This is a genomic window from Xanthobacter sp. AM11, assembly GCF_047444035.1.
Taxonomy (GTDB): domain Bacteria; phylum Pseudomonadota; class Alphaproteobacteria; order Rhizobiales; family Xanthobacteraceae; genus Xanthobacter.
Map to the genome: position 1 here is coordinate 2,727,426 of NZ_JBLAOA010000001.1, position 57,065 is coordinate 2,784,490.

Genomic DNA, 57,065 nt, shown 5'->3' on the forward strand with positions numbered 1-57,065 from the left:
GCCGATGACGACGAAGGTCTGCGCCGCCGTCGCCGCCTTGCCGATGCGCTCGGTTTCCGGCCCCGGCACCACGATGGCGGCATCGAAATAGCGGCGGAAGGCCTCGCGCCCGCGCCCGGTGCGCACGCCGATGGAGATGTCGAAGTCCGACCCCTTGGGGTAGACCGAAAGGAAGGCCTCGGGGAACACCACGATCCGGCAGCCCTCGGCCCCGGCCCTGGCGATCCACGCCTCCGCCTTGGCGAGCGAGGCTTCCACATCGAACGGAACCGCGCCCACCTGGGCGACGCCGGCTTTCACCTTCATCGGTCTTGCTCCTTGAGAATGTCACACGCCGAGATAGGCGCGCCGGATGCCGGGGTCGGCGGAAAGCTCCGCGGCGGCGCCGGCCAGCACCACGTGTCCCGCCTCCAGCACATAGCCGCGATGGGCGACGGAAAGGGCGAGCATGGCGTTCTGCTCCACCAGCAGCACCGAGACGCCCTGACGGTTGATGGCGCCGATGGCTTCGTGCAGCTCGTCCACCACGATGGGGGCGAGGCCGTGGCTCGGCTCGTCCAGCAGCAGCAGCTTGGGCTGGCCCATCAGCGCGCGGCCGATGGACACCATCTGCTGCTCCCCGCCGGACATGGACCCCGCCATCTGCCCCTGGCGCTCCCTGAGGCGCGGAAACAAGGCGAACACCCGCTCGATGCGCGCGGGGATGTCGCCGGCGCCGCGATGGAGGAAGGCCCCCATCTTCAGGTTGTCCAGCGTCGTCATGCGCGGGAAGACGTGCCGGCCCTCCGGCACATGGCCGATGCCGAGGCCGGGAATGGCATGGGCCGGCCGGCCCATGAGCGCCGTGCCCTCGAAGGCGATGTGCCCCCGCGCCTTGGGGATGAGGCCGGAGATGGCGCGCAGCAGGGTGGTCTTGCCCGCCGTATTGGCGCCGAGCACGGCCACGGTCTCCCCCGCCTTCACGTCGAGGGTGACGGACGAGAGCACGTCCGGCCCGCCATAGGCGGCGCAGAGGTTGCGGACTTCAAGCATGGGCGCCCTCCTTCCCGGTGGCACCATGGCCGAGATAGGCTTCGATGACCTGCGGGTCGGCGGCCACCACGGCCGGGGTTCCCTGGGCCAGCAGGCGGCCGAAATTCACCGCCAGCAGCCGGTCGCACAGGGCCATGATGGCCCGCATGTGGTGCTCCACCACGAGGAAGCTCAGGCCCTCGTCGCGCAGCGCGCGGATGACGTTCATCACCTCGTCCATCTCGGCGGGGGTGAGGGCCGCCATCACCTCGTCCAGCAGCAGCACGCGCGGTTCGGTGGCCAGCGCCCGGGCCATCTCCACCAGCGCCTTCTGGGGGAAGGTGAGGTCGGCCACGTCCGCATGGGCGATGGGGCCGAGGCCGAGCTTGTCGAGCACCGCTTCCGCCTTGGCCCGCGCCCCCTTCAGGTCGTGCCGCAGCAGGGCGGCGGTGGTGACGTTCTCGGCCACGCTCATGTCCGGGAAGAGGGCGGCGTTCTGGAAGGTCTTGGTCATGCCCTTCGCCGCCACCTTGTGGGGCTTGAGGCCGGAGACGACGACGCCATCGAGGCGCACCGTGCCGGAGGTCAGCGGCTGGAGGCCGACCAGAGCGTTGAACAAGGTGGTCTTGCCCGCCCCGTTGGGGCCGATGAGGCCGATGATCTCCCCCGGCCCCATGGTGAAGGACACGCCATCCACCGCCCTCAGCCCGCCGAAGGTGACGCAGACCGCATCGGCCTGAAGCAGCACGCCCATGGGTCAGGCTCCCTTCGCGGCGGCGGGCAGGGCGGGGGCCGGCATGGCCTTGGCCGCCGGCCGCTTCTTCGGCCACCAGGCCATGAGGCCGCGGGGCTGGATGAGGATGGCGGCGATGAGGATGACGCCGAACACGAATTGCGAGAGGCCGGCCGCCTTCGAGGAGAGCGTGGCATTGGCCACCTCCTCCAGCGGGATCAGGAACAGGGCGCCGAGGATGGGCCCGCCCAGCGTGCCGAGCCCGCCGACGATGGCGATCATGGCCATGCGCACGGAGATGCCGGCGAGGGCGAAAATGGAGTCCGGGTCGAAGAAGAAGGTGAATTGCGCGAACACCGTGCCGCACATGGCGGTGAGCGCCGCCGAGATGACGCTGGCGGTGAGCTTCACCCTGAAGGTGTCCACTCCCGCCACCTCCGCCGCATTCTCATTCTCCCGCACCGCGCGCAGCCGGTAGCCGATGGCCCCCGAGGCGAGCAGGTGGAAGACGAGGCAGACGAAGGCGAGCAGCCCCAGGATGATCCAGTAATAGGAGGACACCGCGCGGAAGGCGAATGAGGCCGGCTGCGTGCCCATGAAGGGGATGGAGAGGCCCACCGGCCCGCCGGTGAGGCCGGCCCAGCTGTTGGCGATCACCCGCATCACCTCGGCAAAGGCGAGGGTGGCCAGCGCGAAGTAATGTCCCTTCAGCCGGAAGGTGGGCAGGGAGAGCAGCGCCGCCGCTCCGCCCGCCACCAGCGCCCCCGCGAACATGCCGATCCAGGGCGAGAGCCCGAGCTTGAGGAACAGGAGGGTGGAGGTATAGGCGCCGAGGCCGAAGAAGGCGGCATGGCCCAGCGAGATCTGGTTGGCGAGCCCGCCGACGATGTTCCACGACTGGGCCATGGCTGCGAACAGCAGCACCATGGCCGCCACCCGCAGCAGGTGGCCGCGCGGGTCCACGAAGAGAGGCAGCACTGCCGCCGCCACGAAGAACAGCGCGAGCGCCGCCCGGGAGGGGGAAAGAAGCGACCGCATGGCTCAGGCGCCCTTGATGAGGCCCTGCGGGCGCAGGGCGAGAACGGCGATGAAGATCACGAACAGGCAGAGGTTCTGCAGCTGGATGGGGAAGACGAGGGTGGACATGGACTGCACCACCCCCACCACGATGCCCCCCGCCAGCGCCCCCGCCACCGAGCCGAGGCCGCCCAGAACCACCACCGTGAACATGAGCACCACGAACTGCCCGCCGATGGTGGGGCTGACCGTGATGTAGGGCAGGATGACCGCGCCGCCGAAGGCGGTGAGGGCGACGCCCAGGCCGAAGGCAAGGCCATAGGTGCGCCTCGTATCGACGCCCACCAGGGTGGCGGCCATGGCATCTTGCGCCACGGCGCGGATGGCGCGCCCGGTCCAGGAGCGCTCCAGGAACAGCCATAGGGCGCCGGCCAGCAGCACCGCAGCAATGAAGGCGTAGAGATAGGGGGCGCCGATGAAGATGTCGCCGAGGCGATAGCCCTGCACCTGGTAGGGCACACTCACCGAGCGGAATTCCGAGCCGAACACCATCAGCGCCGCATTCTCGATGACGATCAGCAGGCCGACGGTGAGAAACACCTGTGCCGCCGGCGGCGCCTTCAGCACCCGCTCGATCAGCGTGCGCTGCACCAGGTAGCCCACCGCGAACACGATCACGAAGGAGAGCACCGACCCCAGGAGGGGATCGAGCCCCAGCCAGCGCCAGGCGAACCAGGCCACATACATGCCCAGCATCAGGAATTCGGCATGGGCGAAATTGACGACGCCGAGCACGCCGAACACGAGCGACAGGCCCGTGGCGATGACGCCATAGACGCCGCCCAGCAGGATGCCATCGACAAGGGCCTGGAGCATGGAACTTCCGCGGGCTGGAGGGACGGGGCGCTGGGTATCCGCCGGCCCGGCCCTTCGCCGCGAGGGGCGGGAAGGGAGGGGCGGGGAAACGGGCGGAACGGGAAGTTCCGGCAGGCGCGTTCTCTATCCTTAAGTGAGAGGGCGATTCACCGATCAAATTGAGTCCATTTGATCGGATCGCGCTCTAGAGCACGCGCCGATCAGCTTGCATCGCAAGCTGGTCGGATAACGCGTTCTCTATCAATAATTTAGAGACTGATTCACCGATCAGGTTGATTCAACCTGATCGGATCAGGCTCTAAGGCGCCGGCTTGCCGCGCCAGAGGGGGGCCTGCCTGGCGGCCTGGGGCGGGTAGACGGTGACCGGCTCCTCGCCGCGCCACTGCACCATCACCGGGAAGGCGGAGGTGTTCAGCCCGGTCTTGTCGAACGTGATGCAGCCGCCGGGCACGCCCTTGGCGAGGCCGGTGCAGGTGTCGAGGGTGGCGAGGGCGTCGCGCACCTTCTGCGGGTCGGACGACTTGGCCTTCTCCATGGCCTGCGCCACCGCATCCAGCGCCGCGGCGTGGATGATCGCCTCGTGGGTGATGAAGGAGCCGTACTTTTCCTTGTACGTCTTCGCCAGCTCGGGGATCAGGTCGCCCGATGCCGCGGCCACCGAGAGCACGCCTTCGGCATAGGCGCCGAGGCCCTTCCTGAAGTCGGGGATGATGTAGCCGGCCGCGCCGCCGATGACCGCAATGTCGATCTGCTGCTGGCGCAGGGCGCGGATGATGAGCAGGCTGTCATTGAGGTAGGACACCGGAAAGGCGATCTGGGCGCCGGACGCGCGCAGCTTGTTCACCAGCGGGGAGACATCCGTGATGCCCAGCGGATAGGCCTCGTCCAGCACCACCGCGACGCCGGCCTTCTGGGCCGCCTCGCGCAGGCCCTTGGCCTGGGCGGTGCCATAGGCGGTGTCTTCATAGAGGATGGCGATCTTGTCGATCTTCTCGCCGGCGGCCTTGGCGATGGCGGTGGCATAATCGAACTGCGCCGCGCCGAACGCCGTGCCCTTGGGCGACACCTGGAACACATATTGGTAGCCGCGGCCGGTGATCTGGTCGGCAAAGGCGAAGGTGACCAGCGGGATGCCGGCGCGCTCGGTGACTTCCGAGGCGGCCAGCGTGGTGGAGGAGACGAAGGCGCCCACCACCGCGCTCACCCCGTTCTGGGAGATGAGGCGCTGGGTGGTGGCGGCCGCGGTGTTGGGGGTGGGCACGTCCGCCGCCACCAGCTTGATCTTCGCCCCGCCCAGCGCCTTGATGCCGCCGGCCGCGTTGATCATCTGCGCCGCCAGCTCGGTGCCGCGCTGGGCGCCGATGCCGAACTGGGCATTGGGCCCGGAGAGGGGCTGGATCACGCCCACCACCACATCGTCCGCGGCGCGCGCGGGTCCGGCCAGCGTGCCGGAGGCCAGGGCCGCGAGCGTGAGGCCGCCTGCGCCGAGCAGGGCCGCGCATAACCGGCGCCGGTGGATCGTGGGGGTTTTCATGGAGGTCACCTTTCCGCCTGGGCTCAATCCTGGGGCTCAGGCTACGGCGTGTCGGAATATTCCGTCAACATGCGTTGGCTGGAAATTTCAGGCAGATCATGTCCTGGATTGCCTGAAATACGTTAACTACATGAAATATAATTATATTATGTGCATTCAATTTGGGCATGTGGAGGGTGGAGAGGCGGCGCATGGTGTCAAATCATGGTGTCGAAAAATCCGACCATTGGCTCTTGTCGCGGCTCCTGTACCGGCGGTTGCGGGAACGCTGCCGGGCGGTGATGTCGAAAGATGCCGACATGGACAGGCGCCGCGCAGTACAAGCAGTAGCAGCCGAAGGCCGCCTCCAGCCGTTGTCGGCGCGGCATCTTGTCGGAGAGGGTTGACACACGGGTCGGCGGGGCATCCACTTCCTGGCGCCGATGTGCCGGCGCCGACCTTCCGCGCGCCGGCATGCACGCTCTTGGGGCCGTGCCGCGCCATGGACCGCCGGGCCTGCCCGGACCTGCGTGATTGCAGATTTCGTTCTTGTCAACTCCTGATCGCAGGATGCGGGCGTGCGGCCGCGCGCTATGATGGCGGCTGATCACCCCCTGGGCGTCCCCGCCCGTGTGCCGACCGGGCGCGCGCGGGGCGTCTTCGGGTCCGCCTTGTCCGGCGGGCGTGCGTGCCAGGGGGCACGGCGCGTTTCCGTCTCCATCCTGGAGTGCGACCCGCCTCCGGGGCGCGTGCCGTCCGCGCGGCACGGGCGGACTGTCGATGGGGGGCGAACGTGGTGGCCAGCCGGGGCGTCCTTGATGCGGTGCGACGCCATCCCGAGCAGGCGGCGGCGGCGCTCGATGCCATCGGCCGGGGCGCGTCCACCGCGCTCAGCCTGGAAGGGGTCGCCGCCGCCGCCGCCTTTCTGGGCGCAAGCCCGCCACAGCTGCTGCTCGACTGCCTCGAAGCCGATCACGCGCTGGAAGCGTTTGCCGGGGCCCTTTGCGCCCGCGACGTGGATATCGGCGAGCGGGCGCCCCGGCTGCCCCCCGCCGCGGCCGATTGCGGCGGCTTCAACGTGCCCGATGCCGTGCTCGCATTCGTGCGCCGCTCCCACCGCAAGCGCTGCCTCATCCTGGTGAACAACCGCAGGGCGGGGTCGGGCTGGCTGGTGGGGCCGAGCCTCGTGCTCACAGCCTGGCATGTGATCGCGCCGCCCGCCGGCCCGGCTGCGGCGCATCTCAGCGTGCGTCTCTCCAGCCGGCAGATGGTGGATGCGGTGCCGGCCCCCGTGGCCGCCTCGCCCTGCACCGACCTGGAACGCGGGAACCGCTTCGTGGAGACGGACGCCGATGACGAATTCGAGGCGCACGACGATTTCGCCCTGATCCGCCTCACCCGCCCCGCCGGCGTGGCGACCGGCTACGACCCCCTGCCGGAGCTGGGCGAGCGCGGGACCAACCCGGCGCACGCGCTGCTGTTCCACTTTCCCGGCGGCGGCGATGAGGGGGTGGGCTTCGTGTGCCTCCAGCCGGACCCGCACCTGTCGGCACGCTGGATCTATCGCGCCGCCACCCGCCCGGGATCATCGGGCGGGGCCTGCTTCGATTTCTCCGGCCGCTTCCTCGGCCTGCACAACGGGCGTGGCGAGAAGTGGCAGCGCCTGGTGCCGGCCAGCCGCTTCATGGACCGCATCCGCGGCTTCATCGATGCCGACGTGGCGCCGCGCTTCCTGTGGCAGCTCGACGAGGAGATCGTGATCGGCCGCGACCAGTTCTTCGAAGCCGTCCACGCCGCCGCCCGGCCGCGGAGCCGCATCCGCGGCATCCGCGTCAAGCGGCTGAGCGCGGAGGCGCAGGGCGCGCACGGCCTCGCCTTTTCCATCACCCTGCTGCGGCAGGTGCTGGAGCGCCAGCCGGGCGTCCACCAGCTGGTGGAGGTGGGCTTCGCCGCGCTGCACGACGACCTTCTCGCTGATGTGGCGGAACGCGCCGGCCTGGCGCCCGTCGCCGCCGGCCTTGGCCTGAAGCCGGGGGAGACCTCGCCGCAGGCCGTCGCCAAGGCGCGGGCCGAGGCGCTGGCGGCGGCGCTCGAAGCCCGGGTGGCGGCGGAAGGCGGCGGCCGGCTGTGCTGGTTCTTCTTCCACGATCCCGGCCGCAGCCTCTTTGCCGACGAGCGCCGCGCGCTGGAGGAATTCTGGGGCGCGGCGATCCGCCGGCCGCATCTGCGGGTCGTCGTCGCCGGCTGCGAGCTGATCGCAACGCCCGGCGCCGAGCTGTCCGGCGTCGCCCCGGAGGAAGAAGGGGAGCCGGGCTTCGTGGTGGAGATCTTCGGCGGCGTGGAGGCGCGCGACGTCGCCCACGTCATCGAGCTGGCCGCCGCGCAGTTCGGCCACCCGCTCGCTGAGGGCGAGGTGGAGCTGCGCGTCGCCGACATCATGCGCGTGGGCGGCGGCGTGCGTGCCGTCAACGGGCGCTACGGGCCGCAGGGGGTGGAGGCCATCAAGGCCGCCATCACCGCCGACCTCTGGCGCCTTCAGCCCTGGAGCACGCGACGGCCGGACGGCCCTGAAGCCTGACCGTACCGGCCTGCGGGCGGATCAGGCGACGGCGGATGGATCAACGGGGTGCGGCAGGCGGAGGGTCGAGCATGAGCGGAACCGGACCGGAGCAGGCCGCCATGGAGCAGGCGCGGCGCTTTGCGGCCCTCTCCGCTCCGTTCGATCCGGTCCGGGCGCTGGCGGCCGCCGGCCTTGCGGGCGCCGCCCCGCTCGCCGTGGCGCGGGTGGCCAGCGACCTGGCGCGGCGCTGCGAGACCCGGCTGCCCGGCGCGGATGCGCGCTGGCTCCTGCTGCCGGGGCCGCGGCGGGACATCATCGCCGCGCTGACGCGGGAAAAGGGGCTTGCCGACGCCATCGCATGGCGCCGCACCCTCGGCACGGACCCGGGCACCGACGACCTCCTCGACGCCCTGACCGGCACCGGCCTGTTCGCGCCCAAGGCCCTGCGCGCCCTCGCCAGCCGGGCCATGCGTGCGCCCGCGCCGGACCTTGCCGAGCCGCTGCGCCGCGCCGCGGCCACCTTCGGCCTCCTGGGCACGGACGAGGAGGTGACGTCCGCCGCGCGCGACCTGCGTGCGAAGGTGGGCATCGCGCTGGCGCGGGTGGTGGCTGCCGGCCAGCGCGCGGAGGAGGCGCCCTTCATCGGCCGCGACGCGGCCCTGTCCGAGGTCGCGCGCTGGCTTGCCGCGCCGGCCACGCTCCCGGCCCGCGCCCTGCTGCTGTGTGGGCCGGCGGGCATCGGCAAGTCCACTTTGCTGGATCGGGCGGTGGCGCAGGCCTGTGCCGTGCGCCCGCGCACCCTGGTGGTGCGGCTGGATTTCGACCGGGCGGGGCTCGACATGGTCGATCCGCCGGGCCTGACGCTGGAGCTGGCGCGGCAGGTCGCCAGTTCCCTGCCGGCGGCGGCGGCCGCGATCCGCGAGCTGCGGGTGGATGCCGCTGGCCAGAGCCGGGACCAGACCAGCCGGGGCGAGCGCCCCGACAGCCTGCCCGGCCGGCTGTCGGCGGCGCTGGCGGAGGCTTTTCGCAAGGCGAATGCCGCATCCCGGCCGCTGCTGGTGGCCATCGACACGGCGGAGGCCCTGCGCGGGCGCGGCGCGACCCATCCCGCGCGCCTGCGGGACTGGCTGGAGAGCCTGCCGCAGCTGGGCCTCAGCCCGCCCCATGTCATCGCTGCGGGCCGGGACGACGCCTTCCGGGATGTCCCCGATTTCGTGGGGGAGAAGATCCCCATCGCCGGCTTCGGCACCGGGGAAGCCCGCCTGTTCCTCGACCGCCTGGGCGCGGACGAGCGCACCCGCGCGCTCGTGGCCACCCTCTCGGCCCCGGGCGGGCTGCTTGAAGCCCTCGCCGGCAATCCGCTGATGCTGCGGGTGGCGACGCAGGCGCTGCAGGAGGGGCCCGCAGGCGAGGGGGCTGCCGGGGAGCAGGCGGAGCGAAATCCCGAACGCGCCATCGCCCGTGCCCTGGTGGAGCGCATCCTCCTCTCCCGCATCGCCGATCCGACCCTGAAGGCGCTGGTGTTTCCGGGGCTGGTGGTGCGCTGGGTCCATGCCGGCTTCGTGCATGATGCGCTGGCGCCGGCGCTGGGCGTGGCCCTGGACGGGCCGGCCCATGCGGAGCTGCTGCTCGGCGCGCTCTCCCGCCAGCAATGGCTGTGCGAAACCGGCTTCGGCGTGCCGTGGGTCCGCATCCGGCCGGAGGCGCGGGCGGTGCTGCTGCCCCTGTTCTACCGCCTGCGGGCGCGCCGGTGCGCCTGCGTCAACCGTGCCGCGGCGGACTGGTTCGAGGCCCAGAGCGACCCGTGGCTGAAGGTGGAGGCCACCTACCACCGCCTGCAGCTGGTGCGGGCCGGCGCGCCGGCCCCGGAGATCGGCCCCGACACCTCCGCCCGGCTCGGCGCCACCACGCTGGCGGAAATCCCGCTTATCGCCCGCATCGCCGTACCGCAGATGGCGGTGCGGATGGACAGCAACGCCATCGTCGCCCGCAAATGGGCGGCGGCGCGCAGCGCGGCGGTGGACCATTCCGGCGCCTGCGACCTGCGCGCCTTCATGGAGCGGGCGGACTGGGCCGAGGCCGCCCTCGTCTTCCGCCGCGAGTTCGCCGGTCGCGCCCTTGATCCGGCGAGCGACGCGGCCGATGCGGCGCGCAGCTTCCTGTGGCGCAGCGGGCAGTGGGAGCAGGCCCTGGGGCTGCTGGCGGATGCCGGCCGGCCGGACGATGCGGACCTGGCCGACCTGCGCCTCATGGACCTCATGGTCCGCCTCGAAATGCGCGCGGAATTCGCCTTCGACCACCTGGCGGCGCGGCTTGCCGCGGAGGATGCGGCGGGCGAGGGCCTGCGCCGCGCCGTCGCCCGCATTCCCCTCACCGGCGCCGCCTCCGATTTGACGGCGGGCGCTCTCGGCTTCTGCCTTGCCGCAGCCGGTGCGCCGCGTCCGGCGGTGGCGGCGCAGGTGGCCGACCCGGTGGGGGCGGTGCTCGACCTATGGAGCCCGCGCGGCCGCCGGGGCGTGCGCACCGCGCGGGTGCTTCAGGCGGTGGCGGTGGCGGGCGAGCAGCGCCGGCGCTGCGGCTTCGCCCCCCTGTCTGCCGATGCCGGCGGAATGATCAGTGCGGCGGCCTGTGCCCGGGCGCTCGCGAGCCTTTCGCCTTATGGCGCCAGCCTGCAGCAAGCGGTGCTGGCGGTGCAGGACGGCGCCCTGCAGGCGCAGGCGCAGGCCGACCTTCAGGACTTGCGCGGCGCGATGGGCGCCAGCCTCGGCCTGGTTCCGCTCAAGGCGGCGCCGGGCCTCCAGGCGGAGGCCCAAAGCCCGGTTCGCACCCTGCGCGATCTCGGCCTTGTGGCCGAATGGGGCTGGATCGCCGGCGCCGGCGCGCCCGGGGATGTGGCCCTGATCACGGCGGCGGCCGAGCGTTTCCGCGCCACGGTGGCGGGACGCTGGAGCTATGGCGCGCCCCCGCCCTTGGGCTGGGCGGGGTTCGAGGGCGGGCCGGGCGACGTGCTCGCCTCAGCGCTCGCGGCTTGCGCCCCACCCGCGGCGACAGCCGCGCAGGCTTCCACCTGGACCGACATTTTCTTGCGGGCCGCCGCCGTCAGCGCCGGCACGCCTCCGGGTCCCGCCGCCGCCACCCAGGCGGAGGCGTAGTTGCGAGCAGACCAACAGGGAGGGTCGAGTGATGGATGACGTGACAGGCGGCGCCCGCAGGCGCAAACGCCCCAGTGAGGAAGAAAGCGCGCGGCGGCTGGATGATCTGCTTCCCAAGTTCCGCGATGCGGCGGCGGCGGCCATCCAATCCGGCCAGTTGGACCCCGCCGCCTTCGGAATGTCCAGGGCGCAGGCGCTGGATGCACTGTCGGGCGGAACGGCGGCGCTTGAGAGCCTCGATGTTTTCGCCCCGGCGCTGGAGGCCTTGGTGAAGACGGCCGGCCGCCCGCCGCTGCTGGTGCACAACGGCAAGGTGCGCTTCAAGCCGATTCCCGAGATGCCGGCGGACATCGGCGTGAAGATCACCGCCGTGGAACCGCTGGTGATGTCGGTGGGGCGGGTGGAGTTCTTCAATCACGGCATGCCCTGGGGCGGCACCGCCTGGGTGCTGAAGAAGGATGCGGGCGGGTGCACCGTGGTGACCAACCGGCATGTGGCGCGCCTCGTCGCCCGCCGTGCCGCCGATGGCACCGGCGTGTTCCTGCGCTCGCCCGTCACCGGCATGCGCTACGGCGCCGCCGTGGACTTCAACGAGGAGGTGGAGGCTCTTCCCGAAGACGCCCGCGCCGCCAAGGTGCTGGCCATTCCCTACATTGCCGAGGACTATGCGGCGGATGCCGCCCTGATGCGCATCGCGCTGCCCGCCGGGGCCGCCTGGGCGCTTCCCGACGAGGTGCCCCTGGCCGAACGCGAGGGGGACAGGGACGAACTCGTCGCCGTGGTCGGTTATCCGGCCCGGGACGGTCGCAGCGAGCGGAGCAGCGAGGCCATTGCCGCTCTGGCCCGGTATTTCGGCAATGACTACGATGTGAAGCGGTTCTCGCCGGGCGTGCTCACCTCCGGCATGGCCGATGGGCTCATCCGCTATGATTGCACCACGCTGGGCGGCAATTCCGGTTCGCCCGTGCTCAGCCTCGACCAGAAGGGCGCGGTGGGCCTGCACTTTGCCGGCACCTACGGCGTCGAGAACACTGCGGTGAGCCTTGCGACGCTGAAGGCGCTGAAGGGTTCGGACGGGCGCACCCTCTCCACCGGCGCCCTGCTGCACAGCCCGGAGGCCGCGGAGGCGCGGGCCGACGCCGCCCATGAGGCCGGCTTCTTCGAAGGCCGGGCGGGCTACGATCCGGCCTTCCTCGGCGGCGGCCTCCTCGCGCCGTGGCCGCGCCTGCCCGATGCCGTGGCCGGGGGCCTTGCCACCCCGTCCGACGCCGAGGCCGGGCGGCCGCACGAGCTGCGCTACACCCATTTCGGGGTGATGTATTCCGCCGCCATCAAGCTGCCGGTGGTGACCGCGGTGAACATCGACGGGGAGACATCGAAATCCATCAAGCGGGGCGACGACCAGTGGTTCTTCGACCTGCGCATTCCCCGCGCCGTGCAGCACGACGCTCGCTCCTTCCGCGACCGCAAGATCGACCGCGGCCACATGGTGCGGCGCGAGGACCCCAACTGGGGCGAGGAGGCCCGGCAGGCCAATGACGACACCTTCCATTATGTGAACAGCGCCCCCCAGCATTCCGACCTCAACCAGGGCAAGACCCTGTGGCTGGGACTGGAGAACTACATTCTCAACAGCGCCCGCACCGGCGGCTTCAGGGCCTGCGTCTTCACCGGCCCGGTGCTGGGCGACGAGGACCCGGACATCGACGGCATCCGCACGCCGCTGGAATTCTGGAAGGTGGTGGCCATGGAGGATGCGCAGGGCAAGCGGCTGCACGCCACCGCCTATCTGCTCAGCCAGGGCCAGCTCATCCGCAAGCTGCTGGAGGATCGCGACCGCAGCGAGGCACGGGAGGGGGCGAGCCTGCTCGGCGCGTACCGCACGTTCCAGATCATGATTTCCGATCTGGCCGCGGCCACGGGCTACGATTTCGGACCGCTGACGGCGGCCGATCCGCTGGCCCGCCGGGGCGAGCTTTCCGAGGCCATCGCCACCGGGCAGCCGGTGGTGTTCGCGCTGGAGGCGCTTTCCGACCTGGTGCTGTGAGGCGCAAGCCGCCGTCACGGTTCCAGGTGCGCCCCATGCCGACACCGGCGCCCCCTCACAGGCGGCGCCGGTGCCGGATCGGCGGCGGGGCGTTCAGGCCGCGCTGGCGGCGAAGGCCACGGATGTGGGGGCCTGCGGCTCTCCCTCGAAGCGCAGGCTGAACAGGCCCGGTTCCGCCATGGGCGGCAGATAGACCGTCAGGCCCTCGATTGCGGGGCCGCGATAGGCGATGGGCTGTAGCAGCGGTGGTTGCGCCAGCAGCCGGCCCGCCTCGTCCACCGCCTCCACCACCAGCGTGCCGAAGATGCTCGTGGCCCGCACGGGTTCCGCGGCGATGCCGGTGGCGGGGCCGGCCACTTTCAGGGTCACCTCGATGTCGCGGGCCAAAGGCTGCACCGGCTGGTCGAGGGACAGGACCAGCGACGGCCCCTCCGGCTCCCCTGCCGCCTCAAGTGCCGCCCCGTCATCCCCGCCCAGCAGGCGGAAGAACACGCGGCGGAACGGACGGCCGTCGAATACCGTGCCATGCTCGTTCACCACCAGCTGGCGCTGGGCCGGCTTGGGCAGGGCGCTGTAGAGGGGCACGGTGCCGTCACCGGCATCGGCGGTGCGGGTCACCACCGTCCCGGCGTGGTCCACGACACTGCCGTTCACCGTCACGTTGACGCGGGTGACGGTGCGGTGCCCGACGCCGGCGAAATAGAAATAGCGCACATGGGCCGGCGCGGTCCCGGCCGCCAGCGCATCGTGCTGGGCCCGGGCGTGGGCCACCAGCGCGGGGTCCATGCCCAGCATCCGCGCGGTGGCGTCGTCGTAGATGTCCAGTGGGCGCACGTCCGGGCTGTTGGTCATCCACACCGCGGCCTCCCCCGGGGCGGGCAGGAGCTGGTAGCCCGAGGGGAAGTCCCGGTTGGAGGCCAGGGTCGCGAAGTCCGGGCCGCTGATGCCCAGGGTGGTCTCATCCACCCCGAAGACACGGGCGAGGGTGAGCGGCGCGCCCAGATGGGGCGTCGCCAGTGCGGCGAACAGATGGATGTCGCCGAACCACGGGCGCTCCACATAGGTGGGCGTTTCAAGGAGCAGGCGGGCAATGAGGCCGCCCATGGAATGGGCCACGATGGCGATCCGGCGCACGCCCTCGGCGTGGAGGGCATCGAGCCGCGTTGCCAGCAGGCCGGCGGTGTGGAAATTGTCCAGCCGCCAGTCATAGGGGAAGGGAACGAAGCACTTTTCGTGTCCATCTTCCGTAAAGCCAAGCTCGTTCAGCTGGCGGGCGATGATGCGATAGATGGAATAGCACAGGACATTGTTGATGAGCGTCGTCGGGACCGCCCGCTTGTCTTGCAGCTCGGCGATCCGGCGATAGCCGAATTGGGTCTCCCATGGCGTGGGAGGCCATACCTCTTCTTCATCGCGGCCTGGCGATGCCGGCAGGACGAGACGCGTGCCCATGATTCCGGGAACAAGGACGACAGCCTCCACGGCTCCCTCCCCATGCATGAGTGGAGAACCCCGCGGCGCGCAGGATACAGCCTGGGATACGGCCGTCCATCGCTTTCAACCGCGCGGGGCGCGATCCGCTCATCGCCTGCGGCCGGGTCAGGGTGCGGGCACCTCATAGAGGGTGGGCGCTCCGTCCTTGATGCCGTCGGCGAGCACCAGCACCTGATAGGGCCGGCCGGCGGTGCTTTCGGCAACGAGGAGCATGGCTTCCGGCTTGGCCTCGCCGGGGGAGGTGATCTGCGCCAGCGCCGTGGTGGTGGCGGATTGCCCGTCCCAGAAATGGATGGTGCTGCGGCGCACCGGCAGGTGGTCGTCCGACCGGCCGCTGCCGGCGAGAATGAGGAAGCCGCCCGCCACCGGCACCAGGTCCCGCACCCCGGCGCCGGCCCCCAGATGCACCCGCAGGATCTGCGCCTGGGGCGCCGGGCCGGGGAACAGGGACGCGGCGGGCACCCTGATCAGAATGGCCTGCTCCGCCGCCGGATTGCGCAGGCCGAAATAGAGCGCCCCGTCCCGCGCGGCGAGGCCTTCGATGGTCAGCCCGTCCCGGTCGAGGCGCTCGCAGGCGATGTGCGGCCGGCAGGCGACCCGGGCCAGCTCGGGGCTGGCGGCGATGATGGCGGCGAGGGCCTCGGTGCGCACCACGCCCGGTCCGGTCCGGGGCAGGCCGGTGGCCGGGTCCGCGGCGATGCGGAACACCTGGTAGCGCGTTGCCTCGAACGCCCCCGAGCCGCGCGCGGCGCCGTGCGAGCCGGTGAGGTAATAGGCGCCGCCATCCGCCCCGGCGGCGAAGGTGGCGGCCTCCAGATCAAGCTCCGCCGCGCCGCGCGCCGCCGCCAGCCGGATGCGGTGACGCAGGCGGATGTGGCTGTCGGTCAGCGTCACGCTCCACAAGAGGTCGTTCTCGTCGCCGGCCAGAAGGCAGGCGCGCTCGCGGGCGCCGGGCGGCGTGGCGCAGGCGATGCCGCTCAGGCTGCGCCGTTCCTTCCCGCTGCCGAGATCGCCCTTAAGGGTGAGGGTGCGCACCACACGGGCTTCCGGCACGCCGGCCGCGGCCGGCTGGGCGTGCGCCGGCAGCGTTGCGCCGAGAAGGACGGCCACAAGCGCGGCCAGCCCCGCCCCCCGCCGCTCCCGCCGGGGCGCGTCGGGGAGTGAAAGCCGGCGCCAGGCCGGGGGTGCGATGGTGTGACGCCGCGCCAAGGGCTTCTCCCGCAAAAGTTGTCGTCAGTAAATTCTGCGCCCGCCGTCCACTGCCTGCAAGCGAGGGCGCCGCACCCGGTCCGCCGCTGCCCGGGCCGTCTGGCACGCCCGGTGCTTGCCATGGCCGCAAGGGCCGTATCGCGGCGCGGAGCAGGACAGCCATGGCGTATTCTGGACATTTCGGCGTTCACACCGCGCCCCGCCCGGCGCGTGGCGGGGGTTGCCCATGACCGTGCGCGCCATCGTCACCGATATCGAGGGCGCCGCCGGCCCCCTGGATTTCCTGAAGGAAACACTGCTGCCCTATGCCCGCGACCGGCTCGGCCCCTTCCTCGCCGCCAATGCCGAGGATGAGGAGATCGAGGAGGCGCTGGACGAGGCCGGGCGCCTCATGGGCGGGTTTGCGCTGAAGATCGACGAGGCGGCGGCCCTGCTGCAGCGCTGGATGAAGCAGGGGCGCAACCCCACCCCCCTCAAGATCATCCAGGGCCGCATCTGGCAGGAGGGCTATGCCAGCGGGGCACTGACGGCCGCGCTTTATCCCGATGCCGCCCCGGCCCTTGCCGCATGGAAGGCGGCGGGTCTGCGGCTCGCCACCTATTCCTCCAGCTCGGAGCTGGCGCAGAAGCTGTGGCTGGGCTCGGCGGGAGCCGATGCGGCGGGCCTGTTCGAAACCTTCCTCGACACCCGGGTGGGCCAGAAGGTGGAGGAGGAATCCTACAAGGTCATCGTCGAGCAGCTGGCGCTGCCGGCGGCGCAGATCCTCATCCTGTCGGGCAATACGGACGAACTGGACGCCGCCCGGGCGGCCGGCCTTGCCACCTTGCGCATCGCCCGGGACGGCGGCGATGGCGGCGCCCATCCCGCCGTCGCCGACTTCGCGTCCGTTCAGCTGGATTCGATGGGTTAGCGCAGCGCTGCGAACCTCACCCCTTGGAAAGGCCCGGCCATGGCGCGCTTCACCCTTGAAACCCGGAACGGCGAGCTGGTGGAGGTGGCCGGCAAGGACGGCGTGACGCTGCTGAAGGCGATCCGCCGCGCCGGCATCGAGGAGGTGGTCGCCCAGTGCGGCGGGGGCTGCGCCTGCGCCACCTGCCATGTGCTTGTGACCCCGCCGCCGGGCGTGCGCCTTCCGCCGCCGGGGCCGGGCGAGAACCGGATGCTGGCGACCAGCAGCCATCGCACCCTCGCATCCCGGCTGGCGTGCCAGCTCAAGCTGGAGCCGGCATGGGAGGGCATGCATGTGGTGATCGCCCCGGACGACGGCGGCGATTTCTGACCCGTCGGCGGGATGGCCGGCTCAGGACAGGAAATGGCCCATGGCGATGCCCGCCAGGGCGGCGGCGGCGGCGATGGCCAGGGTCTCCGCCGTGGCCCGCACCACCGAGCGCTTCGCCACCAGCCCGCGGCCGATGCCGAGCCCCACCAGCAGCACCGTGGTGAGGACGAGGCAGACGATGCGCGCGCGCTCCATGGGCAGGAAGGCGAAGGGCAGCACCGGCGTGAAGCCGGCGAACAGATCGGACACGAACATCCAGAAGGCATGGGAGGTGGGGCTTGCCCCGTCGTCCGCCTCCACGAGTTCCGTGCGCAGGCCCGCCACGGCGCGCGGGGCGCGGGCGAGGGCATCGGCCACCTGCGTCACATCCTGCGGCGCCATTCCCCCGCGGGCCAGCGCGTCGGTGATGGCCGACGCCTCGATGCGGGCGGCGGCCGGGTCCACCGGGCCGTCGCGCCGGGCCCGCCGGGCGTCCCGCACGGATTCCGCATCAAGATAGCTGCCGGCCATCATGGAAACCGCGGCGGCGGCGGCGCCGGTGGCGCCGGCCACCAGCACGGTGTGGGGATCATCGGTGCTCAGCGCGACGCCGAAGACGAGGCCGAAGATGGAGACCGTGCCGTCCTCCATGCCGAACACGACGTCGCCGATGGACGCCTTGAGCGAGGAATAAACCCGCGATGCCGCCGACATGTCCCGTCCCTTCCCGACCGATCATCGCCGGCGCGCGACTCGGCCGGGCGGACCCGGCCTGAAGGTCCGGGCCGCACGAGGATAGCTGTTCATTCCGACAGGATGAAAAGCCTTCGCCGAAAGCGCCCGCTCCACTCCCCAGCCGGGGGCGGGGGCGCCCTACAGGTCCACCACCAGCCGCGGGCCGGCGGACAGGGCGACGCAGGCGAGCAGCGAGCGGTGGCGTTCATCGGGGCTGAGGGCCCGGTCGCGGTGCAGGGGCTCGCCCTCGATCCAGTCTACCTTGCACAGGCCGCAGATGCCCCCGCCGCATGACTGGGGAATAGGGATGCCGTGGGCCGTCAGCGCGTCCAGCATGCTGGCGCCGGCCGCCACCTCGATCTCGGCGCCGCTGCGGCTGAGGACCAGCCGGTAGGGTCGGGCTTCCGGCGGCGCGGCCAGGGGCGGGGCAACGAAGCGCTCCACATGCACCCTGTGCGCCGGCCAATGGGCCGTCGCTGCCGTAAAGCCGGCCAGCAGCGCCTCGGGTCCGCAACAGGAGGCCGCCGCCGCATCGCCGAACGCCTCCAGCAGCGGGCCGAGCCGGGGCCGGGGGCCGGCGCGGGTGTCGTGCACCTGCGCCACCCCCGCGGCCACGAGTGGCGCCACCAGGCTTGCCAGCGGCGGCGCCCCGCGCGTGATCACATGCAGCATGAAATCACGCCGGCCCGCCCGCAGCAGCGCATCGGCCGCCGAGAGGAAGGGCGTGACGCCGATGCCGCCGGCAATGAAGACCTGGGGCTGCGGCCCCAGCTCCAGGCCGCCGCGGGGCAGGCCGACGCCGATCTCCGCCCCGGCCTCCAGCCTATCGCACAGCAGCCGGGAGCCGCCGCGCCCGGCCGCCTCGCGCTTCACCGCAATCACGTAGCGGTGCTTGTCCGCCGGTGCGTTGATGAGGGAATAAGTGCGCACCAGCCCGCCGGGGAGGTAGAGGTCCACATGGGCGCCGGGGCGGAAGGGAGGCAGCTCCCACCCCTCCGGGTCCTTGAGCACGAAGGACACCACGTCCGCGCCGGCCGGGACCCGGGCGGCCACCACGGTGCGGATGCGCCGGGGCGCCATCACAGGCTCCGCACCGCGTCGCCCAGGCGCACCACGCCGCCCTTCAGGATGCGGCAGTTGAGGCCCGAGCGGTTGATGAGCGGGTCGAATATGGCCTTGCCGGTGATCTCCTCGATGTGGCGGCAGGGCACCGAAAGGCGCGTCGCCTCCAGCAGCGTCTCGCCGAGAAGGAAGCGCCGGCCCACCAGATGGTTCAGGGGAACGCCCTCCACCGTCACATTGCGCCGGTGATCCTGCGGCCCAAGCTCGATGCCGGAATCGCGCTTCAGCGCCTCCAGCGTCTCGATCTCGAACAAGGTGACCTGCCGGCCCTCCTCGGGACGGTCGGAATAGAAGCCCTCCTCGCGGCCGATCATGTAGCGGTCGCCCTCGATGCCCTTTCCGGCCACCAGCGTGATCTGCGGCACCGCATGCATGGGCAGGAAGGCGCGCGGGGTGATGTGCAGGAAGCGCACGACGCCGACGAAGGCGGGCGAAACCGGCGTGGCGCCCTCGGCCGGGCTTGCGATGAGGTCCTGGAGATCCATGGGCTTGTCCTTGGCACTTGGGAGTGGAAGGGCGGCGGCGCCGCGGCCGCCGCTCGGTTGCGTCAGGTCAGCTCCTTGCCGGCCGTCTCTGGCGCGGCCCAGGTGGCGATGGCGGTGATGAGCGCGCAGAAGATGAGAAAGAGGGACACCGGCCAGGTGGCGCCGCCGCTCCAGGCCATCAGCGCGGCCGCCACCACCGGCGTGAGGCCACCGGAGATGGCCGCGCCGATCTGGAACCCCAGCGAGGCGCCGCTGTAGCGCAGGCGGGCGCTGAACAGCTCCGAGTAGAAGGGCGCGCCCACCCCGAACATCACCATCTGGCCGAAGGAGATGGCGACGACGACCGTGAGCGAGACGATCACCGGGTCGCGCGTCTCCAGCAGCGCAAACATGGGGAAGGCGAAGCCGGCGCAGAACAGGCAGCTCAGGAAGAACAGGGTGCGCCGGCCGAACCGGTCGGACAGCCAGCCGAACAGCGGGATGGAGAACAGCGCCACGAAGGAGGAGAGCATCACCCCGTTGAGGATGGTGGCGCGCGCCATGCCCAGATGCTGGGTGGCGTAGGAGAGGATGAACACCGCAGCGATGGAGGCGTAGGAGATTTCCGCGATCTTCAGGCCCACGGCGGTGAAGAAGGTCTTCTTGTGGTGGCGGAACACTTCGGCCACCGGCATGGGCGCCACTTCGTGCTTCGCCTTCACCTGCCGGAAGGCGGGCGTCTCGTGCAGCTTCAGGCGGATGAACAGGCCCACCCCAATGAGCACGATGGAGATGAGGAAGGGAATGCGCCACGCCCAGCCCAGGAAGTCCTGCTCGGGCAGTTGCGAGGCCAGCGCGAACACGCCCAGCGCCGCGAGGTTGCCGATGGGGTTGCCCACCTGCACCAGGGAGCCGAGGAAGCCGCGCCTTTCCTTCGGCGCGTTCTCCACCACCATCAGCACCGCGCCGCCCCACTCGCCGCCGATGCCGATTCCCTGCACGAACCGCAGCAGCACCAGCAGGATGGGCGCGGCGACGCCGATCTGCTCATAGGTGGGCAGGAGGCCGATGCAGAAGGTGCCCAGCCCCATGATGATGATGGTGATGGACAGCATGGCCTTGCGGCCGAGCCGGTCGCCGTAATGGCCGAAGATGGCGGCGCCCAGCGGGCGGGCGAGATAGCCCACCGCATAGGTGCCGAAGGCGGCGATGGTGCCGATCGTCGGGTCCTGCGTGGGGAAGAACAGCTTGTTGAAGACCAGGGCGGTGGCCACCGCATAGATGAGGAAGTCGTACCATTCGACCGCGGTGCCGATGACCGACGACCAGACGATCTGCCGCATTTCCGAGGCCTTGAGGGCCGGGGCGGAAATGGACGGATGGCCCGGGACTGCGTGTTCCGTGACAGCCATGTGAGTATCCCCGTGGGAGGTCTTGAAGATTGGGGCGCACGCCCTCCCGTTCCGCCCGGCTTCTGATGTCCGGGCGGCTGGAGTCTTGCGGGTCGTTGGGGCTTCAGGCGGCGGGCAGGGCCGCGATGCAGCCGATTTCCACCTTGATGCCGGGATGGGCCAGCCGGCTTTCCACGCAGGCCCGGGCGGGCGCCTCGCCGGGCGGCACCCAGGCGTCCCACACCGTGTTGAAGGCGGCAAAGTCGCCGATGGCCGGCAGCCAGACGGTGGCGGTCACGATGGCGCCCTTGCCGGTGCCGGCTTCGGCAAGGATGGCGTCGATCTTGGCGAGCACCTGCCGGGCCTGGTGTTCCACGCCGGTGGACAGGTCGTCCGGCACCTGGCCGGAGACGAAGACGAAGCCGCCGGCGACGGTGGCGGCGCTGAGGCGGGGGCCGACCCCGATGCGGCGGATCACGACGCCACCTTCAGGCTCGGCAGCACCGCCGGCTGGCCGAGGGCGCGGGCGATGGTGGCGTCCAGCATCTCCAGCCGGTCCTGGCCCCAGAAGGCCTCGCCGCGGAAGAGATAGAACGGCGCGCCGAACATGCCGCGGGCGACGCCCTCGTCGGTGTTGCGGTAATATTGTTCGGCCGCCTCCTTGCCCCTTGAGCGGGCGAGGATGGCCGCGCCGTCCAGCCCGAGGCCGTCGGCGATGGCGACGAGGGTCACCGCGTCCTCGATGTCCTTCTCCTCCACCCACAGGGCGGTCATGATGGCGTGGATCAGATCGTGGGCGGGAAGGCCCAAGTGCATGGCCGCGATGGCGAAGCGCGACGGGATCTCCACCGATTGGGTCATGTGTTTCGGTTCGAGATTGATGGGCATGGCGAGGATGTCGCGGAAGCGCCGCATCTCCATGAAGCGGTAGTCGCGCCGCTCTTTGGAGCGCAGCGGCAGCTTGATGCCGCCGGTGCGGGCATAGACCGCGCCGATGTCCACCGGATAGTAATTGATCGGTAGTCCATAACGCTCGCCCATGGCTTTCAGGCGCGGATTGCCGAAATAGGCCCAGTCTGAATTGATCCAGAAGTAGTAATCTATGGCGTCTGGTATTGATTTGCTCATTTTCAAGTCTCTCATCAGGGTTCAGCGTTCGTTGAACTGGGGCGACCAGCGCAGAAGACGGCGCTCCAGGTGCTCGGCGATGGAGACGAGGCCGATGCCGCACAGGCCGAGCACGGTGATGGCGGCGAACATCTCGCTGGCATTGAGGGTGGAGAGGGAGGAAACGATGAGGTAGCCCATGCCCGTGGTGGTGCCGACGAACTCGGCGATCACCACGCCCACCAGCGAGAAGGAGATGGCGTTGGGCAGCGCGGCGAAGGTCCAGGCCAGCGCGCTCGGCACCCGCACATTCCACAATATCTGCCGGGGCGAGGCGCCGAGGGTCTGGCAGAATTGCAGGATGTGCTTCTCCACCGACAGGGAGCCCTTGAAGGTGTTGAAGAAGATGAGGAAGAACACCACGAACCAGACCGTCACCACCTTGGCCAGGAGGCCGAGGCCGAACATCATGGTGATGAGCGGCACCATGGCGATGCGCGGCAGCGAGTTGCAGCAGACGATGAAGGGGTTCAGCGTCCGGGAGAGGATGGGGTTCTGGCTGAGCACCAGGCCGGCGCCAAAGCCCGTGACCCCTGCCACCGCAAGGCCGAGGACGGTGGCCCCCAGCGTCGATGCCAGGTGGGGCAGGAGAAATCCGGCCTGGGCGCCGAAGGTCCAGGACCACAATTGCTCGGCAATCAGCGAGGGGCGGCTGATGAAGAACGGGTCGAGGAAGGTGTTCTTCACCAGGTAGGGCACCCGCGTAAGTCCTTCCCACAGGCCGAGGAAGACGACGAGCAGAAGAAACTGGTAGAGCCGCACGCGCACGGTTTCGCTCAGGGGCGCGCGGCGGGCCGGCGGCGGCGCGACGGGCGCCAGCGGGGCATCGAGGCTTTCCATGGTGCTGCTCATGCGGCGGCTCCCATCACGCTTCCCGCGCCGTCGGGCGTGCGCTGGTATTCCCGCCCCAGCACGGCCCAGATGGCCTTGAGGTTCTGGCCGAAGGCGTCGGTCTCGCGCACGGCGTAGGGGTTGCGCGGGTGGGGGATGTCGATGCGGTGGTCGAGCAGCACCCGGCTCGGCGGGCCGGACAGCACGACCACGCGGTCGGCCAGCGCTACCGCCTCGTCGAGGTCGTGGGTGACCATGACGATGGTCTGGCCCAGTTGCCGCCAGATGTCGTGCAGCTCGCGGTGCAGGTTGATCTTGGTGTGGGAATCCAGCGCCCCGAAGGGCTCGTCCAGCAGCAGCACCTGCGGGTCGCAGGCCAGCGTCATCAGCAGGGCGGTGCGCTGGCGCATGCCGCCGGAGATCTGGTAGGGGAAATAGCCCGCATAGGGCTCAAGATTGGCGAGCTTGAGCAGGCCGCGCACCTTCTCGGCGATGCGGCCGGGCTGCATGTGGGCGAAGCGCAGGCCGAGGCCCACATTCTGCTCCACCGTCAGCCAGGGCAGCACCGTATCCTTCTGGAACAGGTAGCCGAGGCCCGGTGGCACGCGCCCCGGCTCCACCGTCGCGCCGTTCACCGTGATGGTGCCCGTGGTCGCCGGCTGGAAGCCGGCGATCATGTTGAGGAGGGTGCTCTTGCCGCACCCGGAGGGGCCGACGACGCAGACGAACTCGCCCTTGGCGATGTCGAGGCAGACGCTGCCGATGGCGGTGTGGCGCGCGGTGCGGGAGCTGTAGGTCTTGCCCACGGCGTCGAGGCGGATCATGACGCGCATCAGGCCTTGCCCCGCGCCTTGAGCACGAAGGAATTGTCCACGAGATCCGCGAACCTGGCCCGCGCCGCAAGGTCGGCCGAGGGATACATGCGGCCCTCGCCCATCACCGCCATGAGGTCGGCATAGGCCTGCGGCGTGAAGGTGTTGTCGAAGTTCCAGGTGGCCTTGAACTTCCTGGCGGCGCTCACCAGCGCGGGCAGGGGGGTGGTGGGCAGGAAATCGGCCTTCACCAGCTCGGCAATCTCCTCCGGGGAGGCGGCCTTCACGAAGTCGGTGCCCTTTACGAGGCCGTCCACCAGCTTCTGCACCTCGGCGCGCTTCTCCTCGATGGTGTCCTTGAGCACATAGACGCCCACGCCCGGCAGGTCGCCCTTGAAGGCGGAGTTCCAGTCGGCATCGTCATAGGCGCGGAAGATGGGCATGCCCCAGCCCTCGGCCTCGGCCGCATCGAGCATGGAGAAGGAGGCGATGCAGCCGTCCACGGAGCCTGCCTTCACCGCGCCGAGCATGGTGGTGAAGTCGCCCAGCGGGCGGAAATCCACCTTGCCCTTCAGGCCGGCGGCCTCGGTGATGGCGACCCCCAGAAGCCAGGTGAGGGCCTGCGGCTGGGTGACGCCGATCTTGCGGCCGGCAAGGTCCTTCACGCTGCGCACGCCGGCATCATAGGCGGCCTTGCTGACGAGGATGTTCGCCAGGGCCGGCCGGCGCTCGAACGAGCACACCAGCACCGAGAGCTTGCCGGCCATGGTGAGGGCGACGGAATCGCTGGACCCGGTGGAGGCGGCGAAGATCTGCCCGGCCGAGAGCATCTGCTTGGTGCGCGGGCCGCTCTGGGAATTGAGATGCTCCACGTCGAGGCCGGCCGCGGCGAAATAGCCCTTCTTCAGGGCTGCGTAGATGAAGGCGTAGGAGACATCGAGGCTGGCGACGCCGAAGATGACGCGGGGTGCCGCCACCAGGCGGCCGGGACGTAGAGCAATGCCGGCGCCCACGGCCGCGGCTCCCAAAAGGCTGCGGCGGGTGATGTGACTGTTGGCCATCCTGATTCCCCTCGTTTGGCATGGCGCCCGTAGTTGCGAGCTACTCGCAAAGCCAATCAAGTTTACTAATAGAAATCAAGAGCCGCTTTTTTGCGCGATGCGGCTGATTGCTCAATCCATGGGCGCACGGGTAGGGAAAGGTAGATATCTAGCCATTATTCCGGCCTATCGCCTAAACTTTCGGCTGAGCTGGCACGAAATTTCCGCAGCGGGGTGTTTACCTCTGGATTTATTCCTGACAGAACAGCTATTCCCGTTTGGGATTAACGCTGCGCCGCATCGTCCGCCGATCGTCCCTGTTTGCTGGCGATTGCGTTGCGCAGGGGGAACGCGTTTAACCTGAGCAGGGAGTTCCGGCTCCAGAGCTGCAAGCGGAGAACCGATTGCTCGACGTTTCGAAGTCAGATCGTCTTGGCCCGAACCTGCGCACGCTCCGCGTGGAGCGGGGCCTCACCCTGGACCGCCTTGCAGCCCAGAGCGAGCTGACGCGCGGCTACCTCTCCCTGGTGGAGCGGGGCTTGAAGACGCCGTCCATCGCCGCCCTGCTGCGCGTGGCCGCCGCCCTCGGCGTGAACGTGGCGCAGCTGTTCGATCTCAACGCCGCGCCGAGCCCGCGCTACATCCTGCAGCGGGCGGCCGATGCCCTGCCCGGCGAAAGCGGCGCGGCGAGCCTTGTTCCTTTGGCCACGGGCCGCACGCGCAAGGCGATGGAGCCCTTTCTGTTCCGGCCCCCCAGGGCCGGCGGCAGCAAGGCCAGCCCGCGATGGGCCCATGGCGGGGAGGAGATGCTGTTCGTCGTCTCCGGCTCCATCGCCGTGAAGCTCGGGAGCGAGGAATTCATCATGGAAAAGGGCGATTGCCTTTATTTCGGCGGCGAGGAGCGCCACGAGCTGCGCAGCCTCGGGCGCCAGCAGGCGGAAGTGCTGGTGGTGGTGGCCGTCAGCGCCGCCGATGGGGACTCCGCTCCCGCCGCGACCGATTGAGCCTCTCGCCGCCGCGGCGCCGCCGGCGTCACCTGCCAGCCATCACGGCGGCGACAGGTAGCCCGCAAACCGCTGCTCGAAGTCCGGGTAGTAATGGGCGATCACCGCCATGTCGAAGCGGCCGAGGATGTTCTCCTTCGGCTCCCGGTCCAGCAGGAAGCGGAAGGCCGCCTCCACGCAGCGCACCGGGCTATGCGCGCCCGCCGTCAGCGCCTGGTAGGTGGCCGGCGCCATGGTGACCACGTGACGGGTCTCCCCCGCCTCGTCCCGCACCGCCACCGCGAATTTCAGCGGGTCCCCGCCGGCACTTTGCCGCACCTCGATCATTCCGGCGCCTCCCGTTACCGCGCCAGTATAGTCCAGCCGCGCCCGGCGCAGGAGGATGCGCGCAGGCGGCTCGGGGGTCCAGGGCCGGCGCCGTGATGGCACGGATCTTGATTGGCGCGGAAAAACCTGACAGGGGACGGACGGACGAGATGCAGCGCAAGCCCGACAGCGGCGATTACCTTGCCCTTTTCGGCCAGTACAAGGAGGACTTCGGCGACGTCTATCTGGAGCCCGAAGACGAGCGTTTCCGGCTGCTTTTCGACCAGATCTGCCGGATGCTCACCCAGCCTTCCGCCTTCAACCTGACGCTCCCCGAGCAGTTCCGCACCACCGCCTTCCGCTATCTGGAGGGCGACGCCCATACGGTTGCCCACATGAAGACGGTCGAGAACCGCCATTTCATGCTGAGCGACCTGTTCGACTACATCCATCTGGTCCAGACCATGGGCGGCTCGTGGGACCAGCGCGGGCGGTAGGTGCCGCTCCAGCGCTCCTCTTCCGGCTTTCAAGGATATCCACGTGGACACGCGCGCGCTCGGCACGACCGCAATCCGCATCGCCCCGCTCGCCCTCGGCGGGAATGTGTTCGGCTGGACGGTGGACGAGGCCACGTCCTTTTCCCTCATCGACGCCTTCGTGGCCCGCGGCTTCTCGCTCATCGACACGGCCGATGTCTATTCCATCTGGGTGCCGGGGCATTCGGGCGGGGAATCGGAGCGGGTCATCGGCGCCTGGCTGAAGCGCGGCGGGCGGCGCGACGCCATCCATATCGCCACCAAGGTGGGCATGGATATGAAAGCCGCCGGCAAGGGCCTCTCCCGGGCCCATGTCATCGCCGCGGCGGAGGCCTCGCTGCGCAACCTCGGCACCGACTGTATCGACCTCTACCAGGCGCATATCGACGACAGCACCGTGCCGTTCGAGGAGACGCTGGAGGCGTTCGCCCGGCTGGTCGAAGCCGGCAAGGTGCGCGTGGTGGGCGCTTCCAATTATACCGCGCCGCGCCTCGCCGAGGCCCTGGCCGCCAGCGACGCCGGGGCTTTGCCGCGCTTCAGCGTGCTGCAGCCGAACTATAATCTTGCCAATCGCGCGCTGTTCGAGGGCGAGCTGCAGAAGCTGTGCCTGAAGGAGCAGATCGGCGTCATCCCCTATTACGCCCTGGCGGGCGGCTTCCTCACCGGCAAATACCGCAGGCCGGAAGACCTCGAAGGCAAGGCCCGGGCGGGCACCGTGGCCCATTTTCTCGATCCGCGCGGGCTCGACCTTCTGGCGGAGATGGACAAGATCGCCGCGCGCCTCGGCGCGACGCCGACCCAGGTGGCCCTGGCCTGGCTGATGGCCCAGCCGGGCGTCACCGCGCCCATCGTCAGCGCCACCAGCCTCGCCCAGCTCGACGACATCATGGCCGCGCCCGGCCTCACGCTCGATGCGGCGGCCCTGAGCCGGCTCGACCGGGCCAGCATCTGAAGCCCGGCGGGGTGGCGGGCCCGGCACCGCGTGGATGGCCGGTCAGTTCGGCCTCGACCTCTCGGGCGGGCCGGGCAGCATCTATCGTGTGGACGGGGCCACCGGCTCGGTCACCGTGTTCGCCGAGATGATGCTGAACGGCGTTGCCAATCCGGCATCCGGCCTCGGCAGTTTCGCCTATGACCCGGCGCGCCGGCAGCTCTTCGCCTCCGACCTCCACACCGGCATGATCCACCGTTTTGCGGTGGACGGCGGCGCCGAACCCGGCCCGCCTTTCGACCATGGCATCCAGGGCCGCGTCGCCGCCGGGCTCGCGCCCGTGGCGTTCGATCCGGCCGGGCGCCCCAACATCGCCAACGCGCGCTTCAAGGCGGACGATCCGAAGACCTGGGGCTTCGCCCCGTCGGCGCGCCGGGTGATCGCGCTCGCGGTCCATGACGCGCGCCTGTTCTATTCGGTCAACAACGGGGCGGCGGCCGAAGCGCCGCAGATCTGGTCGGTGGTGGTGGTCTCCGATCCGCCCGACTGGCCGCCCGGCGTCTGCCCGCCCGGCGCGAGGTGGGGCGGACCGCGATGCCGGGCGGCGGCATTTGAGGGGACCGAACCCGCGCGAGCGATGCTGGACCATCGAAGTTCAGTGCTGCCGATTTGCGCGGGCGCACATCGAGAGGCTCTGTTTCGTGGCAACAGGCTGAAAAGTATAGATTAAAATCACCACGATCGAGGCGGCTGACCAGGGGGAGCCGAAATTTGGTAGGCCCGGAGGGACTCGAACCCCCAACCAGACCGTTATGAGCGGTCAGCTCTAACCATTGAGCTACGGGCCCGCGGCGGCGCAACCGAGTCGCGCGGCCTTGTCCCTTCTGCTGTAGCAATCCGGCCCGTGGCAAACAACAGGGCTGCCCCATTGGCGCCGCCTTCGCAGCGTCGTTTCGCAGCGCGGAGCAAACCGCCGGGGTCGTGTCGGCCCGGGCGGGGATGCCGCCTCCCGGCCAGAACGGGAGAGTGCCCGCCGGCCACGGCAGGATGGCCGGTGCGGTCCAGCCAACGGGAAGAGAATTCATGCGCGCATCCCCCACCCGCCGTCTGCCCCTTCTCGCCGGTCTCCTCGCCGGAGCCGTGTCGTCGGCGCTCCTCCTCGCCCAGCCGGCCGCGGCGGCCACGCTGACGGTGGTGGGCGAGGCCCGGGTTTCCACCCCGCCGGACATGGCGACCCTTTCCACCGGAACGGTTTCCGCCGCCAAGACCGCCGACGAGGCCCTCGCCGCCAATTCCAGGGCGGTGGCCGAGGTGATCGCCGCCATCAAGGCTGCGGGCATCGCCGCGGGGGATATCGCCACCGCCAATTTCTCGGTGCAGCCGCAATATGCGCAGGGGCAGTCCTCCTCCCGCGAGGCGCCGAAGCTGGTGGGCTTCGAGGTGCGCAACTCCGTGCGGGTGACAGTGCGCGATCTCGACAAGCTGGGCGCGCTCCTGGACAAGGCCATCCAGTCCGGCGCCAACCAGGCCAGCGGCCTAGCCTTCGCCTTTGCCGACCCGGCGAAGATCGAGCGCGAGGCGCGGCTCGCCTCGGTGAAGGATGCCATGGACCAGGCCAAGGCCCTGGCCGCCGCCGCCGGCCTGCGGCTCACCCGCATCACCTCCATCCAGCCGGAAATCCAGGGCGGCATCGTCATGCCGGCGCCCATGCTGATGAAGGCGGAAGGCGCCCGCATGGCGGTGCCGGTGGAGGCGGGCGAAATCGAGGTCAGGGCCCGCACGGTGATGGTCTACGAGGCCGAGCCGCTTTAGAGCGCGATCGGCCTGCGTCCCGCACGCTGGCGGAGCTTCCGGGGGCGGATCGCGTGCTGCAGTGCGACCGCATCCGGGCGTGACGGCTTGCCGCGGCGCGTGTCTATGGTACAGGAGGCCGGCGGCTGGTCCGCCGGTGGTGTTGCGACGCACGGTGCTGCGCGTAGCGCGATGCCGCCGTCCATTTCGCCGCGCCGCGCGCCCATTCCAGGAATGCCCATGTCGCTCCCCTCGGGTTGGCCGGATGAACCGGGCGTCGGCAATCATTCGCCCCGCCGGGTCCAGTATGCCGCCTTGCCCTACCGGGTGCGCCGGGATGGCGAAGTGCAGATCCGCCTGATCACCTCCCGCGAGACGCGGCGCTGGGTGGTGCCCAAGGGCTGGCCCATCAAGGGCCTGACCCCGCCCAAGACGGCGGCGCGCGAAAGCTATGAGGAAGCGGGCCTGCTGGGCACCGTCGCCCGCGAGCCCATCGGCATGTACACCTACGAGAAGCGCATCGGCTCGCGCAGCGTGCTGTGCGATGTGCTGGTGTTCCCGCTCAAGGTGAAGCGGATGCTGCAGAAATGGCCGGAGCGGTTCCAGCGCGTCGGCTTCTGGTTCTCCATCGACAGCGCCGCCGCGGCGGTGCAGGAGCCCGAATTGTCCGCGCTCATCCGGGCGCTGGGCGATCTCATGGCCCGCAAGCGGGAAGCCAAGCTGCGCACCGCGCAGGAAAAGACGCAGCAGGAGAAGGCGGCTTCGGGAAAGGCCGCCAAGGCGCGGCCGGCGCAGGACGCCGCCGGCACAGCGCCGGCCGCACTCCTGCCCGATACCGACGCGCCGGCGGACGTGCGCCCGCAGGAGGCGCCGGCAGCGCCGGCGGCCGATGCTGTGGTGCGTGGCGCCCGCCGCGGCCACCCGGCCGCTCCCGAACCCGCGCCGGTCATTGCGGAGGCGGCGGATCGCAAGCCTGTGGCCGGGAAGAAGGCGGCGGCGGGGCAGAAGGCATCCGCTCCGGCGAAACAGCCCGCCGGCAAGAAGGCGCGGACGTTGGCCACGCCCGTTGAGGTGGTCGAGACGTCCGCCGTCTTGGCCGAGGCGGCTTCCCCCGAGAGCGCGTCGGCAAAGGCGTCTTCGGCAAAGGGGGCTTCGGCAAAGGCGTCTTCGGCAAAGGTGAAGCGCAAGCCCGCCGCCGTCCCGGACGATCCGGCCGGCGAGGGCTGAAGCGCTCCTCCCCGTGCCCTGCGGCGACGGCATCGCGCGATTCGGCCGATCCCTTGTCCCGCCGGCCGCAATCGCCCGGGAGCGCGCTATTGCGCCGGGACCACCGCCCGGCGGTAGAGGTGCCAGGTGGCGTGGCCCAGCACCGGCAGCACGAAGATGAGCCCCAGGAAGGCCGGCACCGCGCCGATGAGGAGCAGCGCCACCACCGTCACGCCCCAGGCGATCATGGGCCCGGGGCTCAGCAGCACCACCTGGACCGAGGTGATCATGGCCGTCACCACGTCGAGGTCGCGGTCCATCAGCAGCGGAAACGACACCACCGAGATGGAGAACAGGCCGAGGGCGAGGGCGGCGCCCACCACGTGCCCCACGGCCAGAAAGCTCAGCCCGTCGGTGGTGGTGAACAGCACCCGCACGAAGTCCTGCAGGGTCGCGAACGAGGCGAAGCCCAGGAACAGGGCCAGCAGCAGGCGCACCTGATACATCCAGATGATGAAGGCGAAGATGCTCACGAACGCCATCCAGCCCAGTTCGCGCTTGCGCTGGGCGAAGATGGTGGAGAAGACGCCGCCCCAGCTGGGCGTGCGCCCGGCCTCCAGCTCCCGGCTCACGTCGTAAAGGCCGGCGGCGACGAACGGGCCGATGAGCACGGACCCAGCGAACAGCGGGTAGGCGAGATAGCCGAGGTCCAGCGCGAACACGCAGGCGACGATGAGCAGGCCGCCCAGCGCATAGACCGCGCCAAAGAACAGGCCGAAGGCGGGCGCGCGGGAGAAGTCCGAGAGCCCCGCCATCAAGGATGCCTTCACGTCGCCGAACGTGACTGCGCGAATTGTGGGTATTACAGGCGCCGCAGCCGCGGGCCGTTCCAGAATGTCCGCCATGTTCGCTCTCCCGGGGGGCTCCCTGAGGGAGCCCTTGCTCTTTTGTCCAGGAGAGTGCGAGCGCTCCGGCGGGTTGTAAAGGGTCTTGGTGTGACGACGGGACGCGGGGCCGGCCCCCGCGCCGCCGGGGTGGGCGGGCGGCGGAAGGCGCCTCAGCCGGTCAGCATCTCGATGCGGGCGGTGGCCATGCGGATGCGCCCGGCCAGCAGCACCGCAAGGTTGCGGATGATGCGATCGGCGGCGCGGGCGTGGGTTTCCTGGAAGGCGCGGAACGGTTCCATGCCCAGTTCCAGGCAGACCGCCTCGGTGTCGGCCCACACGTCGGTGCTGCGGGGCTCGTCGATGAGGGCAAGCTCGCCGAAGGACATGCCGGGAATCAGGGTGGAGAGCCGCACATTGGCCGCCGAGCGCGCGCTCACCATGCCGCGCAGCAGGAAATAGACCCGCGCCGACGGCTCGCTGGCGGACAGGATGCGCGTGCCGGCGGCGAACACCACCCGGGTGCCGAGCCGGGAGAGATCGGCCAGCTCCTGCGGCGAGAGCCCGGCGAGCAGCGCCTGGCGGCCGAGGTCCGCCTCGATGCCGATCTGGGAGAAGCCGCCATGGCGGTAGACCACCTGGTCTTCGGCCCATTCCACCGCCGCATCATAGGTGGGGAAGATGCGCACCCGCACCCCCTGCGCCCGCAGCGCATTCACCTGCGGCGCCACCGGCGAGCCGCCCTCCACGCCGGCCACCACCGCCGTGGTGGCGGGGGGAAGCTGGGTCTTCAGCATCCCGGTCAGAAGCCGCATGCCGGCATCGGTGATGGTGGACACCCGGTGCAGGTTGAGGATGAGGAATTCCGGCACCCCCGCCGGGTCCATCAGCCGCCGGGTCACGTAGTCCATGGAGGCGAAGGAGAGCTTGCCGGCCAGTTCCAGCACGCGGATGGAGCCGGAGCGCGCTTCCAGGATGCGCTGCTCGTGGGGCTGGCGGCCGGGCTTGGAGGGCACGGTGTGGAAGTCGTAGTCCGCCAGCACGCAGGTGCGCACATCGTCCCGGCGCGACAGCATGTGCAGGTCGAAGGCCTCGGACAGGGCCTCGCAGGTGCGGATGCCGCGCACGCTGTTGCCGTGCATGTCGAGCCGCGGCGAGAAGGTGCCGAGGCCGAGGTGGGAGGGCAGGGCCGCGAGGATGCCGCCGCCCACGCCGCTCTTGGCCGGCACGCCCACGCGGTAGATCCATTCGCCGGCGAAGTCGTACATGCCCGAGGAACTCATCACCGCCAGGGTGCGCGCCACCGCATAGGTGGAGGCCACCTGCACCCCGGTGACGGGGTTGGCGCCGTGGTTGGCGAAGCACGCGCCCATGAGGGCGAGGTCGCGGGCGGTGACGAGCACCGAGCACTGGCGGAAGTAGACGTCCAGGAGATGGTCCACGTCGCCGCGGATGCCGCCATAGGTGCGCAGCAGGTAGGCGATGGCGCGGTTGCGGTCGCCGGTGGTGCGCTCGGAGGTGAACACCGCCTCGTCCACCTCCAGCGTGCGCCCGGCGAACCGGCCGAGGGTGGAGCGGATCAGCTCAAAGGCGTCGTCCCCCGCCGCCTCGGCGATGAGGCCGCAGCAGGCGATGGCCCCGGTGTTCACCATGGCGTTGAACGGGCGGTTGTCGGCGCGCAGGCGGATGGAGTTGAAGGCTTCCCCGCTCGGCTCCACGCCGATCGCCGCCTCCACCCGCTCGGAACCCAGCATGTCCAGGGCGAGGGCGTAGACGATGGCCTTGGAGATGGACTGGATGGTGAAGGGAATGCCGGTGTCGCCGGTTTCGTAGACATGGCCGTCGGTGGTGGCCACCGCAATGCCGAAATGGTCCGGGTCGGCCTTCCCGAGCTCGGGGATGTAGGAGGCCACCTCGCCATCATCCACCGGGGCGAAGGCGGCGTGGGTGTCCTTCAGGAACCGCAGCAGCGGGGTTTCGAGGGGGGCGGCAGGCAGGGTGGATGCGGTGGGCAAGGGTCCGGCTCCGAAAAGGCTCCCGCCCAGTGAAGACGCCGTTGCGCTGCAATGCAACGATTTGCCATGCGCGGGCCGGATTTCCTGTCCGTCCGCCGCCGCAGGGCGGAAGCACAAGCCTTTGATCCACTAGGGCCCGCCGTCCTTCACCGGCTCCATCACCACATAGGTGGAGGTGCTGGCCACATGGGGCAGCGCCGAGATCTTCTCGCCCAGCACCTCGCGATAGCGGCGGATGTCGCGGGTGCGCACCTTCAGCAGGTAGTCGAACGGCCCCGCGATCATGTGGCAGGCCTCCACCTCGCGGATGCGCCGCACCGCATCATTGAAGGCGGACAGGGCCTTCTCCGTGGTTTCGGAGAGCTTCACCTCGGTGAAGGCGATGTGATCGAGCCCGAGCCGGGCGGGGTCGAGCACCGCCCGGAAGCCGCGGATAAAGCCGTCGTCCACCAGCCGCTTCAGCCGCGCCTGGCAGGGGCTGCGGGAGAGGCCGACGCGCGCGGCCAGATCGGTGATGGACATGCGCCCGTCGGCGGCGAGGGCTTCGAGGATCTTGGCGTCGAAGCCGTCGATCTGGCTTGCAGAATTGAAGTTTTCCATAAAATCATCCGCTTATGAGCGCATTTTCAGGTGAAATGTAGCATGAAGTGCCGGCTGAAAAGGCGGAATGATTTCCGCTCCAGCCCTATCCTTCCCGGGTCCGCCAAAGGCTGGACGGGGGCCACCCCTGCGGGAAGGAGAGAAGCATGTCTGCCACCAGAGGCGCCCAGCCCGCCGCCCCGCTGCCGGCCGGGCCTGAAGCGGCGCCGTTTGCCGCCTTCGCGCCTCCACTGCGGCCGGCTGGTGCGCTGCGCGCAGCCGTTGCCGCCGCCCATCGCCGCCCGGAGCGGGCGTGCGTCGCCGATCTCCTGGCCGCCGCCAGCCTGCCGGAGCCCCTGCGCACCGCCATCGCCGGCCGCACGCGCCACCTCGTGGCCCGCCTGCGGGCGCGGCCCCACGGCTCGGTGGTGGAGGAGCTGGTGGGCGAATATGCCCTCTCCAGCCAGGAGGGCGTGGCCCTCATGTGCCTGGCCGAGGCGCTGCTGCGCATCCCCGATACCGCCACCCGCGATGCCCTCATCCGCGACAAGATCGGCCATGGCGACTGGCAGGCGCATGTGGGCGGCGGGCGCTCCCTGTTCGTGAATGCCGCCACCTGGGGCCTGGTGATCACCGGCCGGCTGGCGGCCACCGCCGACGACGGCAGCCTCTCCGGCGCCCTCACCCGGCTGGTGGCGCGGTGCGGCGAGCCGCTCATCCGCCGCGCCGTGGACATGGCCATCGGCATGATGGGCGCCGAATTCGTCCAGGGCCGCACCATCGGCGAAGCCCTGGCCCGGGCCCGCGGGCGGGAGGCGGAGGGCTTCCGCCACTCCTTCGACATGCTGGGGGAGGCGGCGGTGACGGCGGGCGATGCGGAGCGCTATTTTATTGCCTATCGCGACGCCATCGACGCCATCGGCGCGGCCGCGGCCGGGCGCGGCATTCTTGGCGGGCCGGGCATTTCCGTGAAGCTCTCGGCACTCCATCCGCGCTATGCCCGCGCCCAGGCGGAACGGGTGAGGGCGGAGCTGCTGCCGCGCCTTGAGGCGCTGGCCCTTGCCGCCCGCCGGTCCGACATCGGCCTCACCATCGATGCCGAGGAGCAGGACCGGCTCGACCTCTCCCTCGATCTGCTGGAGGCCCTGTGCGCCCACCCGGGGCTGGCCGGGTGGAACGGCATCGGCTTCGTGGTGCAGGCCTATGGCAAGAGGTGTCCCGCCGTCCTCGACCTGCTGATCGACCTGGCCCGCCGCACCGGCCGGCGGCTCATGGTGCGGCTGGTGAAGGGGGCCTATTGGGACGCGGAGATCAAGCGTGCCCAGACCGACGGCATGGCGGATTTCCCCGTCTTCACCCGCAAGGTCCACACCGACCTTTGTTACATCGCCTGCGCGCGCCGGCTGCTGGCGGCGCGCGATGCGGTGTTTCCCCAGTTCGCCACCCACAACGCCCAGACCGTCGCCACCGTGTGGGAACTGGCCGGCCCCGGCTTCCGCGAAGGCGACTATGAGTTCCAATGCCTGCACGGCATGGGCGAGCCGCTCTATGCGGCAGTGGTGGGGGCGGGGGAGGCGGCGCGCCCGTGCCGCATCTATGCCCCCGTGGGCACCCACGAGACGCTGCTGGCCTATCTGGTGCGGCGGCTGCTGGAGAACGGGGCCAATTCCTCCTTCGTCCACCGTCTCGCCGATCCGTCGGTGCCGGTGGAGGCGCTCATTGCCGATCCGGCGCAGGTGGTGGCGGAGATGGACGATCCCGGCGCCCCCGACGCGCGCATCGCCGCCCCCCGCGCCCTGTTCGGCACGCGGCGCAATTCCGCCGGGCTGGACCTGGCCGGCGAGACGGAGCTTGCGGACCTCTCCGCCCGCCTTGCCGCCGATGCCGCCACGCCGTGGCACGCCGCCCCGGCCGCGGGGGGCGGGCCGGTGCGGCCGGTGCGCAATCCCGGCGACCATCAGGACGTGGTGGGCCATGTGGCGGAAGCCGATGCCGCCGCCGTGGCGCGGGCGCTGGAGGCGGCAGCGACCGCCGCCGTCCCGTGGGCCGCGCGCACCCCGGGCGAGCGTGCCGCGCCGCTGCTGAACGCCGCCGACCGGCTGGAGCAGGACATGCCCCGCCTGATGGGGCTCATCATGCGCGAGGCGGGCAAGACCGCGGCCAATGCGGTGGGGGAGGTGCGCGAGGCGGTGGACTTCCTGCGCTATTATGCCGGCGAGGCCGGCGCGCGGCTTGGTTCCGCACACCGCCCCCTCGGCATTGTGGCCTGCATCAGCCCATGGAACTTCCCCCTGGCCATCTTCACCGGGCAGGTGGCGGCGGCCCTGGCGGCGGGAAACGTGGTTCTGGCCAAGCCGGCCGAGGAAACGCCCCTCATCGCCGCCGAGGCGGTGCGCCTCCTGCATGCCGCCGGGGTTCCGCCCCAGGTGTTGCACCTGCTGCCCGGCGACGGGGCGGTGGGCGCGGCGCTGGTGGCGGCGCCGCAGGTGGCGGGGGTGATGTTCACCGGCTCCACCGAGGTGGCCCGCCACATCGCCGGCACGCTGGCGCAGCGCCTTTCGCCGGAGGGCCGGCCGGTGCCCCTGGTCGCCGAGACCGGCGGGCAGAATGCCATGGTGGTGGATTCCTCCGCCTTGCCCGAGCAGGTGGTGGCGGATGTGATCGCCTCCGCCTTCGACAGCGCCGGCCAGCGCTGCTCCGCGCTCCGGGTTTTGTGCCTGCAGGAGGACGTGGCCGCGCCCATCCTCACCCTGCTGAAGGGGGCGATGGCGGAGCTGGAGGTCGGCCGCACCGACCGGCTCGCGGTGGATGTGGGGCCGGTCATCTCAGGCGCGGCGCAGGCCGGCATCGAGGCCCATGTGGCGGCCATGGCGGCGAAGGGCTTTCCCGTCCATCGCCTGCCGCTGCCGGCGGCGACGGCCGCCGGCACCTTTGTGGCGCCCACGCTGATCGAGATCGGGTCCATGGCGGACCTGTCGCGGGAGGTGTTCGGGCCGGTGCTGCATGTGCTGCGCTTTTCCCGCCGCGACCTCGGCCGGCTGCTGGCGGACATCGCGGCCACCGGCTACGGCCTCACCTTCGGCCTGCATACGCGGCTGGACAGCACCATCGCCGAGGTGACCGCCCGGGTGGGGGCCGGCAACATCTATGTGAACCGCAACATCATCGGCGCCGTGGTGGGGGCACAGCCCTTCGGCGGGCGGGGGCTCTCGGGCACCGGGCCGAAGGCGGGCGGGCCGCTCTACCTCGGCCGCCTCGTCCATGGTCCCGCCTTCACGCCCGGCGAAGGGCAGGCGGACCCGGCGGCGGGCCGGTTCGCCGACTGGCTGGCGCAGCATGGCGATGGTGCCGGCGCGGGCGCGGTGCGGGCGCTGGCGGCAGGTATGCCGCTGGGCTGCGAGATGGAGCTTCCCGGCCCGGTGGGAGAGCGCAACAGCTGGCGGCTGCGCCCGCGCGGCACCGTGCTGCTGCTGCCGAAGACCCGCGCGGGCCTGGTGCGGCTTGTGGGCGCCGCGCTGGCGGCGGGCTGCCGGGCGGTGGTGGAGGCACCGGCCGATGCGGCGGCGTTGCTGGCGGGGCTGCCGCCGGATTTGCCGCCGGAACTGGTGGCGCGGGTGCAACTGGCGACGGCAGGGGCGGCCCCGGCGGGCGCGGGGTTCGCTGCGGTGCTGGCGGAACGCGCGGAGACGGGCGGGCAAGAGACGGGCGGGCAAGAGATAGGCGGGCAAGAGACAGGCGGGCGCGATGCGCGCGGGCTGGGGGCAAACGGGGAGGCGGCGCGGCTGGTGGCGCTGGCGCAGCGCATCGCCGCGTGGCCGGGGCCGGTGGTGCCCTTCTACGTCGTCTCGACGGCGGACCTTTCGCGTGGCGCCGCGGCGCTGCCGCCCACCGCGCTGCTGGAAGAGGCCTGCCTCTGCGTGAACACGGCGGCCGCCGGGGGCAACGCCACCCTCATGGCCATGGCGTGAGAGTGGCGGCAAGGGCCGCGGGCCGTGCCCGCGGCCGTGGGCTCACTGCTTCGGGGCGGCGGCGAGGCTGGCGAGGCCGTCCTTGCAGGTGGGCGAGACGTCCGCCTGATGCTGCCGCAGGCACTGGATGAGCCGGCCGCCGCCGGGCTGGATGCCGCTGCACAGCTTCTTCACATCGGCCTCGCAGGCGGTGCGCAGGGCCTGGAGCTGGGCACCGGAGATGTTCTGCGCCTGGGCGCCGGTGACGAGGAACAGGCCGGCGAACAGCGCCGGCAGGGTCAGGATGGCGGCGGGACGGATGGCGGTGACGAGGCGACGGCGCATGATGATTTCTCCGTGTCCGGGGCCTGCTCCCGCCCGCCCGTGGGGTGGCGGAAGGCGGGGCGGCTCCTTAAGCCGGCGCTGCCGCCCTGCGCGGCGGCCGACTGCGGGCACTCTCCCCAAGGCAGGTTACATCCGCATTCCGGCAACGTGACGTTTCGTGACGAAATGTAACGCCGCCGGCCGCCCCGTCAGCGCGCGATCTGCCCATATGGAGCCGCGGCGCGGCTCCATATGGGCAGATCCGGCTCTAGTGGTTCGACCGCGACGGATAGAACCCATCTGTCGCGACCAGGTCGAACCACAACGCCTTGATCCACTAGGGGGCGTCGCCGGGCAGCTTCGTGCCGGTGATGCGGGCATAGAGCCGGGCCACGGAGGCGTCATCGTCGCGGCCCATGCCGGCGGCGGAGGCCATGAGGAACATCTGCAGCGCGGCGGCCGAGACCGGAACCGGGAACCGGGCGCTGCGGGCCATGTCCTGGATGATGCCGAGATCCTTCACGAAGATGTCCACGGCGCTGCGCGGGGCATAATCCCCGTCCAGCACGTGGGGCATGCGGTTCTCGAACATCCAGCTGTTGCCGGCGGAGGCGGTGATCACCTCATACACCTTGGCAAGGTCGAGCCCCTGGCGGGCGGCGAACGCCATGGCCTCGCAGGCGGCGGCGATGTGCACGCCGGCCAGGAGCTGGTTGATCATCTTGAAGGCGGCGCCGTGCCCCGGCGCATCGCCCAGCACGTAGAGCTTGGCCGCCATGGCGTCGAGGGCGGGGCGCGCCCGCGCGAAGGCCGCCGCGCTGCCCGATGCCAGGATGGTGAGCGCGCCTTCCGCCGCCCGCTGGGCGCCGCCGCTGATGGGCGCATCCAGATAATGCCGGCCGGTGGCCTCCAGCCGCTGCGCCAGGCCGCGCGCCGCCTCCGGGTCCATGGTGGCGCAGGAGATGAACACGGCGCCCTCGGGCAGGGTCTGCGCCACGCCGCCGGGGCCGAACAGGATGGCCTCGGTCTGCGCCGCATTCACCACCACGCTCACCACATGGTCGGCGCCGCGCGCCGCCTCGGCCGGGCTCAAGGCGCCGCGGCCGCCCTGGGCCACGAAGCGCTCCACGGCGGGCGCGCCCGCGTCGCAGCCAGTCACGTCCATTCCCCCCCGCAGCAGCGAGAGGGCCATGCCCATGCCCATGGAGCCGAGGCCCACCACCGCGGCGCGGGAGGTGGTGGCGGGTGGGCTTTGGGCTGGCGTTTCCCCGGAATTCGTCATGGCCGCGTTCCTTATGGCGTTCGGCGCTGGGCCGGAGGCTGGCGTTTGCCCTTCTTGTAAGCGTGGCGCAGGATGGGATCAAATCGTTTCAGCCGCGCGCCGGCGCCGCCTGTGCGGGTCCGCTTGTTGCCGGCGGTCCGGCTTTCGTGCGAGCCCGGCGGCAGGCTTTCGGGGAGGAATGGATGGACGAGGCGAAACTGCGGGAAGAGATCTGCCGGTTCGGGCGCTCCCTGTTCGAGCGCGGGCTCACCCCCGGCTCGTCCGGCAACATCAGCCTGCGGCTCGATGACGGCGGCTGGCTGGTGACCCCCACCAACGCCTCCCTCGGCTTCCTCGATCCGGCGCGCATCTCGCGCCTCGACGGGCAGGGGCGGCTTTTGTCCGGTGATGCGCCCACCAAGGAAATCCCGCTGCACAACGCCCTTTACGAGTCCCGTTCCGGCGCGCGGGCCATTGTGCACCTGCATTCCACCCATGCGGTGGCGCTCTCCATGCTGCCGGAGATCGACCCCCGGGCGGTGCTGCCGCCCTTGACGCCCTATTATCTGATGCGGGCGGGGCAGACGGCGCTGGTGCCCTATTTCCGGCCCGGCGACCCGGCCGTGGCCGATGCCATCCGCTCCCTTGCGGGGCGCTATTCCTCGGTGCTCCTGGCCAATCACGGGCCGGTGGTGGCCGGCGAGACGCTGGAGGCGGCGGTGTTCGCCACCGAGGAGCTGGAGGAGACGGCGAAGCTCTATCTGCTGCTGCGCGGGCTCAACCCGCGCCATCTCTCACCGGCACAGGTGGCCGACCTGGTGAAGGTGTTCGGCCTCACCCTGCCGGAGCACGACCATGACCACGGCTGATGCCGCCCCGGCCGCCGGGGCGGTGCCCGGCCGCCGCGCGGATCAATAGAGGTTGCCGGCGCGCGGCTGGGCGGGGCTCGCCGCGGCGGAGGGCTTGGGCGCCTGGGGCTTTGCCGCGGAATTGGCCGCGACCGGCTTGGACGCCGGCTTGGCGGAGCCGTTCGCGCTGGCGTTGGGCTTGGGCTTCTGCGCCTTGGGCTGGCCGTTGGGCTGCAGCGCGGCCACGGCCACCGGCTTCTGCGGCTTGTCCATGGCGATCATCTGCGAGAGCGTGGCGAACTTGTAGCCCTTGGCGGCGAGATCATCGAGCACCCGGGGCATGGCCGCCACCGTGGTGGCGTAAATGTCGTGCGAGAGCACGATGGCACCCGGCTTCACCTGCGCCATGATGGCGTCATAGACCTTCTGGCTGTCGCGGTCCTTCCAGTCGTTCGGGTCCACGGACCAGTTGACGATGGAGAGGCCGAAGGTCTGCTCGATGTGGCTGCGCAGGGCCGGCTTCATGGAGCCGTAGGGCGGGCGCAGGTAGAGCGGGCGCTTGCCGGTGGCCTGGAAGACGATCTCGGAAGTGTCGGCGATCTGCTTGTCCGCCGCCGCGGCGCTGATGCGCGTGAGCTGCGGGTGGCTCCAGGAATGGTTGCCGATCTCGTGCCCGTCGTCGGCGATCTGCTTCAGCAGCTCGGGATGCTTGGCCGCCATGGTGCCGAGCACGAAGAAGGTGGCCTTGATGCCCCGCTCCTTGAGGATGGCGAGCAGCCTGGGGGTGGTCTCCGGGCTCGGGCCGTCGTCGAAGGTCATGGCGATGTAGGAGCCATCCACCTCGAACGACTTGTAGGTGTAGTTCCGCCGTGGCTCCACCTTGGGCGGGGGCGGCGCCACCGGAGCCGGGGCCGGCGCCACCGCGGCGGTCACGGGCGGCGGGGCCTTGGGCGTGATGGATTGGGTGGTGGCCGGCGCATCGTCCGCGGACGCCTGCAGCAGCGGGCCGATGGCGAGGCCGACGCCCACGGCGCTGACGGCGAGAAATCCGGAGACGATCAGGAGCGGCTTCACGACGGCGGCTTTCCAGCAAGGGTTTCACCTGCCCTGCAGCCTCGCCCCTTTTTGTGGATAAATCGTGAATTGTCGGCGCTTCAACCTGACCGTGCGTCAGTACCGCCAACCGAGGCGGCCGCATGGCCGCAGCACTGGCGCGGCGGGTTGCCGCCGGCGGCCGGGCGGCCGGATCACGCCTTGAAATTGCCGCAAGGTGTGGCCCTGTGGAATGAGAAAGGGGCACCCCGTGGGGTGCCCCTTTCAGCTTCATGACCGGCGTGGCGGGCGGCCGTGCCGCAGCACCCGCCCCCTTGCCCGCGTGCGAGGCATCCGCCCCGCCCGCGGCGCCGGGCAGCCTCAGACGAAGCGGAAGTCGTCGGCGGTGAGCGCCCCGGAGGAAACGCCGCGCAGGGTGAGCCGCGCGCCGTCGTCGAAGGTGATGAGGGTGCCGGAGAAGTTGCTGGTGATGGCACCGTCCGCCACCAAAGCGGCGAAGTCGGCATAGTCGTCCGTGTCGATCTCGATGGCGTCGATGCCGTCCTCGAAGTCGAACACCGTGTCGCGGCCGTAGCCGCTGTGGAAGACGAACACGTCGCCCCCGGTGCCGCCGCGCAGCTGGTCGTTGCCCGCACCGCCGTCGATGCGGTCGGCGCCGGCATCGCCCTTCAGGTTGTCGTTGCCGAGGCCGCCGATGACGAAGTCGTCGCCGTCGCCGGCATTGATGCGGTCGTTGCCGCCCAGGCCGTCGATGAGGTCGGCCAGCGCCGTCCCGTTGATGGTCTGGTTGCGGTCGGTGCCGGTGATGACGTTGTAGTCCGAGGTGCCCTCGACGGTGAGGACGAACTGGCCCTCGTCGCTGCCGCCCTGTCCGTCGGTGACGGAATAGGCGAGGGTGATGACGGCATTCTCCCCGTCCTCAAGGTCGTCGAACAGGGTGCCCGGATTGAAGGACACCTTGCCGTCCACGATGGAGAAGGCTTCCGCCGCATCGGCAGCGTCGATGGCGAAGCCGGAGACCGAGGCGACCTCGATGCCGGCGAGGGTGAGGGCGTTGCCCTCCGCGTCGGTGTCGTTGGCCAGCAGGTCGAAGAGCTTGGCCTCGTTCTCCCCGGCGGTGCCCGCATCGTTCACCGCGACCGGGGCATCGTTCACGGCGGTGATGGTGAAGGAGGCCGTGGCCGCGGCGGTGCCGCCCTCGCCGTCGGCCACTTCATAGACGAAGGAGGCCTCGCCGTTGAAGTTCGCCGCGGGGGTGAAGCGGATGCCGGTGGCGGTCAGCTCGGCGACGCCGCCCACCGCGTTCTTCACGCCGGTGATGGTGAGCACGTCGTCGTCGCCGTCGGTGTCGTTGGCCAGGAGGTCGGCGAAGGGCACCTCGAAGGCGGCGGCGTCCTCGGCCATCGGGTCGAGCACATCGGCGCCGGCCACCGGGGCGCTGTTCTCCAGGCTGCCGAGAATGGCGTCGCGGTCCAGGGTCTCGCCGTCGGCGAAGACGATTTCCTCGACGCCGCCGGAGCCGTCCACCTGGTCCTTCAGGATGACGGTGCTGCCGTCCTCAAGGTGGACCACCACATCGTTGCCGTCGCGGCCGAAGGTGACCTTGTCGGATTCGATGTCCTGGAACACCAGGGTGTCGGTGTCCCCGTCCTGGCCGGCGTCCTCGACGATGGTGTCGGAGCCGTCACCCTCCTCGTAGGAATAGGTGTCGGAGCCGTCGCCGCCGAGGAGCATGTCGTCGCCGCGGCCGCCTTCGATCTCGTCGGCCTGTTCGCCGGCATAGATCTCGTCCGCGCCGGCGCCGCCGAGAAGGAGGTCCTCGCCCGAGCCGCCGATGAGGAGGTCGTCGCCCGCGCCGCCGCGCAGCACGTCGTTGCCGCCGTGGCCCTTGAGCATGTCGTTGCCGGCATTGCCGGAGAGCACGTCGGCCAGCGCCCCGCCTTCGGTCATGTCGGCAGCGGAGCCGCCGGAGAAGGTCACCGCCTCCGCTTCGAGAACGGTGTCCTCGGCGCGGTAGTTGAGGTTCTGGATGCGCTCGTCGCCGGCCATGCCGGTGTCGGCGAGGTCATAGGCGGTCTCTTCGGTGGCGTGGTTCTCGCGCATGTAGCGCTCGAACGCAGCCTGCTCGCCCAGGGCGTCGGTGGGGGCGAGGCCGACCAGGGCCTGGCTCTCGTCCAGCACCGGGCCGAGGGTGCCGTCGGCGAGCAGGTAGCGGAAGTTCTCGCCGTTGGCCTTGATGGGATAGCCGTCGCCGCCGTCGGCGAGGAAGTTCAGCGTCACCACCGAGATGGAGGCGGGCACGTCCTCCAGCAGCACGCCGTCGTCATAGAGCTGCACGAGGGTGTTGCCCTCCGCGTCCACCAGCGCCATGTCGAGGATGCGGCTGCCCGCGGGCGCGTCGGGATCGAAGGAGAAGGAAACGCCGCCGATCTGCGGGAAGCGGCCCTGGTTGCCATAGACCGCCACACCGTGCTCCAGGATGGCCTTGAGGCCTTCCGGGGTGGTGTCGAAGGCGATCAGCTTGTTGTCGAAGCGCAGAGAATTCTCCACGTCGAGCTGCGAGACGCCGCCGTCCGGGGGCAGCTTGTCCACGGTGCCGTCCACCGGATCGGGCGCCGAGATGGTGCCGATCTGGGCGCGGATGCCGCCGCCGTTCTTGAGCGAGACCACGTAGGTGGCTTCGGCCGCGGTGCCCAGGGCCTCCGTGAGCGCGCCGGTGAGGCTGCCGGCATTGGCGTCGGCGGAGAGGTTGCCGAGGTTGGTTTCCTGGTTGCGGACCTGGCCGCGCTCGCCTTCGAGATAGACGTCGGAATAGCCGTAGACGTTGCCGTCCTTGACGTCGATCACGCTCTGCACGGCGTCGGTGATGGTCTTGACGTCGCCGCCCTTGGTGCCGTCGGCGAAGGCGGTGGCGTCGAGATTGTCCACCGTGGTTTCCCAGGCCTCGGCCACGTTCTCTTCGGTGGCGGCGATGGCGCCGTTGATGGACTGGTTGGCCACCAGGCTGTCGGTGATGATGTGGCCGTTCTCGTCGAAGTCCACCACCAGGCGGCCGAGGTAGGTGTATTCGTTGTCGGTGTTGACGATGAGGATCGGGTTCCCCTCGGCGTCGGTGCCCAGATACGGGTATTCGAGGGCGAAGTCCGCGGCATGGCCGGGGAAGGCCACCGCCTCGTCGTCGGCGTCACCCATGCGGGTGTTGGAGCCGGCGGAGAGGATGATGTCCACGCCCTTGAGCTTGGAGGCCAGCTCGATCTCGTTGCCGATGATCTGCAGGTGCGACTGGAGGATGATCTTGTCCACGCCCTCGGCGATCATCTCGTCGATGATGGGCTGCAGCTGGGCGGCCAGCAGGTCCATGTCGTCCACCTCGCCGTTGGCCCCGGCGCCGCCGGGATAGCCGGCGATCTCGGCGCCCGAGGGCGAGGAGATGGTTTCCAGGATCTGGGTGGTGACGCCGACGATGCCGATCTTCTCGCCGCCCTCGGTGATGACCGCGGCCGGCACGATCTTGCCCTTCAGCGTGGAGGCCTCGGGGATGGCGGTGGTGGTGGCCGGCTGGTTCACGCCCGCCTGCACATTGTAGTCGACCGTATCCACATAGATGGCGTTGAGCGCCGAGTCGGTGGCGGTGGGGTCGGTGTAGTAGGGCGAGGAGGGGCCCACCACCAGGTTGGCGGACACCGACACGAACTGCGCGCCCACCCAGCCCGAGCCGGCCGAGAGCGAGGCCGCCAGCACGTTGGAGCCGAGGTCGAAATCGTGGTTGCCGAGGGCCGAGGCTTCCACGCCGATGACGTTGTGGATGGCGATGTCGGCGGCCGCGATCGGGATGGTCCCGGTCATGGTGGAGCCGGTCACCTCGTTGATGGCGTCGCGCACCGCGGGATCGGTGCCGGCCGCGAGGAAGGGACCCGGGAGCCAGTTGTCGCCGCCGGCGAGGATCAGGGTGTTGGAATAGTCGTCGTCATAGGCGTCCACGAGGGCGGCAAGGTTCGGCGCGGTCTCGGAAGCGAGAAGGCCGGCTTCGCCGTCAGAGAAGTGGAGCAGCTGGAGCGTATAGTCAGCCACGGGTTCTTCCTCCACGAGATTGAGACCGATCACGATGGGGTCGTGGTCGGACACGCGCACCGGCGTGTCGCCGTCGAAGATGGTCGGGTCGCGCCCGAAATCAGTGTTGTAGTCGAGGGCGTCGGCTTCATCGGCATTGATGTGCCATTCGGTGACGCCGGTGACCTGCTCCGCCAGGCTTTCATTGGCGAAGATATAGTCGAGGGAACCGGTCTGGCCGTCGAAGACATAGGAATAGGGGTCTTCGGTGCGGTCCTGCAGGTTTTCATAGCCGGCGTCTTCGAGGACGCCGATGGCATCTTCCTTGGCGTAGGCGTTGAAGTCACCGAGGAACAGAACGTCGGCGTCGCCCGAGCCGGTGGGGTCGGTCTTCATCCATTCGGTGAGGGCGGTGGCGGCCAGCTCGCGCTGCTGCTGCCAGTTGCCCTGGCCGTCGAGCTGGTCGGCGTCGGCCTCGGTGCCGGTGCCGCTCTTCGACTTCAGATGGTTGGCCACCGCCGTGAACTCGGCGCCGGTGGCGACTTCCTCGAAGGTGACCGCGAGGGCCGCGCGGCTGGTGTTCTCGCCGGTGAACACGCCGTCCACCGTGCTCTGGTCGATCAGGCCCTGGAGGCCGAGGCCGGACAGGTCGGCGTCGTCCAGGATCTCGATGGAGGTGTCGTAGGCCACCGTCACCATGGAGGGCTTGTAGATGAAGCCAACCGCGATGGCGTCGCCGCCGACGAACTGGGTGCCGGGATCGACCCAGGCGTAGATCTCGGCGCCCAGCTCGGCATTGAGCTGGTCCACCAGATATTCAATGGCGTTGCCCTCGGAGCCGGCGAGGAAGTCGTTCTCCAGTTCCACGAGGGCGAGCACGTCGGCGTCGATCTCGATGATGGCGTCCACCAGCTTCTCGGTCTGGCGGGCGAACTCCTCGGCGCTGTCGGCGCCGCGCGGGTCGAAGCCGGCGGCGGTGTTGTCGCCGGGCTGGTCGGAGCTGGAGTCGGCGAGGGTGTCCAGCGTCACGAAATAGTTGAGCACGTTGAAGGAGGCCACCTGGAGCCGGCCGCCCACGTCGGCCGGCTCGGCCTCCCGCACGCTGCCGTCCTCGAAGGTGTTGGCGCCGTCCTCCACCGAGCGCACGCGCCAGGTGGCGCCGGAGGAGGAATTGCCGGCCCACTGGTAGTCCAGCACGCCGGTGAGCCCGCTCACCGTGTCGCCCATGCGCGGGGCGGTGGCGGTGTCGTAGGTGGGGCCGAAGCCGTCGAGGTTGGTGATGGGCTGGTTCTGGCTGTTGAGGCCGTCGTCATAGGTGATGGTGCGCGCGCCCAGCGCTTCCAGATAGTCGGCATAGGCCGCCGCATCCGGGGCGTTCTCGGCGGTGAACTGGGCCGGGCGATCGCCGGCCACCAGCTTGATTTCGTTGAAGCGGTCCAGGTTGAACTGCTCGGTGATGGTCAGCTCGTCGGTGAAGGTGACGAGCATGCCCTCGTAGGCTTCCAGGTCCGGCTGGTAGTCGCCGTCCTGGCTGGTGGTCGCGCCCGCCGCCGGAAGGGCGATCTCGGCGGCCATGGTGTTCACGTCCGCAACCGCGCCGGCCTCGATCACCTCGATGGCGGTGGCGTTCAGCTGGGTCATGCCGAAATATTCGCTGACGGTGGCGGTCACCCGCACCCGGTCGCCGATGTTCACGTCGCCCGAGCCGCCATAGACGAAGATGCCCTCGGAGGTGAGCGGGTTGCCGTCGGCGTCGAAGGCTTCTTCCTGCAGGTAGAAGCCGTTCAGGTTGCGGCCGGTGTCGGCGTCGCCGTTCTGGAAGTCGCCCACCACGATGGCTTCCACCGTCACGGTCTGGCCGATCATGCCGGAGGTGGCACCCTCGCCCTGGATCTCGCTGATCTTGGAGACGGCCGGGTCTTCCAGGTCATAGACCGTGACGGAGCCGGAAATCTCGTTGGCAGTCATCAGCAGCGCGCGGCCGGTGGGGCTTTCCTCGGCGCTGACGAACTTGATGACCTCCGGGCCGTAATCGTCCGAGGTGGCCGGCACGTAGGTGACGTACTTGGCGTCCTCGGGGTTGGACACGTCCCACACCATCACGCCGCCGATGCGCTCCAGCGCCACGAAGGCGTAGGTCGCCCCGTTCACCTCGCCCACGGTCACGCCTTCCGGCTCGGCCGCCTTGTTGTCGGAGCGGGTGTCGAACTCCCCGCCGTTCTGGCCGTTGAACACCGCGGTGGCGTTGGGCAGGGCGGCGAGGATCTGCTCGAAGTCGCCGCCGGTCTCCTCCACCTTCTCGATGGTGCCGTCGGCATTCTGCTTGAAGATGGAGAAGCCGCGGCCGCCGAAGCCATAGAGATCGCCGGCGCTGGACCAGGTGGTGTCCACATTGTAGCGGGCATAGTCCGCCGTGGTGCCGCCGTAGGTGGAGGCGCGGGCCTCGTTCAGCCCCTCCTCCCCGTTCTGCACGATGCGGCTGTCGCCCTCGTTGGCGGTGATGAAATAGGTGGCGCCGTCCACCTCGAACGAGGCGATGGCGTCGGGCTGCAGCAGGCCGTTCACCGGCGTATTGCCCACCGAGATGGAGGCGGTACTGCCGGCGCCGTCACGGTCGGAGAAGTCGCCCTCGTTGCCGGTGAGGGAGAAGTCCACATAGCCCAGCGGCAGGATGGAGACCGGCTTGTCGGCGGCGGTGTCGGTGAGGTCGATGACCGCCACCGCATTCACCTCCTGCAGCGTCACATAGGCCTTGGTGCCGTCGGGCGAGACCGCCACATATTCCGGCTCGATGTCCTGGGAGGCGGTGGGGGCGGCAAGGTCGTCCGAGCCGGCGAAGATCTTGATGCCGAGGTCGGCCAGCTCGCTCTCGAAGCCGTCGAGGCTGGAAAAGCCGATGGTGTTGCGCACCGTGGCCGCCGCCGCGCCGCCGGACATGTCGATGACGCTCACCGAGCCGGAGGCGTTCTCGATCACGCCCGCGGTCTCGTCATTGTAGGGCTCGGCCTCGTTGGCCACCAGCAGCAGCTTGCCGTCCGGGCTGAAGGTGAGCTGGTCGGGCAGCACGCCCACGGTGAGGGTGTTCAGGAGGGTGCCGCTGGTGTCGTAGAGGGCCACGAGGCCCGCCTCGCCGCCGTCGGCATTCTGCACCGCCACGGCGATGATGCCGTCCTTCGCCGCCACCGAATTCACCTCGCCGTAGCCGGCAAGGGTGGAAAGGTCGATCTCGCCTACCTTCACCGGGGCGAAGGGGTCGGAGATGTCGAGGATGTCCACCGCGTCGTCGGCGGCGTTGGTGACGAAGGCGCGCTTGGAGCCGGCGTCGAAGGTGATGCTTTCCGCGCCGCCTTCCCCGTCGCCCGAAATCCAGGAGCCGCGGCGGGTGACCTCCAGCGTGTTGGTGGCCACCGGCGTCTCCACCGAGCCGGCCAGCGAATCCGCCATGTCGAGAATGGTGATGCCGCCCACCGTGTTGCCGGGGGCCGCATCGTCATTGACGATGGTGGCGACGGCGGTGGCGGCCTCCGCCTTGAGCGCGGTGGGGATGGCCGCGGAATTGACCACCTCGGTCAGGGTCAGGTCGAACCGCTCGTCCAGCTCGAACACCGTGTCGCCGTTGACGGCGATGGTGAAGGTGGTGCTCGCCTGGCCGTCCAGGATGAGCCCGGCGAAGGAGGCGATGGCGTCGCGGATGTCGTCCGGGGTCGCGGTCTGCGGCACGAGGGAGCCGGAGAAGGACACGTCGCCGGTGAGCCCGCCGGTGCGCTCCACGGTGAAGCTGAAGAGGGTCTCGCCGCTGTCGCCCTCGCTGAGGGAGACGGAGAGCGAGGCCGGGGCGAAGCCGACGCTCTGGCTCTCGGCCGCCGCAGCGCTCGTCACCTTGATGTTGTCGATGCCCACCCACTCGTCGCTGCCGACGGCATTGGTGGTGAGGATGCGCACCTGCAGGTCGGACCGCCCGTTCACCGCCTCGGGCAAAGTGAGGTCGAAGGCGGTGGACTGGGTGGCGGTGCTGCCGGTGGTCACGTCGGCCACATAGCCGCCGGTCACGTTGGTCCAGGTACCGCTGTCGCCCAGGCGATACTGCACGGCGATGGGCTGGGCGGCGTTGTCGCCCGAGCCGTCGATGTCGCGGGCGTCGAAGCTGAGCGTCACGTCCTGCCGGCCGGTGGCGTCGAGATAGAGGACGAGGCTGGGCGCATCGGCGGTGCCGGAGCCCTGCAGCGCGACGGTGGGGTTGGTGAGGGTGTCGAACTCGGCCACGCCGCCGTTGGTGATGGTGGTGGCCGTCTGGTTCGCGATCACGTCCACGGCGCCGAGGCTGGCCGCCGTCAGGGTGGTGGGATCGACCGCGGTGGGGCTGCCGGCGTCGATGTCGCCCAGGTAGCCGACGATGCCGGACACGGCGGACCAGTCGTCATTGGTGGAGATCAGGCCGGTGTCGGTCCAGTCCTGCAGAAAATCGCCCTCGGACAGGACGTGGGGGGTCGTCGTCATGGCTGCGCTCGCTTTCGAAAAACGAACGACGGCAATTATGGGATGTCTGCGTGTGTGCCGGCGTCGCCGCCAAGTGTCACCGGCACCAATGTCCCTTCAGGGAATGACGCGGCGGAAGCTAGGAGGCGATTATAACAGGGGCATGAATGAAATCTGTACCGACCATGACATGCCGGAGGTATGGTCAGAAGGACGCATGGCATAAAGTCGATGCATCAATACTTATTCGGCAAATATCTATACAGATGCGACGGCTGCCGGCGGGGCGGTGTCGGTGGCGGGCGGTGTCAGTGGCGGAAGGCCCGCATCACCTGGTCTTCCACCGGCTTCATCAGATAGGCGAGGGCGGTGCGCTGGCCGGTGCGGATGAAGGCTTCCACCGGCATGCCGGGCATCAGCGCCTTGCCGGCGAGCTTGGCCGTTTCCCCGTCGCGAAGGCCGATTCGCACCACATAGAAGGCCATGCCGCTCTGGGGGTCGCGCGTCAGGTCCGCCGCAACGCGGGTGAGCACGCCGGACAGGTCCGGCGTGGTGGCGCTGTCAAAGGCGGAGAAGCGCAGCGTCACATCCTGCCCCACCTTGAGGCGGTCGATCATCTGCGGCTCGATGCGCGCTTCCACCACCATCCCGTCGCGCTCGGGCACGATGAGCATGATCTGCTCGCCCGCGGCGATGACGCCGCCGATGGTGTGCACCGCCTTTTCGTGCACGAAGCCGGCCAGGGGCGCCCGCACGTCGATGCGCTCCAGCTGGTCCAGCGCCGCCACCCGGCGTTCCACCAGGTCGGCGATCTTGGCCTCCACGTCGCGCAGCTCGGTGGCCACCTCGCGCCGCTGCTCCTGGCTGATCTGGATGATCTGCAATTCGGTCTCGGTGATGCGGCCCCTGGCCCGGGCGGTTTCCGCCACCAGCTGGCCGGCCTCGCCGGCAAGGCGCGCCGCCTCGCGCTCCAGCCCGGTGAGCCGGGACATGGCGACGAGGTTCGCCCGGAACAGCTTGCGCACGCCTTCCAGCTCCAGCTCGATGATTCGGATCTGCTCCTGCTTCGAGTCCACCTGGGCGGCGAGGCCGCGGATCTCCTCCCGCGTCTGCTCGATGCGCTCGCGCAGCTGGGACACCTGGCCCTCCAGGGCGGTGCGGCGGGACAGGAACAGGGTGGTCTCGCCGGCAATGATGCGGGCGATGGCGGGGTCCTGCGCCTGCCGTTCCAGCTCCGGCGGCAGGTCCAGGTCGCGGCGGCCGTCGCGCTCGGCCTCCAGGCGCGCCTTGCGGGCGCGCAGCTGGTTGAGCTGGTTGTCCACCATGGCAAGGTTGGCGCGCGCGGTGGTCTCGTCGAGCCGCAGCAGGATGTCGCCGGCCTTCACCAGGTCGCCGTCGTTCACGCGGATCTCGCCGACCACGCCGCCGGTGGGATGCTGGATGCGGCGCACATTGCTTTCCACCACCACCTGCCCGGAGGCGATGACCGCGCCGGCGAGGGGGGCGGTGGTGGCCCACACGCCGGCCGTGCCCAGCAGCCCCACCATGATGCAGAGCCCGACGATGGCGGCGATGCGGATGTCGCGGAAGGGATCGAGCCGCGGCCTGGCCATCAGCGCCCCTCCTGCCCGCGGTTCACCACCACCCGCGGCTTCACCGTGACGGGGCCGGGGGCGGCCGCCGCCGCGGGCATGGGTTTCGGCGCGGGTGGGGGATTGGGCGCGGCGGCGGGGGCCGCCTTGGCGTCGCGCTGGGCGAGGCTCTTGCGCAGCACCTCGTCCTTGGGGCCGAACGCCTGCACCTGGCCCTGCGCCATGGCCAGCACCATGTCGGCGGCGGCGATGGCGGACGGCCGGTGGGCGATGACCACGCAGATGCCGCCCCGCGCCCGCACGCCCTTGATGGCCTCGGTGAGGGCGGCCTCGCCCTCGGCGTCGAGATTGGCGTTGGGCTCGTCCAGCACCACCAGGAAGGGATCGCCATAGAGCGCGCGGGCGAGGCCCAGGCGCTGGCGCTGGCCGCCGGAAAGGGCGCAGCCGCCTTCGCCGATGCGGGTGTTGAAGCCCTCCGGCAGGCGCAGGATCATGTCATAGGCGCCGGCGGCCTTGGCGGCGGCCAGGATGCCGGCCTCCGCGGCGTCGGGATCGAAGCGGGCGATGTTCTCGGCCACGGTGCCGTCGAACAGCTCCACGTCCTGCGGCAGGTAGCCGGTCATGGCGCCACGCACCTCCGCCGGCCACTGGTCCAGGGTGGCGCCGTCGAGCCGCAGCTCGCCGCGCAGGGTGGGCCACACCCCCACCAGGGCGCGGGCGAGGGTGGACTTGCCGGAGGCCGACGGGCCGATGACGCCCACCGCCTGCCCGGCCTCCAGCACGAAGGAGACGCCCTGGACGATGGGGGTGGTGGTGCCCGGCGCCGCCACCGCCACCTGCTCCAGCGTCAGCTTGCTGTGGGCGCGCTCGGGGGCGACGGGGCGCGCCGCGTCCGGCTCGGCCAAGGCGTTGCGCAGCCGCTGCCACGACTGGCGCGCCGACAGGAAGGGCCGCCAGCTGGAAATGGCCAGCTCGATGGGGGCGAGGGCACGGCTGGCGATGACCGAGGAGGCGATCATGACCCCGGGGGAGGCCGCCCCGGAGATGACGAGGAAGGCGCCCATGCCCAGCATGGCCGATTGCAGCATGAAGCGCAGCACCTTGGAGAGCGCGCCGAGGCCGCCGGCAATGTCGGCCGCCCGCTGCTGCGCCTCAAGATAGTCCGCGCCCTTGTCCTCGAAGCGGCGCACCACCCGCTGCTCCATGCCGAGGGCCGCCACCACCTCCGCATTGCGCCGCGCCGCCTCCAGCACCACCGCGCGATCCGCCCCGGACTGGGCGGCGGCACGCACCGGCTTGCGGGTGCGCCATTCGGTGATGAGGGTGAGGCTGACCAGAACCAGGGCGCCGCCCACCAGAGTCCAGCCCAGATAGGGGTGGAGCAGGAAGCAGGCGAATACGTAGAGCGGCATCCACGGCAGGTCGAACAGGGTGGTGGGGCCGAGACCGGACAGGAAGGAGCGCACCGTGTCGAGGTCGCGCGAGAGCTGCAGGCCGCTGGCCTCCTCCCGCCGGCGCAGCGGACCGCGCAGGATGGCGGCCACCACCGGGCCGGACAGCGCCTGGTCCAGCACCACGGCGATGCGCCCGAGGATGCGCTGGCGCAGCCAGTCGAACAGGCCCTGCACCGCATAAAGGACCATGACGATGATGGAGAGCGCCACCAGCGTGGGCAGGCTGCGCGAGGGCAGCACCCGGTCGTAGACCTGGAGCATGTAGAGCGAGCCGGTGAGCATCAGCACGTTCACCACGGCCGAGAAGGCCCCGACCGCCAGGAAGGCGCGGCGGCAGGTGGCGAGCGCGCGCGTCGGGAGGTCAGGGGCGGGGCGCTGTCCCGCTCCGCCCTTGCTGGGTCGGCTGCTCATGACAATCGTCGGCTGGTAAAGGTCTGCCCCCTTGGCGCACCGCGCCGGAGAAGGGTCTTCCTAGCCGCGGCCAGCGTCGGTTTTGTGACATCATCATACCGGCGCGGGCCGGCCGGGGCCGCGCCTCAGCTGAGGAAGCCGAGCACGGCGGAGGAAAAGCCCTCCGCCTGCTCCACGTTGGACAGGTGGGCCGCCGGCAGGGTGGCGTGGCGGGCGCCGGGGACGGCCGCGGCGATAAAGGCGCCTTCCTGCGGCGGCGTCGCCGGGTCGGCGTCCCCGGTGATGACGAGGGTGGGCGCCCGCACGAGGGGGGCAGTGAGGCGCAGGTCCATGTCGCGGATGGCGGCGCAGCAGCCGGCATAGCCGGCGGGACTGGTGGCCAGCAGCATGTCGCGCACCGGGGCCACCGCCTGCGGCGCCTGCGCCACGAAGCCGGGGGTGAACCAGCGGGCGATCACCGCATCCACAAGGGCCGCCATGCCGCCTGCCGCCACGGCGGCGATGCGCGCATCCCAGCCCGCGGGCGGGCCCATGAAGGCCGAGGTGTTGGCCAGAACCAGGCGGCCGAGCCGCTCCGGCGCCCGTGCCCCCAGCCACTGGCCCACCATGCCGCCCTTGGAGAGGCCGCACACATGCACCCGCTCCAGCCCGAGGGCGTCCAGCAGCTCGATCACGTCGCGGCCCAGCCGGTCCATGCCATAGGCGCCGGCCGGCGCATCGGAGCGGCCATGGCCGCGGCTGTCATAGCGCAGCACGCGGAAGCCGGCGGTAAAGGCCGCCATCTGCGGCTCCCACATCTCCCAGCGGGTGCCGAGGGAATTGGAGAGCAGCAGCACCGGCGCCGCCTGCGGCCCGTCGAACCGGTAGGCGATGCGGCAGCCGTCGCCGAGGGTGACATGTGCGTGCGTCATCACACCCGCTCCAGCGCAAGGGCAAGGCCCTGGCCCACGCCCACGCAGAGGGTGACGAGGGCGCGGCGCTCCCCGGTCTTCTGCAGGGTGCGGGCGGCGGTGAGGGCGATGCGCGCGCCGCTCATGCCCAGGGGATGGCCGAGGGCGATGCCGCCGCCATGGCGGTTCACCCGCGCCTCGGCCGGGTCGGCGCCCAGTTCGCGCATGGAGGCGATGACCTGGGAGGCGAACGCCTCGTTGATCTCGATGACGCCGAAATCGTCCATGCTCAGGCCCAGCTGCGCCATCAGCCGGCGGGAGGCGGGCACCGGGCCGATGCCCATCACCCGCGGCTCCACCCCGGCGGAGGCCATGCCGAGGATGCGGGCGAGGGGGGTGAGCCCCTGCGCCTTCACCTGCGCCGCGCTGGCGACGATGAGCGCCGCTGCCCCGTCGTTCACGCCGGAGGCATTGCCGGCGGTCACCGTGCCGGGATTGCGGAAGGGGGTCTTCAGCGCCGCGAGGCCTTCGAGGGTGGTGTCGGCGCGCGGGTGCTCGTCGGTGTCGAAGGTGAAGGGCCGGCCCTTGGCGTCCTTCACCTCCACCGCGATGATCTCGCCGGCGAAGAAGCCGTCGGCCTGGGCGGCGGCGGCGCGCATCTGGCTCTGGTAGGCGTAGGCGTCCTGCTCCGCCCGGGTGATCGCGAACGCCTCGGCCACGTTCTCGCCGGTCTCCGGCATGGAATCGACCCCGTATTGCGCCTTCATCAGCGGGTTCACGAAGCGCCAGCCGATGGTGGTGTCCTCGATGCGGGCGGTGCGGGCGAAGGCGGTCTCCGCCTTGGCCATGACCAGGGGCGATCGAGTCATGTTCTCCACCCCGCCGGCAATGGCGAGGCCCACCTCGCCGGTGCGCACGGCGCGGGCGGCCTGGCCCACCGCCTCCAGCCCGGAGGCGCACAGGCGGTTGACGGTGACGCCGGGCACCTGCGGCGGCAGGCCGGCGAGCAGCAGGGCCATGCGGGCCACGTCGCGATTGTCCTCGCCCGCCTGGTTGGCGCAGCCGAGGATCACCTCGTCCACCGCCGCCGGGTCGAGGCCGGGGTTGCGGGCCAGCAGCGCCTTGATGGGCAGGGCGGCGAGGTCGTCGGCGCGGGTGTGGGCGAGGGCGCCGCCGAAGCGGCCGATGGGGGTGCGAACGCCGTCGCAGAGGAAGGCTTCAGTCATCAGGCGTTTCCATGGGCTTGGCGGGTGCGTTCGTTGAGGGCGCGCAGAACGTCCAGTTCCTCGGCGGTGGGGGCGGGGGTCTCCTCCACATGGGCGGCGAACTTCACCGCCCAGCCGGTGTTGTCGGCCACCTGCTGGCGGGTGACGCCGGGATGCAGGCTCTCCACCGTGAGTTCCCGGCTCTGCGGGTCGGGCCGCAGGATGCACAGGTCGGTGATGACCTGGGTGGGTCCCTTGGTGGTGATGCCGAGCTTCTCCCGGTCGCCCGCCCCGCGGCCGTGGCCCATGGAGGTGACGAAATCCAGCCGGTCCACGAAGCCGCGCCTCGACTGCTTCAGGATGATGAAGACCTCCTGGCAGTTGGTGGCGATCTCCGGCGCGCCGCCGCCGCCGGGCAGGCGGGTCTTGGGCTTGTCGTAGGGGCCGACCACCGTGGTGTTGAGGTTGGCGAAGGCGTCGATCTGCGCGGCGCCGAGAAAGCCGACGGTGATGCGCCCGCCCTGCAGCCAGTAGGCGAACATCTCCGGCACCGGCACGGTGGCCAGCGCCGTCTCGCACAATTCGCCGTCGCCGATGGACAAGGGCAGAACATTGGGCCGGGTGGCGATGGTTCCGCTCTCATAGATGAGGGTGATGCCCGGCGCATGGGTGAGGCGCGCCAGGTTGCAGGCGGCGGAGGGCGCGCCGATGCCGACGAAGCACACGTCGGTGCTGGAGAGGAGCCGCGCGGCGGCAATTGTCATGATCTCGGTGGCGGTGTAGCTGCTCATGGCTCAGGCCGCCTTTCCGGCGTTGGCGGGGCGGGCGTGGGCGGCGAAGGCCTGCGGGCCCTGGCGCATGACATTCTCCTCCATCCAGGCGGCGAAGGCGTCGCGGTCGCGGGAGATGGGGTCCCAGGCGAGATAGAAGGCGTTGCTGCGCGGGTAATAGCCGTGGGCATAGGAGGGGAAGGCCCCGCCCGGCACCGCCACCACGGCGGTGATGGCCCAGCCCGGCAGGATGCAGGCATTGGGATGGGTGGTGCCGCGCAGGTCGTCCACGATCTCCTCCACCGTCACCAGCGAGCGCCGGGCGGCGAGCACCGCTTCCTTCTGCACGCCGACGATGCCCTCGATGAGCACATTGCCTTCGCGGTCGGCCTTCTGGGCGTGGATCACCGCCGCATCGGGGCGCACCGCCGGCACGGTGGCGAGCACCTCGCCCGTATAGGGGCAGGTGACGGAGCGGATGGCGGGGTTCACCCGCACCAGCTCGGCGCCGCGATAGCCGCGCAGCACCGCGAACGGCAGGTTGGACGCGCCCGCCGCATAGGCCGCCGCCATGGCCGCGTGGCTGTGCTCCTCGATCTCGATGGGGCGCGGCCAGCCCTGCTCCACCGCCTCGCGGATGCGGTGAGCCGAGCCCACCCCGGGGTTGCCGCCCCAGGAGAAGGTGAGCTTGCGGGCCATGCCGCAGCCGATCATCTGGTCGTAGAGGATGTCCGGCGTCATGCGCACGAGGGAAAGCTCGCGCCGCTTCTGGCGGATCACCTCATGGCCGGCGGCATAGGGGATGAGATGGGTGAAGCCCTCGAAGGCGACGCAATCGCCATCGCGGACGACCTCTTCGCAGGCTTCGGCAAGGGTGAGGAAGCGGGCCATCGGAAATCCGTGCTTGACCGATAATCGTACAACATGTACGATATTCGATAATCAAGATCAGGCGGCGGCGATGGTCAAGCAAAATCCTCCTCCGGCTGCCGCGGCTGTGCCGGGGCCCACCCCCGCTGCCGCGCTGGATGCCTTCGCGGGCGACCCCGATTTCATGCTGTCCCTGGCCCGCGGCCTTCTGGTGCTGCGCGCGTTCGAGG

Annotated in this window: 45 protein-coding genes and 1 tRNA gene (2 of these 46 cut by a window edge); 14 read left to right on the forward strand and 32 right to left on the reverse strand. The window is 70.4% G+C overall.

Translation table 11 applies throughout. The features are described 5' to 3' along the window. From ACI7BZ_RS12605 to ACI7BZ_RS12630, 6 genes are all read right to left on the reverse strand, one after another. Window positions 1–306 carry the start of a carbon-nitrogen hydrolase family protein gene (locus ACI7BZ_RS12605; RefSeq protein WP_414117491.1) on the reverse strand. It extends 621 nt beyond the left edge of the window, so 306 of the gene's 927 nt are visible here — the first part of the coding sequence; the start codon lies at window positions 304–306; its stop codon lies beyond the left edge, outside the window. A 21-nt stretch (window positions 307–327) separates the two neighbouring features. Further along, window positions 328–1,032, reverse strand: coding sequence for an ABC transporter ATP-binding protein (locus tag ACI7BZ_RS12610; protein ID WP_414117492.1), 705 nt, complete (start codon window positions 1,030–1,032; stop codon window positions 328–330). Then, on the reverse strand, window positions 1,025–1,765 hold the full coding sequence (locus ACI7BZ_RS12615; protein WP_414117493.1) for an ABC transporter ATP-binding protein: 741 nt from the start codon (window positions 1,763–1,765) through the stop codon (window positions 1,025–1,027). Before ACI7BZ_RS12615 ends, ACI7BZ_RS12610 begins: the two co-directional genes overlap by 8 nt. 3 nt (window positions 1,766–1,768) lie before the next feature. After that, entirely contained in the window at window positions 1,769–2,782 is a 1,014-nt protein-coding gene (locus ACI7BZ_RS12620) for a branched-chain amino acid ABC transporter permease (protein WP_414117494.1), read from the reverse strand. 3 nt (window positions 2,783–2,785) lie between these two features. Next, window positions 2,786–3,637: a branched-chain amino acid ABC transporter permease gene (locus tag ACI7BZ_RS12625; RefSeq protein ID WP_414117495.1), complete on the reverse strand. Its 852-nt coding sequence runs from the start codon at window positions 3,635–3,637 to the stop codon at window positions 2,786–2,788. A 298-nt stretch (window positions 3,638–3,935) separates the two neighbouring features. Further along, window positions 3,936–5,171, reverse strand: a complete 1,236-nt coding sequence (locus tag ACI7BZ_RS12630; RefSeq protein ID WP_414117496.1) for an ABC transporter substrate-binding protein — start codon at window positions 5,169–5,171, stop codon at window positions 3,936–3,938. A gap of 772 nt (window positions 5,172–5,943) precedes the next feature. On the opposite strand from ACI7BZ_RS12630, the gene ACI7BZ_RS12635 reads away from it, so the two are divergent. From ACI7BZ_RS12635 to ACI7BZ_RS12645, 3 genes are all read left to right on the forward strand, one after another. Beyond that, a complete protein-coding gene (locus ACI7BZ_RS12635) occupies window positions 5,944–7,728 on the forward strand; it encodes a trypsin-like serine peptidase (RefSeq protein WP_414117497.1) in 1,785 nt (594 codons plus the stop codon). Between the two features lie 71 nt (window positions 7,729–7,799). Continuing rightward, window positions 7,800–10,862 carry an AAA family ATPase gene (locus ACI7BZ_RS12640; protein WP_414117498.1) on the forward strand — a complete coding sequence of 1,021 codons (3,063 nt, stop codon included), beginning with the start codon at window positions 7,800–7,802 and terminating at the stop codon, window positions 10,860–10,862. A 31-nt stretch (window positions 10,863–10,893) separates the two neighbouring features. Continuing rightward, window positions 10,894–12,909 carry a DNA/RNA non-specific endonuclease gene (locus tag ACI7BZ_RS12645; protein ID WP_414117499.1) on the forward strand — a complete coding sequence of 672 codons (2,016 nt, stop codon included), beginning with the start codon at window positions 10,894–10,896 and terminating at the stop codon, window positions 12,907–12,909. A gap of 93 nt (window positions 12,910–13,002) precedes the next feature. On the opposite strand, the gene ACI7BZ_RS12650 is transcribed toward ACI7BZ_RS12645, so the two are convergent. After that, entirely contained in the window at window positions 13,003–14,391 is a 1,389-nt protein-coding gene (locus ACI7BZ_RS12650) for a lipase/acyltransferase domain-containing protein (RefSeq protein WP_414117500.1), read from the reverse strand. 117 nt (window positions 14,392–14,508) lie between these two features. After that, complete coding sequence (locus ACI7BZ_RS12655) at window positions 14,509–15,612, reverse strand: hypothetical protein (protein WP_414117501.1); 1,104 nt, start codon at window positions 15,610–15,612, stop codon at window positions 14,509–14,511. Window positions 15,613–15,838: 226 nt separating this feature from the next. Here ACI7BZ_RS12655 and mtnC point away from each other — a divergent pair, with 226 nt between their 5' ends. Further along, the gene (gene mtnC, locus ACI7BZ_RS12660) at window positions 15,839–16,522 is read left to right on the forward strand and encodes an acireductone synthase (protein WP_414117502.1); all 684 of its coding nucleotides are present in this window, start codon (window positions 15,839–15,841) and stop codon (window positions 16,520–16,522) included. Window positions 16,523–16,561: 39 nt separating this feature from the next. Further along, window positions 16,562–16,891, forward strand: a complete 330-nt coding sequence (locus ACI7BZ_RS12665; RefSeq protein ID WP_414117503.1) for a 2Fe-2S iron-sulfur cluster-binding protein — start codon at window positions 16,562–16,564, stop codon at window positions 16,889–16,891. 21 nt (window positions 16,892–16,912) lie between these two features. On the opposite strand, the gene ACI7BZ_RS12670 is transcribed toward ACI7BZ_RS12665, so the two are convergent. The 9 genes from ACI7BZ_RS12670 to ACI7BZ_RS12710 form a co-directional block, all read right to left on the reverse strand. Further along, window positions 16,913–17,584, reverse strand: coding sequence for a VIT1/CCC1 transporter family protein (locus ACI7BZ_RS12670; protein ID WP_414117504.1), 672 nt, complete (start codon window positions 17,582–17,584; stop codon window positions 16,913–16,915). Between the two features lie 159 nt (window positions 17,585–17,743). After that, a complete protein-coding gene (locus tag ACI7BZ_RS12675) occupies window positions 17,744–18,685 on the reverse strand; it encodes a PDR/VanB family oxidoreductase (protein ID WP_414117505.1) in 942 nt (313 codons plus the stop codon). After that, window positions 18,685–19,212 (reverse strand): MOSC domain-containing protein, encoded by a 528-nt coding sequence (locus ACI7BZ_RS12680; protein ID WP_414117506.1) that lies wholly within the window; start codon window positions 19,210–19,212, stop codon window positions 18,685–18,687. The genes ACI7BZ_RS12675 and ACI7BZ_RS12680 overlap by 1 nt, the downstream gene beginning before the upstream one ends. A 62-nt stretch (window positions 19,213–19,274) precedes the next feature. Next, on the reverse strand, window positions 19,275–20,534 hold the full coding sequence (locus ACI7BZ_RS12685; protein WP_414119160.1) for an MFS transporter: 1,260 nt from the start codon (window positions 20,532–20,534) through the stop codon (window positions 19,275–19,277). Between the two features lie 172 nt (window positions 20,535–20,706). Then, window positions 20,707–21,060, reverse strand: a complete 354-nt coding sequence (locus ACI7BZ_RS12690; protein WP_414117507.1) for a RidA family protein — start codon at window positions 21,058–21,060, stop codon at window positions 20,707–20,709. Next, window positions 21,057–21,710, reverse strand: a complete 654-nt coding sequence (locus tag ACI7BZ_RS12695) for a 2-hydroxychromene-2-carboxylate isomerase (RefSeq protein ID WP_414117508.1) — start codon at window positions 21,708–21,710, stop codon at window positions 21,057–21,059. Before ACI7BZ_RS12695 ends, ACI7BZ_RS12690 begins: the two co-directional genes overlap by 4 nt. A 21-nt stretch (window positions 21,711–21,731) precedes the next feature. After that, window positions 21,732–22,601 (reverse strand): ABC transporter permease, encoded by an 870-nt coding sequence (locus tag ACI7BZ_RS12700; protein WP_414117509.1) that lies wholly within the window; start codon window positions 22,599–22,601, stop codon window positions 21,732–21,734. Continuing rightward, window positions 22,598–23,404, reverse strand: coding sequence for an ABC transporter ATP-binding protein (locus tag ACI7BZ_RS12705; protein ID WP_414117510.1), 807 nt, complete (start codon window positions 23,402–23,404; stop codon window positions 22,598–22,600). The genes ACI7BZ_RS12700 and ACI7BZ_RS12705 overlap by 4 nt, the downstream gene beginning before the upstream one ends. An 8-nt stretch (window positions 23,405–23,412) precedes the next feature. Continuing rightward, window positions 23,413–24,453 (reverse strand): ABC transporter substrate-binding protein, encoded by a 1,041-nt coding sequence (locus ACI7BZ_RS12710; protein WP_414117511.1) that lies wholly within the window; start codon window positions 24,451–24,453, stop codon window positions 23,413–23,415. A 383-nt stretch (window positions 24,454–24,836) separates the two neighbouring features. On the opposite strand from ACI7BZ_RS12710, the gene ACI7BZ_RS12715 reads away from it, so the two are divergent. Further along, window positions 24,837–25,436: a helix-turn-helix domain-containing protein gene (locus tag ACI7BZ_RS12715; RefSeq protein ID WP_414117512.1), complete on the forward strand. Its 600-nt coding sequence runs from the start codon at window positions 24,837–24,839 to the stop codon at window positions 25,434–25,436. A 42-nt stretch (window positions 25,437–25,478) separates the two neighbouring features. Here ACI7BZ_RS12715 and ACI7BZ_RS12720 read toward each other — a convergent pair whose 3' ends face one another. Beyond that, complete coding sequence (locus tag ACI7BZ_RS12720) at window positions 25,479–25,763, reverse strand: hypothetical protein (RefSeq protein WP_414117513.1); 285 nt, start codon at window positions 25,761–25,763, stop codon at window positions 25,479–25,481. Window positions 25,764–25,912: 149 nt separating this feature from the next. On the opposite strand from ACI7BZ_RS12720, the gene ACI7BZ_RS12725 reads away from it, so the two are divergent. From ACI7BZ_RS12725 to ACI7BZ_RS12735, 3 genes are all read left to right on the forward strand, one after another. Continuing rightward, window positions 25,913–26,239, forward strand: coding sequence for a hypothetical protein (locus tag ACI7BZ_RS12725; RefSeq protein WP_414117514.1), 327 nt, complete (start codon window positions 25,913–25,915; stop codon window positions 26,237–26,239). 43 nt (window positions 26,240–26,282) lie between these two features. Continuing rightward, window positions 26,283–27,230, forward strand: a complete 948-nt coding sequence (locus ACI7BZ_RS12730; protein WP_414117515.1) for an aldo/keto reductase — start codon at window positions 26,283–26,285, stop codon at window positions 27,228–27,230. An 88-nt stretch (window positions 27,231–27,318) separates the two neighbouring features. After that, window positions 27,319–27,939, forward strand: coding sequence for a hypothetical protein (locus ACI7BZ_RS12735; RefSeq protein WP_414117516.1), 621 nt, complete (start codon window positions 27,319–27,321; stop codon window positions 27,937–27,939). Window positions 27,940–27,981: 42 nt separating this feature from the next. Here the strand turns inward: ACI7BZ_RS12735 and ACI7BZ_RS12740 are convergent. After that, window positions 27,982–28,057 (reverse strand) — tRNA-Ile (locus tag ACI7BZ_RS12740). Between the two features lie 235 nt (window positions 28,058–28,292). Here ACI7BZ_RS12740 and ACI7BZ_RS12745 point away from each other — a divergent pair. Together ACI7BZ_RS12745 and ACI7BZ_RS12750 are read left to right on the forward strand one after the other, a co-directional pair. Next, window positions 28,293–29,021, forward strand: coding sequence for an SIMPL domain-containing protein (locus tag ACI7BZ_RS12745; RefSeq protein WP_414117517.1), 729 nt, complete (start codon window positions 28,293–28,295; stop codon window positions 29,019–29,021). A 219-nt stretch (window positions 29,022–29,240) separates the two neighbouring features. Beyond that, on the forward strand, window positions 29,241–30,227 hold the full coding sequence (locus ACI7BZ_RS12750) for an NUDIX hydrolase (RefSeq protein ID WP_414117518.1): 987 nt from the start codon (window positions 29,241–29,243) through the stop codon (window positions 30,225–30,227). 86 nt (window positions 30,228–30,313) lie between these two features. On the opposite strand, the gene ACI7BZ_RS12755 is transcribed toward ACI7BZ_RS12750, so the two are convergent. From ACI7BZ_RS12755 to ACI7BZ_RS12765, 3 genes are all read right to left on the reverse strand, one after another. After that, window positions 30,314–31,111 (reverse strand): DUF2189 domain-containing protein, encoded by a 798-nt coding sequence (locus tag ACI7BZ_RS12755; RefSeq protein ID WP_414117519.1) that lies wholly within the window; start codon window positions 31,109–31,111, stop codon window positions 30,314–30,316. Between the two features lie 152 nt (window positions 31,112–31,263). Beyond that, entirely contained in the window at window positions 31,264–33,105 is a 1,842-nt protein-coding gene (gene glsA, locus ACI7BZ_RS12760) for a glutaminase A (RefSeq protein WP_414117520.1), read from the reverse strand. Window positions 33,106–33,234: 129 nt separating this feature from the next. Then, window positions 33,235–33,705 carry an Lrp/AsnC family transcriptional regulator gene (locus tag ACI7BZ_RS12765; RefSeq protein WP_414117521.1) on the reverse strand — a complete coding sequence of 157 codons (471 nt, stop codon included), beginning with the start codon at window positions 33,703–33,705 and terminating at the stop codon, window positions 33,235–33,237. A gap of 146 nt (window positions 33,706–33,851) precedes the next feature. Between ACI7BZ_RS12765 and putA the strand changes: the two genes are divergently transcribed. Then, entirely contained in the window at window positions 33,852–37,652 is a 3,801-nt protein-coding gene (putA, locus tag ACI7BZ_RS12770; protein WP_414117522.1) for a bifunctional proline dehydrogenase/L-glutamate gamma-semialdehyde dehydrogenase PutA, read from the forward strand. Between the two features lie 42 nt (window positions 37,653–37,694). On the opposite strand, the gene ACI7BZ_RS12775 is transcribed toward putA, so the two are convergent. Next, entirely contained in the window at window positions 37,695–37,976 is a 282-nt protein-coding gene (locus tag ACI7BZ_RS12775; protein ID WP_414117523.1) for a cysteine rich repeat-containing protein, read from the reverse strand. Between the two features lie 316 nt (window positions 37,977–38,292). Beyond that, window positions 38,293–39,237 carry an L-threonate dehydrogenase gene (gene ltnD / locus ACI7BZ_RS12780; protein WP_414117524.1) on the reverse strand — a complete coding sequence of 315 codons (945 nt, stop codon included), beginning with the start codon at window positions 39,235–39,237 and terminating at the stop codon, window positions 38,293–38,295. Between the two features lie 182 nt (window positions 39,238–39,419). Here ltnD and otnC point away from each other — a divergent pair, with 182 nt between their 5' ends. Then, window positions 39,420–40,085, forward strand: a complete 666-nt coding sequence (gene otnC, locus ACI7BZ_RS12785; RefSeq protein WP_414117525.1) for a 3-oxo-tetronate 4-phosphate decarboxylase — start codon at window positions 39,420–39,422, stop codon at window positions 40,083–40,085. A gap of 42 nt (window positions 40,086–40,127) precedes the next feature. Here the strand turns inward: otnC and ACI7BZ_RS12790 are convergent, their stop codons facing one another. The 8 genes from ACI7BZ_RS12790 to ACI7BZ_RS12825 all read right to left on the reverse strand — a co-directional run bounded on the left by ACI7BZ_RS12790 (window position 40,128) and on the right by ACI7BZ_RS12825 (window position 56,856). Continuing rightward, window positions 40,128–41,138: a polysaccharide deacetylase family protein gene (locus ACI7BZ_RS12790; RefSeq protein ID WP_414117526.1), complete on the reverse strand. Its 1,011-nt coding sequence runs from the start codon at window positions 41,136–41,138 to the stop codon at window positions 40,128–40,130. Between the two features lie 339 nt (window positions 41,139–41,477). Beyond that, the gene (locus ACI7BZ_RS12795; protein ID WP_414117527.1) at window positions 41,478–49,664 is read right to left on the reverse strand and encodes an ExeM/NucH family extracellular endonuclease; all 8,187 of its coding nucleotides are present in this window, start codon (window positions 49,662–49,664) and stop codon (window positions 41,478–41,480) included. A 287-nt stretch (window positions 49,665–49,951) separates the two neighbouring features. Continuing rightward, the gene (locus tag ACI7BZ_RS12800) at window positions 49,952–51,256 is read right to left on the reverse strand and encodes an HlyD family type I secretion periplasmic adaptor subunit (RefSeq protein WP_414117528.1); all 1,305 of its coding nucleotides are present in this window, start codon (window positions 51,254–51,256) and stop codon (window positions 49,952–49,954) included. Further along, a complete protein-coding gene (locus tag ACI7BZ_RS12805; protein ID WP_414117529.1) occupies window positions 51,256–53,100 on the reverse strand; it encodes a type I secretion system permease/ATPase in 1,845 nt (614 codons plus the stop codon). Before ACI7BZ_RS12805 ends, ACI7BZ_RS12800 begins: the two co-directional genes overlap by 1 nt. A gap of 125 nt (window positions 53,101–53,225) precedes the next feature. After that, the gene (gene pcaD / locus ACI7BZ_RS12810) at window positions 53,226–54,011 is read right to left on the reverse strand and encodes a 3-oxoadipate enol-lactonase (protein ID WP_414117530.1); all 786 of its coding nucleotides are present in this window, start codon (window positions 54,009–54,011) and stop codon (window positions 53,226–53,228) included. Beyond that, window positions 54,011–55,216, reverse strand: a complete 1,206-nt coding sequence (gene pcaF / locus ACI7BZ_RS12815; RefSeq protein WP_414117531.1) for a 3-oxoadipyl-CoA thiolase — start codon at window positions 55,214–55,216, stop codon at window positions 54,011–54,013. The genes pcaD and pcaF overlap by 1 nt, the downstream gene beginning before the upstream one ends. Next, window positions 55,216–55,986 (reverse strand): CoA-transferase subunit beta, encoded by a 771-nt coding sequence (locus ACI7BZ_RS12820; RefSeq protein ID WP_414117532.1) that lies wholly within the window; start codon window positions 55,984–55,986, stop codon window positions 55,216–55,218. Before ACI7BZ_RS12820 ends, pcaF begins: the two co-directional genes overlap by 1 nt. A gap of 3 nt (window positions 55,987–55,989) precedes the next feature. Then, window positions 55,990–56,856 carry a CoA transferase subunit A gene (locus ACI7BZ_RS12825; RefSeq protein WP_414117533.1) on the reverse strand — a complete coding sequence of 289 codons (867 nt, stop codon included), beginning with the start codon at window positions 56,854–56,856 and terminating at the stop codon, window positions 55,990–55,992. A gap of 163 nt (window positions 56,857–57,019) precedes the next feature. Between ACI7BZ_RS12825 and ACI7BZ_RS12830 the strand changes: the two genes are divergently transcribed. Next, window positions 57,020–57,065: the 5' portion of an IclR family transcriptional regulator domain-containing protein gene (locus tag ACI7BZ_RS12830; RefSeq protein WP_414119161.1), read on the forward strand. The gene runs 698 nt beyond the window's last position; 46 of the gene's 744 nt are visible here — the first part of the coding sequence; its start codon is at window positions 57,020–57,022; its stop codon lies beyond the right edge, outside the window.

What these genes read in the sequence shown, in the direction of transcription:
- ACI7BZ_RS12610 (WP_414117492.1), bottom strand. Translation starts at nt 1,032, where the DNA reads ATGCTTGAAGTCCGCAACCTCTGCGCCGCCTATGGCGGGCCGGACGTG.
- ACI7BZ_RS12615 (WP_414117493.1), bottom strand. Translation starts at nt 1,765, where the DNA reads ATGGGCGTGCTGCTTCAGGCCGATGCGGTCTGCGTCACCTTCGGCGGG.
- ACI7BZ_RS12620 (WP_414117494.1), bottom strand. Translation starts at nt 2,782, where the DNA reads ATGCGGTCGCTTCTTTCCCCCTCCCGGGCGGCGCTCGCGCTGTTCTTC.
- ACI7BZ_RS12625 (WP_414117495.1), bottom strand. Translation starts at nt 3,637, where the DNA reads ATGCTCCAGGCCCTTGTCGATGGCATCCTGCTGGGCGGCGTCTATGGC.
- ACI7BZ_RS12630 (WP_414117496.1), bottom strand. Translation starts at nt 5,171, where the DNA reads ATGAAAACCCCCACGATCCACCGGCGCCGGTTATGCGCGGCCCTGCTC.
- ACI7BZ_RS12640 (WP_414117498.1), top strand. Translation starts at nt 7,800, where the DNA reads ATGAGCGGAACCGGACCGGAGCAGGCCGCCATGGAGCAGGCGCGGCGC.
- ACI7BZ_RS12645 (WP_414117499.1), top strand. Translation starts at nt 10,894, where the DNA reads ATGGATGACGTGACAGGCGGCGCCCGCAGGCGCAAACGCCCCAGTGAG.
- mtnC (WP_414117502.1), top strand. Translation starts at nt 15,839, where the DNA reads ATGACCGTGCGCGCCATCGTCACCGATATCGAGGGCGCCGCCGGCCCC.
- ACI7BZ_RS12665 (WP_414117503.1), top strand. Translation starts at nt 16,562, where the DNA reads ATGGCGCGCTTCACCCTTGAAACCCGGAACGGCGAGCTGGTGGAGGTG.
- ACI7BZ_RS12670 (WP_414117504.1), bottom strand. Translation starts at nt 17,584, where the DNA reads ATGTCGGCGGCATCGCGGGTTTATTCCTCGCTCAAGGCGTCCATCGGC.
- ACI7BZ_RS12675 (WP_414117505.1), bottom strand. Translation starts at nt 18,685, where the DNA reads ATGGCGCCCCGGCGCATCCGCACCGTGGTGGCCGCCCGGGTCCCGGCC.
- ACI7BZ_RS12680 (WP_414117506.1), bottom strand. Translation starts at nt 19,212, where the DNA reads ATGGATCTCCAGGACCTCATCGCAAGCCCGGCCGAGGGCGCCACGCCG.
- ACI7BZ_RS12685 (WP_414119160.1), bottom strand. Translation starts at nt 20,534, where the DNA reads ATGCGGCAGATCGTCTGGTCGTCGGTCATCGGCACCGCGGTCGAATGG.
- ACI7BZ_RS12695 (WP_414117508.1), bottom strand. Translation starts at nt 21,710, where the DNA reads ATGAGCAAATCAATACCAGACGCCATAGATTACTACTTCTGGATCAAT.
- ACI7BZ_RS12700 (WP_414117509.1), bottom strand. Translation starts at nt 22,601, where the DNA reads ATGAGCAGCACCATGGAAAGCCTCGATGCCCCGCTGGCGCCCGTCGCG.
- ACI7BZ_RS12705 (WP_414117510.1), bottom strand. Translation starts at nt 23,404, where the DNA reads ATGATCCGCCTCGACGCCGTGGGCAAGACCTACAGCTCCCGCACCGCG.
- ACI7BZ_RS12710 (WP_414117511.1), bottom strand. Translation starts at nt 24,453, where the DNA reads ATGGCCAACAGTCACATCACCCGCCGCAGCCTTTTGGGAGCCGCGGCC.
- ACI7BZ_RS12720 (WP_414117513.1), bottom strand. Translation starts at nt 25,763, where the DNA reads ATGATCGAGGTGCGGCAAAGTGCCGGCGGGGACCCGCTGAAATTCGCG.
- ACI7BZ_RS12725 (WP_414117514.1), top strand. Translation starts at nt 25,913, where the DNA reads ATGCAGCGCAAGCCCGACAGCGGCGATTACCTTGCCCTTTTCGGCCAG.
- ACI7BZ_RS12745 (WP_414117517.1), top strand. Translation starts at nt 28,293, where the DNA reads ATGCGCGCATCCCCCACCCGCCGTCTGCCCCTTCTCGCCGGTCTCCTC.
- ACI7BZ_RS12750 (WP_414117518.1), top strand. Translation starts at nt 29,241, where the DNA reads ATGTCGCTCCCCTCGGGTTGGCCGGATGAACCGGGCGTCGGCAATCAT.
- ACI7BZ_RS12755 (WP_414117519.1), bottom strand. Translation starts at nt 31,111, where the DNA reads ATGGCGGACATTCTGGAACGGCCCGCGGCTGCGGCGCCTGTAATACCC.
- ACI7BZ_RS12765 (WP_414117521.1), bottom strand. Translation starts at nt 33,705, where the DNA reads ATGGAAAACTTCAATTCTGCAAGCCAGATCGACGGCTTCGACGCCAAG.
- putA (WP_414117522.1), top strand. Translation starts at nt 33,852, where the DNA reads ATGTCTGCCACCAGAGGCGCCCAGCCCGCCGCCCCGCTGCCGGCCGGG.
- ACI7BZ_RS12775 (WP_414117523.1), bottom strand. Translation starts at nt 37,976, where the DNA reads ATGCGCCGTCGCCTCGTCACCGCCATCCGTCCCGCCGCCATCCTGACC.
- ltnD (WP_414117524.1), bottom strand. Translation starts at nt 39,237, where the DNA reads ATGACGAATTCCGGGGAAACGCCAGCCCAAAGCCCACCCGCCACCACC.
- otnC (WP_414117525.1), top strand. Translation starts at nt 39,420, where the DNA reads ATGGACGAGGCGAAACTGCGGGAAGAGATCTGCCGGTTCGGGCGCTCC.
- ACI7BZ_RS12795 (WP_414117527.1), bottom strand. Translation starts at nt 49,664, where the DNA reads ATGACGACGACCCCCCACGTCCTGTCCGAGGGCGATTTTCTGCAGGAC.
- ACI7BZ_RS12800 (WP_414117528.1), bottom strand. Translation starts at nt 51,256, where the DNA reads ATGGCCAGGCCGCGGCTCGATCCCTTCCGCGACATCCGCATCGCCGCC.
- ACI7BZ_RS12805 (WP_414117529.1), bottom strand. Translation starts at nt 53,100, where the DNA reads ATGAGCAGCCGACCCAGCAAGGGCGGAGCGGGACAGCGCCCCGCCCCT.
- pcaD (WP_414117530.1), bottom strand. Translation starts at nt 54,011, where the DNA reads ATGACGCACGCACATGTCACCCTCGGCGACGGCTGCCGCATCGCCTAC.
- pcaF (WP_414117531.1), bottom strand. Translation starts at nt 55,216, where the DNA reads ATGACTGAAGCCTTCCTCTGCGACGGCGTTCGCACCCCCATCGGCCGC.
- ACI7BZ_RS12820 (WP_414117532.1), bottom strand. Translation starts at nt 55,986, where the DNA reads ATGAGCAGCTACACCGCCACCGAGATCATGACAATTGCCGCCGCGCGG.
- ACI7BZ_RS12825 (WP_414117533.1), bottom strand. Translation starts at nt 56,856, where the DNA reads ATGGCCCGCTTCCTCACCCTTGCCGAAGCCTGCGAAGAGGTCGTCCGC.